Annotated in this window: 46 protein-coding genes and 6 pseudogenes; 29 read left to right on the forward strand and 23 right to left on the reverse strand. The window is 69.8% G+C overall.

The genetic code is table 11. The annotated features are described in order from the left end of the window. Window positions 1-149: LuxR C-terminal-related transcriptional regulator (locus ACZ6ZQ_RS34905; RefSeq protein ID WP_469772577.1), on the forward strand; the 149-nt coding region annotated here is incomplete at its 5' end. Window positions 150-510: 361 nt separating this feature from the next. Further along, window positions 511-627, forward strand: a pseudogene (locus ACZ6ZQ_RS34910) (transposase); the annotation flags it as partial. Window positions 628-657: 30 nt separating this feature from the next. Here the strand turns inward: ACZ6ZQ_RS34910 and ACZ6ZQ_RS34915 are convergent. Both ACZ6ZQ_RS34915 and ACZ6ZQ_RS34920 read right to left on the reverse strand, forming a co-directional pair. Beyond that, window positions 658-1,308 (reverse strand): formylglycine-generating enzyme family protein, encoded by a 651-nt coding sequence (locus tag ACZ6ZQ_RS34915; RefSeq protein WP_469772578.1) that lies wholly within the window; start codon window positions 1,306-1,308, stop codon window positions 658-660. A 38-nt stretch (window positions 1,309-1,346) separates the two neighbouring features. Continuing rightward, entirely contained in the window at window positions 1,347-1,904 is a 558-nt protein-coding gene (locus ACZ6ZQ_RS34920) for a GNAT family N-acetyltransferase (protein WP_469772537.1), read from the reverse strand. Window positions 1,905-2,272: 368 nt separating this feature from the next. On the opposite strand from ACZ6ZQ_RS34920, the gene ACZ6ZQ_RS34925 reads away from it, so the two are divergent. From ACZ6ZQ_RS34925 to ACZ6ZQ_RS34935, 3 genes are read left to right on the forward strand one after another with little or no spacing between them, the layout of a single operon-like run. Next, window positions 2,273-2,509, forward strand: coding sequence for a DUF6186 family protein (locus tag ACZ6ZQ_RS34925; protein WP_469772538.1), 237 nt, complete (start codon window positions 2,273-2,275; stop codon window positions 2,507-2,509). A 31-nt stretch (window positions 2,510-2,540) separates the two neighbouring features. Then, entirely contained in the window at window positions 2,541-2,939 is a 399-nt protein-coding gene (locus ACZ6ZQ_RS34930) for a DUF6256 family protein (RefSeq protein ID WP_469772539.1), read from the forward strand. Further along, window positions 2,939-4,036 (forward strand): baeRF2 domain-containing protein, encoded by a 1,098-nt coding sequence (locus tag ACZ6ZQ_RS34935; RefSeq protein ID WP_469772540.1) that lies wholly within the window; start codon window positions 2,939-2,941, stop codon window positions 4,034-4,036. The genes ACZ6ZQ_RS34930 and ACZ6ZQ_RS34935 overlap by 1 nt, the downstream gene beginning before the upstream one ends. Window positions 4,037-4,187: 151 nt before the next feature. Here the strand turns inward: ACZ6ZQ_RS34935 and ACZ6ZQ_RS34940 are convergent, their stop codons facing one another. Both ACZ6ZQ_RS34940 and ACZ6ZQ_RS34945 read right to left on the reverse strand, forming a co-directional pair. Further along, window positions 4,188-6,257, reverse strand: coding sequence for a sensor histidine kinase (locus ACZ6ZQ_RS34940; protein WP_469772541.1), 2,070 nt, complete (start codon window positions 6,255-6,257; stop codon window positions 4,188-4,190). 166 nt (window positions 6,258-6,423) lie between these two features. Beyond that, on the reverse strand, window positions 6,424-6,669 hold the full coding sequence (locus ACZ6ZQ_RS34945) for a response regulator transcription factor (RefSeq protein WP_469772542.1): 246 nt from the start codon (window positions 6,667-6,669) through the stop codon (window positions 6,424-6,426). Between the two features lie 403 nt (window positions 6,670-7,072). On the opposite strand from ACZ6ZQ_RS34945, the gene ACZ6ZQ_RS34950 reads away from it, so the two are divergent. Further along, a complete protein-coding gene (locus ACZ6ZQ_RS34950; protein WP_469772543.1) occupies window positions 7,073-9,511 on the forward strand; it encodes a SpoIIE family protein phosphatase in 2,439 nt (812 codons plus the stop codon). A gap of 179 nt (window positions 9,512-9,690) precedes the next feature. On the opposite strand, the gene ACZ6ZQ_RS34955 is transcribed toward ACZ6ZQ_RS34950, so the two are convergent. Next, window positions 9,691-9,924 carry a hypothetical protein gene (locus tag ACZ6ZQ_RS34955; protein ID WP_469772544.1) on the reverse strand — a complete coding sequence of 78 codons (234 nt, stop codon included), beginning with the start codon at window positions 9,922-9,924 and terminating at the stop codon, window positions 9,691-9,693. A gap of 179 nt (window positions 9,925-10,103) precedes the next feature. Here ACZ6ZQ_RS34955 and ACZ6ZQ_RS34960 point away from each other — a divergent pair, with 179 nt between their 5' ends. Continuing rightward, window positions 10,104-10,373, forward strand: a complete 270-nt coding sequence (locus tag ACZ6ZQ_RS34960; RefSeq protein ID WP_469772545.1) for a hypothetical protein — start codon at window positions 10,104-10,106, stop codon at window positions 10,371-10,373. Window positions 10,374-10,466: 93 nt separating this feature from the next. Here the strand turns inward: ACZ6ZQ_RS34960 and ACZ6ZQ_RS34965 are convergent, their stop codons facing one another. Beyond that, window positions 10,467-11,669 carry an erythromycin esterase family protein gene (locus ACZ6ZQ_RS34965; protein WP_469772546.1) on the reverse strand — a complete coding sequence of 401 codons (1,203 nt, stop codon included), beginning with the start codon at window positions 11,667-11,669 and terminating at the stop codon, window positions 10,467-10,469. A 58-nt stretch (window positions 11,670-11,727) separates the two neighbouring features. Between ACZ6ZQ_RS34965 and ACZ6ZQ_RS34970 the strand changes: the two genes are divergently transcribed. Further along, window positions 11,728-12,495, forward strand: coding sequence for a TioE family transcriptional regulator (locus ACZ6ZQ_RS34970; protein ID WP_469772547.1), 768 nt, complete (start codon window positions 11,728-11,730; stop codon window positions 12,493-12,495). A gap of 174 nt (window positions 12,496-12,669) precedes the next feature. On the opposite strand, the gene ACZ6ZQ_RS34975 is transcribed toward ACZ6ZQ_RS34970, so the two are convergent. Beyond that, complete coding sequence (locus ACZ6ZQ_RS34975; protein ID WP_469772548.1) at window positions 12,670-13,584, reverse strand: aminoglycoside phosphotransferase family protein; 915 nt, start codon at window positions 13,582-13,584, stop codon at window positions 12,670-12,672. 64 nt (window positions 13,585-13,648) lie between these two features. Between ACZ6ZQ_RS34975 and ACZ6ZQ_RS34980 the strand changes: the two genes are divergently transcribed. The 5 genes from ACZ6ZQ_RS34980 (at window position 13,649) to ACZ6ZQ_RS35000 (ending at window position 17,407) form a co-directional block, all read left to right on the forward strand. Next, a complete protein-coding gene (locus ACZ6ZQ_RS34980; protein ID WP_469772549.1) occupies window positions 13,649-14,542 on the forward strand; it encodes an RNA polymerase sigma-70 factor in 894 nt (297 codons plus the stop codon). Between the two features lie 64 nt (window positions 14,543-14,606). After that, complete coding sequence (locus ACZ6ZQ_RS34985; RefSeq protein ID WP_469772579.1) at window positions 14,607-15,365, forward strand: SDR family oxidoreductase; 759 nt, start codon at window positions 14,607-14,609, stop codon at window positions 15,363-15,365. Between the two features lie 548 nt (window positions 15,366-15,913). Beyond that, window positions 15,914-16,237, forward strand: a complete 324-nt coding sequence (locus ACZ6ZQ_RS34990) for a plasmid stabilization protein (RefSeq protein ID WP_469772550.1) — start codon at window positions 15,914-15,916, stop codon at window positions 16,235-16,237. Between the two features lie 78 nt (window positions 16,238-16,315). Further along, complete coding sequence (locus ACZ6ZQ_RS34995; protein WP_469772551.1) at window positions 16,316-17,098, forward strand: Fpg/Nei family DNA glycosylase; 783 nt, start codon at window positions 16,316-16,318, stop codon at window positions 17,096-17,098. 78 nt (window positions 17,099-17,176) lie between these two features. Beyond that, complete coding sequence (locus ACZ6ZQ_RS35000) at window positions 17,177-17,407, forward strand: DUF6480 family protein (RefSeq protein WP_469772552.1); 231 nt, start codon at window positions 17,177-17,179, stop codon at window positions 17,405-17,407. An 85-nt stretch (window positions 17,408-17,492) separates the two neighbouring features. Here the strand turns inward: ACZ6ZQ_RS35000 and ACZ6ZQ_RS35005 are convergent. Beyond that, a pseudogene (locus tag ACZ6ZQ_RS35005) lies at window positions 17,493-17,744 on the reverse strand (DUF5709 domain-containing protein); the annotation flags it as partial. 181 nt (window positions 17,745-17,925) lie between these two features. Here ACZ6ZQ_RS35005 and ACZ6ZQ_RS35010 point away from each other — a divergent pair. The 3 genes and pseudogenes from ACZ6ZQ_RS35010 to ACZ6ZQ_RS35020 form a co-directional block, all read left to right on the forward strand. Then, entirely contained in the window at window positions 17,926-18,300 is a 375-nt protein-coding gene (locus ACZ6ZQ_RS35010) for a Ku protein (RefSeq protein ID WP_469772553.1), read from the forward strand. 88 nt (window positions 18,301-18,388) lie between these two features. Next, a complete protein-coding gene (locus ACZ6ZQ_RS35015) occupies window positions 18,389-20,200 on the forward strand; it encodes a thiamine pyrophosphate-requiring protein (protein WP_469772554.1) in 1,812 nt (603 codons plus the stop codon). 240 nt (window positions 20,201-20,440) lie between these two features. After that, a pseudogene (locus ACZ6ZQ_RS35020) lies at window positions 20,441-20,938 on the forward strand (metallophosphoesterase family protein); the annotation flags it as partial. A gap of 114 nt (window positions 20,939-21,052) precedes the next feature. Here the strand turns inward: ACZ6ZQ_RS35020 and ACZ6ZQ_RS35025 are convergent. The 4 genes from ACZ6ZQ_RS35025 to ACZ6ZQ_RS35040 form a co-directional block, all read right to left on the reverse strand. Next, a complete protein-coding gene (locus ACZ6ZQ_RS35025; protein WP_469772555.1) occupies window positions 21,053-21,727 on the reverse strand; it encodes a DUF6766 family protein in 675 nt (224 codons plus the stop codon). A 110-nt stretch (window positions 21,728-21,837) separates the two neighbouring features. Further along, on the reverse strand, window positions 21,838-22,248 hold the full coding sequence (locus ACZ6ZQ_RS35030; protein WP_469772556.1) for a hypothetical protein: 411 nt from the start codon (window positions 22,246-22,248) through the stop codon (window positions 21,838-21,840). A 212-nt stretch (window positions 22,249-22,460) separates the two neighbouring features. Then, window positions 22,461-22,604: a hypothetical protein gene (locus ACZ6ZQ_RS35035; protein WP_469772557.1), complete on the reverse strand. Its 144-nt coding sequence runs from the start codon at window positions 22,602-22,604 to the stop codon at window positions 22,461-22,463. A 244-nt stretch (window positions 22,605-22,848) separates the two neighbouring features. Then, window positions 22,849-23,637, reverse strand: a complete 789-nt coding sequence (locus ACZ6ZQ_RS35040) for a sterol desaturase family protein (RefSeq protein WP_469772558.1) — start codon at window positions 23,635-23,637, stop codon at window positions 22,849-22,851. 344 nt (window positions 23,638-23,981) lie between these two features. Here ACZ6ZQ_RS35040 and ACZ6ZQ_RS35045 point away from each other — a divergent pair, with 344 nt between their 5' ends. Both ACZ6ZQ_RS35045 and ACZ6ZQ_RS35050 read left to right on the forward strand, forming a co-directional pair. Next, window positions 23,982-24,494 carry a hypothetical protein gene (locus ACZ6ZQ_RS35045; RefSeq protein ID WP_469772559.1) on the forward strand — a complete coding sequence of 171 codons (513 nt, stop codon included), beginning with the start codon at window positions 23,982-23,984 and terminating at the stop codon, window positions 24,492-24,494. Window positions 24,495-24,748: 254 nt separating this feature from the next. Further along, complete coding sequence (locus ACZ6ZQ_RS35050; RefSeq protein WP_469772560.1) at window positions 24,749-25,975, forward strand: branched-chain amino acid ABC transporter substrate-binding protein; 1,227 nt, start codon at window positions 24,749-24,751, stop codon at window positions 25,973-25,975. 75 nt (window positions 25,976-26,050) lie between these two features. Here ACZ6ZQ_RS35050 and ACZ6ZQ_RS35055 read toward each other — a convergent pair whose 3' ends face one another. Together ACZ6ZQ_RS35055 and ACZ6ZQ_RS35060 are read right to left on the reverse strand one after the other, a co-directional pair. Further along, entirely contained in the window at window positions 26,051-26,323 is a 273-nt protein-coding gene (locus ACZ6ZQ_RS35055) for a tetratricopeptide repeat protein (protein WP_469772561.1), read from the reverse strand. A gap of 209 nt (window positions 26,324-26,532) precedes the next feature. After that, complete coding sequence (locus tag ACZ6ZQ_RS35060; RefSeq protein ID WP_469772562.1) at window positions 26,533-27,843, reverse strand: hypothetical protein; 1,311 nt, start codon at window positions 27,841-27,843, stop codon at window positions 26,533-26,535. Between the two features lie 795 nt (window positions 27,844-28,638). Between ACZ6ZQ_RS35060 and ACZ6ZQ_RS35065 the strand changes: the two genes are divergently transcribed. Continuing rightward, a complete protein-coding gene (locus ACZ6ZQ_RS35065) occupies window positions 28,639-30,831 on the forward strand; it encodes a carbon starvation CstA family protein (RefSeq protein WP_469772563.1) in 2,193 nt (730 codons plus the stop codon). A gap of 23 nt (window positions 30,832-30,854) precedes the next feature. Beyond that, window positions 30,855-31,052 carry a YbdD/YjiX family protein gene (locus ACZ6ZQ_RS35070; RefSeq protein WP_469772580.1) on the forward strand — a complete coding sequence of 66 codons (198 nt, stop codon included), beginning with the start codon at window positions 30,855-30,857 and terminating at the stop codon, window positions 31,050-31,052. Window positions 31,053-31,925: 873 nt separating this feature from the next. Here ACZ6ZQ_RS35070 and ACZ6ZQ_RS35075 read toward each other — a convergent pair. The 5 genes and pseudogenes from ACZ6ZQ_RS35075 to ACZ6ZQ_RS35095 all read right to left on the reverse strand — a co-directional run bounded on the left by ACZ6ZQ_RS35075 (window position 31,926) and on the right by ACZ6ZQ_RS35095 (window position 36,872). Then, on the reverse strand, window positions 31,926-32,894 hold the full coding sequence (locus ACZ6ZQ_RS35075; protein WP_469772564.1) for an alpha/beta hydrolase: 969 nt from the start codon (window positions 32,892-32,894) through the stop codon (window positions 31,926-31,928). Between the two features lie 412 nt (window positions 32,895-33,306). Continuing rightward, window positions 33,307-33,447: pseudogene (locus ACZ6ZQ_RS35080) on the reverse strand (hypothetical protein); the annotation flags it as partial. A 34-nt stretch (window positions 33,448-33,481) separates the two neighbouring features. Continuing rightward, window positions 33,482-33,685 (reverse strand): annotated as a pseudogene (locus ACZ6ZQ_RS35085) (hypothetical protein); the annotation flags it as partial. Window positions 33,686-33,694: 9 nt separating this feature from the next. Then, window positions 33,695-36,160: a SpoIIE family protein phosphatase gene (locus ACZ6ZQ_RS35090; RefSeq protein ID WP_469772565.1), complete on the reverse strand. Its 2,466-nt coding sequence runs from the start codon at window positions 36,158-36,160 to the stop codon at window positions 33,695-33,697. Between the two features lie 475 nt (window positions 36,161-36,635). Then, window positions 36,636-36,872 carry a hypothetical protein gene (locus ACZ6ZQ_RS35095; protein ID WP_469772566.1) on the reverse strand — a complete coding sequence of 79 codons (237 nt, stop codon included), beginning with the start codon at window positions 36,870-36,872 and terminating at the stop codon, window positions 36,636-36,638. Window positions 36,873-37,568: 696 nt separating this feature from the next. Between ACZ6ZQ_RS35095 and ACZ6ZQ_RS35100 the strand changes: the two genes are divergently transcribed. The 6 genes from ACZ6ZQ_RS35100 (at window position 37,569) to ACZ6ZQ_RS35125 (ending at window position 41,274) form a co-directional block, all read left to right on the forward strand. Next, window positions 37,569-38,426, forward strand: coding sequence for an oxidoreductase (locus tag ACZ6ZQ_RS35100; protein ID WP_469772567.1), 858 nt, complete (start codon window positions 37,569-37,571; stop codon window positions 38,424-38,426). Window positions 38,427-38,605: 179 nt separating this feature from the next. Continuing rightward, window positions 38,606-38,908 carry a hypothetical protein gene (locus tag ACZ6ZQ_RS35105; protein ID WP_469772568.1) on the forward strand — a complete coding sequence of 101 codons (303 nt, stop codon included), beginning with the start codon at window positions 38,606-38,608 and terminating at the stop codon, window positions 38,906-38,908. A 69-nt stretch (window positions 38,909-38,977) separates the two neighbouring features. Further along, window positions 38,978-39,283, forward strand: coding sequence for a DUF6247 family protein (locus ACZ6ZQ_RS35110; RefSeq protein ID WP_469772569.1), 306 nt, complete (start codon window positions 38,978-38,980; stop codon window positions 39,281-39,283). Beyond that, entirely contained in the window at window positions 39,280-39,540 is a 261-nt protein-coding gene (locus ACZ6ZQ_RS35115; RefSeq protein WP_469772570.1) for a hypothetical protein, read from the forward strand. Before ACZ6ZQ_RS35110 ends, ACZ6ZQ_RS35115 begins: the two co-directional genes overlap by 4 nt. 374 nt (window positions 39,541-39,914) lie before the next feature. Then, window positions 39,915-40,616 carry a DNA polymerase beta superfamily protein gene (locus ACZ6ZQ_RS35120; protein WP_469772581.1) on the forward strand — a complete coding sequence of 234 codons (702 nt, stop codon included), beginning with the start codon at window positions 39,915-39,917 and terminating at the stop codon, window positions 40,614-40,616. Between the two features lie 268 nt (window positions 40,617-40,884). Continuing rightward, window positions 40,885-41,274 (forward strand): hypothetical protein, encoded by a 390-nt coding sequence (locus ACZ6ZQ_RS35125; protein WP_469772582.1) that lies wholly within the window; start codon window positions 40,885-40,887, stop codon window positions 41,272-41,274. Window positions 41,275-41,515: 241 nt separating this feature from the next. On the opposite strand, the gene ACZ6ZQ_RS35130 is transcribed toward ACZ6ZQ_RS35125, so the two are convergent. Further along, window positions 41,516-42,601, reverse strand: a complete 1,086-nt coding sequence (locus tag ACZ6ZQ_RS35130) for a DUF5937 family protein (RefSeq protein ID WP_469772571.1) — start codon at window positions 42,599-42,601, stop codon at window positions 41,516-41,518. Window positions 42,602-42,701: 100 nt separating this feature from the next. On the opposite strand from ACZ6ZQ_RS35130, the gene ACZ6ZQ_RS35135 reads away from it, so the two are divergent. Further along, window positions 42,702-43,976, forward strand: a complete 1,275-nt coding sequence (locus ACZ6ZQ_RS35135) for an MFS transporter (protein WP_469772572.1) — start codon at window positions 42,702-42,704, stop codon at window positions 43,974-43,976. On the opposite strand, the pseudogene ACZ6ZQ_RS35140 reads toward ACZ6ZQ_RS35135, so the two are convergent. Together ACZ6ZQ_RS35140 and ACZ6ZQ_RS35145 are read right to left on the reverse strand one after the other, a co-directional pair. Further along, window positions 43,904-44,056: pseudogene (locus ACZ6ZQ_RS35140) on the reverse strand (site-specific integrase); the annotation flags it as partial. The gene ACZ6ZQ_RS35135 and the pseudogene ACZ6ZQ_RS35140 sit on opposite strands and share 73 nt — an antisense overlap. 239 nt (window positions 44,057-44,295) lie before the next feature. Then, complete coding sequence (locus ACZ6ZQ_RS35145) at window positions 44,296-45,243, reverse strand: TetR/AcrR family transcriptional regulator C-terminal domain-containing protein (protein ID WP_469772573.1); 948 nt, start codon at window positions 45,241-45,243, stop codon at window positions 44,296-44,298. 159 nt (window positions 45,244-45,402) lie between these two features. Here ACZ6ZQ_RS35145 and ACZ6ZQ_RS35150 point away from each other — a divergent pair, with 159 nt between their 5' ends. Further along, complete coding sequence (locus ACZ6ZQ_RS35150) at window positions 45,403-46,512, forward strand: FAD-dependent monooxygenase (protein WP_469772574.1); 1,110 nt, start codon at window positions 45,403-45,405, stop codon at window positions 46,510-46,512. A gap of 437 nt (window positions 46,513-46,949) precedes the next feature. Here ACZ6ZQ_RS35150 and ACZ6ZQ_RS35155 read toward each other — a convergent pair whose 3' ends face one another. After that, on the reverse strand, window positions 46,950-47,555 hold the full coding sequence (locus ACZ6ZQ_RS35155) for an SMI1/KNR4 family protein (RefSeq protein WP_469772575.1): 606 nt from the start codon (window positions 47,553-47,555) through the stop codon (window positions 46,950-46,952). A gap of 383 nt (window positions 47,556-47,938) precedes the next feature. On the opposite strand from ACZ6ZQ_RS35155, the gene ACZ6ZQ_RS35160 reads away from it, so the two are divergent. Further along, entirely contained in the window at window positions 47,939-48,532 is a 594-nt protein-coding gene (locus ACZ6ZQ_RS35160; RefSeq protein WP_469772576.1) for a DinB family protein, read from the forward strand. The last annotated feature ends 736 nt before the right edge of the window (window positions 48,533-49,268 follow it).

Here is a 49,268-nt window from a genome sequence, read left to right on the forward strand (position 1 = left end):
TCGCCGCCGGGCGCACCTACCTGCAGACGGCCCGCCACATGGGACTCTCCAAGCACACCGTCGACGCCTACCTCCGCCGCATCCGCGCCAAGCTCAACATCAACACCACGGCCGAACTCACCCGATTGGCCATCTCCCTCGGCCTGTGACACCCCGCTGAGGTTGGTGTGCGGGTAATGGGTTTGCTGGGTGCGGGGGTTACGGCGATGCTGGGCGCGTGCCTGGGCAGAGGAAGCGGAAGCGACAGGAGCGGGAGAGGCGCCAGCGGGATGCTTCCCGCTTCGCCCCTGAGGCGGGACGCTGGGAAGTGCTCTTCGAGACCGAGGATGAGGCGGAATGGCGAGCTCAGGTTCGGCGCCTGCGAGCTGAGAACGAGCAGATCGACTGGACACTGGTCCGAATGGACACGCTCTGTGGGCGGTTGGTCCAACCGACGACCTATCGGTTGAGTCTGTTCGTGCCGACCGTTGCGCCCGTTGCCGCGCATGACCGCCACTGACAGATCATCACGTGCCAGGCGGAGGCGAGCCGGCGGATACGGCGTGGGAGGGGCTGGCGCCGTTGTTTCCGCAGTTCGACTGGCGCGGTCGTCCGTGGCGTGATCACCGGCAGGTGGTCAACGCGGTGTGGGACGCGGCCGTGGCGCGCACGTCATTGTCAGTGCATGACGGAACGCGCGATGCGGAAACCCACGTCATCGACCTGGAAAGTCGGGTGGCTGCGGCGCCGCACCGAGGCGCGGCAACTCCAGTGCTCGTCGAACCACCCGCCGCCACGCAGCACCCGGTAGGCGCCGTAGACCTCGGGGTCGTAGATGTCCCAACACCACTCCCAGACGTTGCCGAGCATGTCGTAAAAGCCCCACGCGTTGGGCTGCTTGCCGCCCACATCGTGGATGCGTTCGCCCGAGTTGCCGCGGCACCAGGCGATCTTGTCAAGCGGCCCGTAACGCGGTCCTGTCGTACCGGCACGACAGGCATGCTCCCACTCCGCCTCGGTCGGCAGCCGGTACCCGTCGGCGGATGCGTCCCAGTCGATGCCTTCTCCGTCGGCATGAAGACGGTAGGCGGGCGCGAATCCGTCGCGTTGGGACAGGGCGTTGCAGAACCTGACCGCGTCCCACCAGGAAACACCCTCGACGGGTAGCTGGTCCCCACGAGCGGTGCTTGGCCGCCGGCCGGTGATCTGTGCGTGGAGCGCCTGGGTGACCGGGAACGCCGAGAGCCGGTAAGGCGCAAGCTCCACCGACCAATTGCGCTGCGTCCGCCGGTCCGACAGCGTGACCTGCCCCGGCGGGACGGCGATCATCTCGTTCTCGCGTTCGGCACCGGGCCCAGATGACAAGCTCACAGTGCGCTCGTCGAGTGCAGTTGGGCGAACTCGTCGGCGAGCATGCCCATCATGACGAGATCGTGGCGGCGACCGGCGAAGAACACCTGATCGCGGAGGCGCCCCTCCTCGACGAAGCCGAGCCGACGATGAAGTGCCAGCGATGCCTCGTTGTGTGCGAAGATCCGCGCTCCGCACTTGTGAAAGCGCCGCTCGGCGAACATGAAGCGCAGCAGCATCACCACAGCTTCTGCCGCGTAGCCCTTGCGTCGATGATCGGCGCCGATCGTGATGCCGTACTCGAACCAGCCCGCACATGGGTCGGCGTGGTGCGAGCCGACGGCACCGACTGTCTCCCCCGTGTCAGCGGCTTCGATTGCCAACTGGAAGCTGTTGCCGTCGGACTTGGCAGCGGCCTGCTCCTTCGCCCAGGTGCGGTAGCTCTCGGCGGAACGGGGTGGGTGCAGGGTGTCTCCCAACCGCTCCTCGTCCTCGGCGAAGCGCATGAACGCGCTCCAGTCGTCGGGCTCGATACCGCGCAGGCGTACCCGTTTGCCGGTCCAGAACGATGCCATCCCCTATTTGATCACGCTGCAACGCGCGAGGTCCAGACCTTCGTCAACCTCTGAGACGGCCTGTGACCTGGCACTTCGAGGTTGCCGAACATGCCAGTTTCGAGCCGCGTTCGGCACCGGAGATCACACGACCATGTCCTGGGCGGCATGCGGCCGAGCCGAGGAGACGCAGGCCCGCCGAACGCCACAGATGGATGGCCTGCCGTGCACCGGCCAGGACCCGCCGGGTGGCCCGACGAAGCGTCCGATGCCACGCCCACCGCGCCTTCCCGTGGCGCGTCCGGCTTTCCGGGCCGGTCGTGGCGGATGATCGGCCTGACCGCCCCGGTACGGCGGGGCAGTGGCACACACGCGTGCGGGAGGTCGCGGTGGCGGAGCATCCGGTGATCGGGTATCTCGTCTGGGCCGTACTGTTCGGCGCCGTCTTCGCCTGGGAGGGCATCGGCCTGATCCGGGCCGACGACGCCTTCCCCACCCTCAGCGATGCCATGGGCGCCGTCATACGCCGTCCAGCGGGGCGATGGGCGCTCTTCGCCCTGTGGCTGTGGTTCGGCTGGCACACGTTCGTCCGCGGCTGGCACTTCCTGCTCCGGGACGCGTCGTGATGATCCGTCGGCGCGGGGGAAGGGACCGGCCATGCTCCCCCTGCCGCTGAACATCTCGCTCATGCTGATCGGCTATGCGCTGGTCATGGGATATCTCGCCCTCGGCCTGCGCATCCTGCGCCGTCAGCCGTACGGCTCCCGGCGGCCTGCGCGGCGGCCGGCTCTGATGGCCGCGTGGCGCGGGTGGCCGGGGCTGATCCGCCAGGTGGCCGGCACCGCGGTGGGCGGCTATGTGCTGCTGATGGCCGTGGTGGCCGTGACCTACGAAGGTGTGGCGAGCCGGGGTGGCCGGCTGCTGGAGAGTGCGGCCACGGGAGGCGCGCTGCTCGTGGGGACCACGCTGCCCGTCTTCTTCCTCGCATCGTGGGTTGCCGTACGACTGCAGCATCATCGAAGGAGAAGGAGGGAGAAAAGCGCCGAGGAGTGGTGATGAGGCTGTCGTTCCTGGGGCCTCTCTATGCGGAGCCGGGCCCCTTCGTGTCCGTGTACCTGGACACTTCGCGCGACATCGACCATCCGGAGCGGGCGATTGCGCTGCGCTGGCGCCGCCTGCGCGACGAGCTGACCCGACAGGGCGTCGACCGGTCGACCATCACGGCCGTGGAGCAGGTGGTGGGCGCGGACGCGGAGCTGCCCGGCATGCACGGGCAGGCCATCTTCACCGCCCACGGGGCACTGGTGCTGGACGGCGAGCTGCCGAAGCCGCCCGCGCACGACTCGGCGCGCTACGGCACCTTGCCCGACGCGATGCCACTGGTGGCCCAGCACGTTCCGGAGATCCCGTATCTGACCGCGGTCGTGCACTACGGCGGACTGCCCACCGCCGAGACCGAGGGCACGGTGACGGTGGTGGCGGAGACCGGTGTCTGGCCGGTCTCGAACGTCGCCCCGGGCGAGCGGCTGCACCGGCGGGTCCCGGTGGGCGAGTGGCACGACACGGCCGTACGGCTCGGCCACGAACTGGACCAGTGGGCGCGGCAGGACGGCGCCGACGCCTTCGTGATCGGCGGGGACGAGTGGGCCTGCGGCGTCCTGGTGCGCCGACTGCCCGACAGGCTGCGGGACCGGGTCGTACGGGTCGGGGGCGAGACGCCGACGGACACTGGGCGGGCGCTCCTGGAGCCGCAGCTCGAGACGGTCTTCCGAGGACGCATGGCCATCCACGACCGGGTACTCGTGGAGACGTTCATCGCCAGGCGGGCCCGGCACGGAGCCGCGGCCGAGGGCCTGGCCGCCACGGTCGCCGCACTGCAGCGAGGCCAGGTCGCGGCACTGCTGCTCAACCGCCCGCCGGCGTCGTCCCTCTGTCTCTGGACGGGCTCACAGCCCACTCAGCTGGCCCTCACGGAGGACGAACTGCTGTCCTTCGGGGTACGGGCACCCAGGGAGGAGCCTGCCGACGAGGCCTTGGTCCGCGCCCTCGTGGGCACCGGTGCCGAACTGGTCGTGGCACCGGAGCACGTGCTGCGCCTGCGGGAAGGCGTCGGCGCGCTGCTCCGGTACACCGACCCGGGGACTCCGTGCTGACGGCGGAGTCGTCATGACGGACGCTTCCTGACGCCGGGCCACCCGCGGCCCCGGCACGCACCCGTCGCGGACCCGCCGCGGTCCTGCCGCAGGCCCGCCAGGATGAGGGACTGTCGCGCGTCGGCGCGCTTGCCAGGCGGCAGCAGCCCGGTCACGGTTGCACTGTCAGAGGCTGCTCGGAGGCGGGCGCAGGCGGCGACACGGCGAGCAGCGAGGCCGGCAGGGCCACGTACGCGGTGGTGCCGGAGCCCTCGGTCGGGCGTAGCTCGACCTGCACGCCCAGGCGGGCGGCGAGCCTGCCCACGACATAGTGGCCGAGGAATCCCGTCGGTGCGACGAGGAAGCTCTCCTCCCCGGCCAGCCGGGCGTTCGCCCGGGCCAGTCCCTCGGCGGACATCCCTGTGCCGCGGTCCACGACGGCCAGGCAGTACTCGTCCACATCGCGCCAGCCGTACACCTCGACCGGCAGGTTCGCCGATGAGTAGCAGAGGGCGTTCTCGATCAGCTCGGCGAGCAGGTGGGAGAGATCGGCGACGACGTGGCCGCGGATGCGGCACGACTGGACGTCTGGCAGCACGACCCGCCGGTACTGCTCAACCTCCGAAAGTGCCGACTGCACCACCTCGAGCGTCGTGACGGTGCCCGACCAAGGGCGGGGCGGGTCCTGTTCGCCGACCAGTACCAGGAGCGACTCGGCGTTGCGACGCATCCGGGTGGCGAGGTGGTCGAGCTCGAACAGCTCGCCGAGTGCGTCCGGGTCGATCTCCTGGCTCTCCAGCGTGGTGATCAGTCCGAGCTGGCGGCGGAGCAGACTCTGGTTCCTGCGGCCGAGGTTGGCGAGGGACTCGGACGTGTTGCGGCGCAGGGCCGCCTGCTCGGCGGCGAGGCCCACGGCCGTGCGCTCCACGTTGCGCAGGGCTGCGGCGAGCTGGGAGATCTCCTGGGCGCTGGTGTGGAACCTCGGCTCGTACGGAACGGGCGTGAGCGGTCGTGTGCCGGCCGGGTCCGGCTCCGCCTCCTGGATCCGTCGCACCGCCTCCCGCAGCCGGGTGCCGGCCACGTCGTCCGCCTCTTCCGCGAGCGCGCCGAGCGGTCGGGTGATGGAACGGGCCGAGAGCATGGCGAGGGCGGCCGCGACCACGACAATGAGGACTCCCAGCCCGATGAACCCGATGAGCTGCCTGGTCGCGGTGTCGCTGAGCTGCCCGGCCCGTGCCTGTGCGTCCGCGCCGACGCGTTGCTGTACGCCGTACAGGTCGTCGACCAGGACTGTCATGGACTGCCACCACTGCGCGGGGTCGACCCCGGGACGTGAGCCGTCCGCGGCACCGGAGGCCCGGTCCTCCAGGGCGAGGGCGCGCCGGGCGTCCTTGGTCGCGAACGCCCCCTTGAGCGCCTTGCGCTGGGCCGGTGTCGCCGACTGTTCGTACTGGCGCAGAGCCGCCACGCGGGCGGCCCGAACCTCGGTGAATTCCAGGTACTCGTCCCCGCGGAAGCGTCCGGCGGCGAAGACGCCGTTGAGCGCGCCGCGCTCCAGCGCCACCGATTCGGTGGCGTCGGCGAGCGCCTGCAGCGCGGCCATCCCGTCGACCAGGGTCCGGTCGCCGCGGGCCGCGTCGGTGGTGTCGGCCGACTGCGCGCGGATGAACGCGGAGATCACTGCCGTGTAGTAGTCGAAGGTCTCGGTGCGGGCCGCGCTGCCCGCGTCGACACCGGAACGCACGGCGACGAGCCGTGCGAGCCGGTCGTCGGCCGCCTCGACGGCGGACTCGGTGTCGGCGGCGTCCTCGGCGAGTACGGCCGTGAGGCCGGCACGCGCGGAGTCGGAACGCTCCCGCTGTGCGGCCAGATCGTCCCGGTACTCGTCGGCTCCGCCTAAGAGCCCGTTGGTGAGGCCCCGTTCGCGTTGGAGCTCATGCACGAGGGCCTGCACGCCGAGGACCACGTCGACCCGGTCCCTGGTCTCCCGGGCCGCGGCCCAGTCGGTGCCCCGGTCCGTGACCGCGAGCCCGGTGAGCCCGAGCAGCAGACACGTCGGTACGGCCAGCACGACCGCCACCCGCCCGCGGATGGTGCGCCAGCCCGGGGTCAGGCGGGCCAGGCGTTGGGGGAAGGCCGGTGAGTCCGATTCGGCCGGTTCGGTGGCTCTGGTGGCTCTGGTGGGTTCGGTTCGGTCGGTGTGTTTGGGTTCACTGGGCTTCACATGCCCCTTTTCGGTCACGGAGTACGACGTTAGAGACCGGCCGTCAGTACGCCATTTCCCTTCCGTAAGAGGCGAGTTGCACCCCGCTCACGGGAGGCGCCCGACTACTCCTGCGGCACGGGACATATTCCCGAAACGCGGATGCGGGCAGTGTCCTGCTTGCCGTGGCTTGGGTGGCCGGGTGTCAGAGGCCGAGGGTGATGGCGAGGCGGGTGAGTTCCGCGGTGCTGTGGATGCCGAGCTTGGCGCGGATGCGGCGGAGGTAGGCGTCGACGGTGTGCCTGGAGAGTCCCATGTGGCGGGCGGTCTGCAGGTAGGTGCGTCCTGCGGCGATGTGCCGCAGTGTCTCCTGCTCGCGCGGGGCCAGCACATGCTGCGCGAGCTGCGCGGGTTCGGGGGCTTCGGCGTACAGCGTGGGCGTGGGACTCATCGGACCTCCTCCGCCTGATCGGCTCGGCCATCACTGCTCGCACTCTCGGAAGCAGTGCATATCCGATGGAAATGGCGAAATTCGGGTATTTGCCGTCCATCACGCGGGAAGACTGGGGCCCGGTTCCACGACGTGGCACATTCTCTGAAGTTTTCTTTATCCGCCCAGGTCGGCGAGGTTCGGGCGACGCCCATCGGAGGTTGGGGCGGGTGGCCGGGGGCCGGCTTGTTCGCGGCCTCGTCCTGCATGGGCTGGCATGGGCGGCGGTCCGCGGCCGGGCCGGGGCCCCGTCGCATCGCTGCGTTGGTGCTGGCTGCCCTGCAGGATCATGCTTGTCAGAGGGGTGGTGGCTGGGCTGGTTCGTTGGGTCGTGCGGGCTTTGGCGAGGGTGAGATGAGTGGTGATGGAGCGGATTCCCACCCCTTCTGGTGAGCGGCGAGGCGAGGCAGAGGCCTCGCTCGAGTCGACGTACACGGCCACGGCCACGATCAGCGGGCAGGGCATCGTGACGGGGTGGAGCGAGGGCGCTTCGCGGCTGCTCGGCTACGCGCCCTCCGGGGTCGTGGGGCGCCCCGCCGCCCACCTGCTCGCCGACGACGCCGCTGACGAGGGTGAGAGTGCGTGGCGGGCGGCGACCGGGCCGGGGCGGTGGGGCGGCAGCGTGGCGCTACGGCACCAGGACGGCCGGCGGCTGGAGGTGGGGGTGCTCGCGCATCGGCGGGCGGCGGGTGGCGGCGGGGATGTGGAATGGCTGGTGGTGTCCGCGGTGGCTGGCAGGCCGGTGACGCCCGGCGGCGGTGCGCTGGGGGAGTGGGTGTTCGTGCAGTCCCCCTGTGCCGGGGCGGTGTTCGACGCAGATCTCCGGCTGGTGCGGGCGAATGCCGGTATGGAGCGGGTGCTGTCCTTCGCGGAGGCCGAGATGCGCGGGCTGCGGTTGCCGGAGATCGCGCCGTATCCGGCGAGCGTGGAGGCCGAGGCAGCGATGCGCCTGGCGTTGGACACCGGTGAGTCGCAGCAGGTGAAGGCCTTCATCGGCCCCACCGGTGTGAGCCCGGAGGGTGGCTGGTCGGCTTCGCTTGCTCCGTTGCGGGATGCGGACGGCCGGGTGTGTGCGGTGTGCGTGGCGGCGCACCGCGGACCGGGGGAGGATCCTGCCCAGCAGCGGATGCTGTTGCTGCATGACGCGGGCGCGCGGATCGGTTCCAGTTTGGATATCGCGGGTACGGCGCAGGAGCTGGCCGGCGTCGCTGTCCCTGGCTTTGCGGACTTCGTGGCTGTCGACCTGCTTGATTCTCCCCGGCACGGTGACGAACTGCCGGCAGCCGTGCCGGCCGGGCAGCCTGTTCGCGTGAGCCGCCTCGCTGCGCGATCGGTGCTCGAGGGGAGCCGGGAGTCTCTGGGCAAGGTGGGGGAGAGCTTGGTCTATCCGGCGCTTTCGCCTGCGGCGGAGTGTCTGGTCGCGGGCCATGGCGCGGTGTACGAGGTGGCCGATCCGGCGCTCGTCCAGTGGGTGGCGAACGATCCGGGGGCCGCCTGGATCCGCGAGGCGGGGACGCACTCGGTGATGGCGGTGCCGATGCGTGCTCGTGGAGTCACTCTCGGTGCGGCTCTCTTCGGGCGTCACCAGCGTCCGGAGCCGTTCGGTCCGGATGATCTGGCCCTGGCCGAGGAGCTCGCGGCCAGGGCTGCTGTCAGCATCCACAATGCCCGCCGCTTCACCCGGGAGCGCACCAGCACCATGACCTTGCAGCGCAGTCTGCTCCCGCAGACGCTGCCCGATCAGGCGGGGCTGGAGATTGCCTCCCGCTATCTGCCCGCCGGGAGCGGGGCGGGTGTGGGCGGCGACTGGTTCGATGTGATCCCGCTGTCCGGGGCGCGGGTGGCCCTGGTGGTGGGCGATGTGGTCGGCCACGGCATCCGTGCTTCTGCGACCATGGGCCGGCTGCGTACTGCGGTGCGCACCCTGGCCGATGTGGACCTGCCGCCCGACGAACTGCTGACCCACCTCGACGATCTGGTCATGCACCTCTCCGCGGACGAGGGCGATGCGGAAGGCGGTGCCGAGGCTGCCGGGGGGATCGGCACCACGTGCCTGTACGCGGTCTACGATCCGGTCACCCGCCACTGCACGCTGGCCCGGGCCGGTCATCCCCCGCCCGCCGTGGTCAGCCCGGACGGCGGCGTGTATCTGCTGGATGTGCCCGCCGGCCCACCGCTGGGCCTGGGCGGCCTGCCCTTCGAAACCGTCGAGAGCGAACTGCCCGAGGGCAGCCTCCTCGCCCTCTACACCGACGGCCTGCTCCAACCCCGCGAGCGCGACATCGACGACGCCTTCGACAAGATGTTCGCCGCGCTCGCCCGCCCCGCCCAAACCCTGGACACCGTCTGCGACCGGGTTCTCACGGCCCTGCTCACCCACCGCCCCGACGACGACGTCGCTCTGCTCATCGCCCGCACCCGGGTCCTGCACGCCGACCGGGTCGTCGCCTGGGACCTGGCCTCCGACCCCGCCGTCGTCGCCCAGGCCCGCCAGTACGCCACCGATCAACTCACCGCCTGGGGACTCGACGAGGCCGTCTTCGTCACCGAACTGATGGTCAGCGAGCTGGTCACCAACGCCATCCGCTACGGCCGTCCACCCATCCAGCTACGCCTCATCCACGAGAACAGCACCCTCATCTGCGAAGTCTCCGACTCCAGCAGCACCACGCCCCACATGCGTCGCGCCCGCACCTTCGACGAAGGCGGACGAGGCTTGCTGCTCGTCGCCCAACTCGCCCAACGCTGGGGTACCCGACACGCCCCCACAGGCAAGACCATCTGGGCCGAGCAAAACCTCTAGTGCTGTGACCGGGGAACGTTCGCCGGTCGAGTGATGGGCTGGTTTCGGGGCGTCCGACGACGATGACCATGGACATTGAGACAAGGACTGCGAATCGTCCGGCCGGAGACTTCGGTCAGAGGGTCAGCATTCGGCCGTCGTCAAGCGGGGAATCGCCGGCATTCCGGCTCTGCCGGCGCTCAGGCGTGGTCCACGAGCTGCGCAACGCCCCTCTGGCGTGCACAGTGCGCGCAACAGAAGAACTGCCCGTCCGATTGAAGGCCGTGGCCGAGGATGCGGCACTGGCAGTTCTCGCAGATCGGTGCCATCTTCTGTGCTGCGCACTCGATGCTGTCGAAGATGTGGACGGCTCCTGCGGCATGCACTTCGAAGGACATCTCGTAGTCGTTGTTGCAGACCTCGCACACAGCCATGAATGATCAGCTCCTCGTAGCTTCACGGACAGCCGGGCGGGGCCGGCGGTCGGCTTTCCTGGAAGGTATCGAGCAGGCGCATCGAACCTCCGGCGGCACGTTGGGCAGGTCTCGACCGGCGTACCGGAATCACTCAGGTGGGCGCGGGGGGATGCACAGCCGACGGTAGCGTGGCGGGCATGGCAAACGAGGCCTGTGACAGTCCACGGCTGGCGGCACTCTACGATCCGATCGATCCGGACCGCGGCGATCTCGACGTATACGTGGCCGTGGCCCAGGAATTGAAGGCGCGTCAGGTCCTTGACGTGGGGTGCGGGACGGGTACGTTCGCGCTGATGCTGGCCGACCGCGGGCTGATGGTGTCCGGCGTGGACCCGCCTCCGGGGCCTCCCTCGACGTCGCCGTCGCAGGAGTCGGCCCGGTCGAGATCTGGGCTCCAACTTCGATGAGACCGCTGAGACTTCACTGCCGGGACGCCGGGACGCCGGGGTGCCTCCCGCCCCTCCGAGGCGCCGCGACAGGCGGGACTTTCGCAACGGACCCTAGCTCTGCGGGACGTCTTTGACGAAGACGATCCCGTCGTTTCCGGCCAGGTGGGCTGGGTCAAGTGGGCTGTAGCCGTAGTAGGGGGACACGCGGGGGGTGGGCCGTGTGTCGCAGAGGGCGGTGGCCAGTCGGGCGGCGTCGACGACGCAGCGGTCCTCCGGGAGCGCGTACAGGAGTCCTTCGACGGTGTCCGGTGGCGGGGCGCCCACTCCCTGGTGCCGGATCGTGCCCAGGGCCGTGGCCAGGAAGGCATACTCCTCGCCCAGACGGGCGCTCACGAGCGCGCCGGCGCTCCACCACTCCAGCGGCAGGTCGCCCATCCGCATCGTGCTCTTGTTCCGCTGGAGATGGCCGTTGTGGGCGTGGACCAGCGCCGGCCCCCGTTCGGCGACGGCGAGGAGGTTGTCGGCCATCATCCGGTCCCGCAGGCTTACCAGCCGCGTCATGCGGCTCGTTGAGGCGTCGGCCATCCAGAAGTGGTAGCGCAGCAGGCCGGTGGCGGTGCGCCCGTACAGGCGCGCCCGGTCCCAGTCGTCCCGCGAGGTCGCTTCGATCAGGTGCGGCGTCTGCGCGTCGAGCAGCGCCACCAGATCGTCGGCGAGCAGTCGCAGCTCTCTGGCCTCGGCCGACTGCCCCACGGACCGCGACGGGTCCATCATCGCGGCGGGATCGGTCCACCGGTCGTCGGCGCCGAGCAGGCGGTCGAGCGTTTCCGCGGAGCAGGGGAGCAGGTCCGCGTCCACCCGGGTCGAGAGGTAGCCGTGGAGTGCGAAGAGGGCCTGCCGGGGGCTCGCGGCGCCGGTGATCTCCAGCGGGCCGTCGAAACCGGCGAAGCGGAGCCGCTCGGACGCGGGCCGGCCGTCGTTGTACGCCCGTATCCAACGCACGAGTTCGCGGTTGGCCGCGGACGCGCCCCAACCGTGACTGAATCCGCCCTCCATGACCTCGTCGAGGGTGCCCGTGCCCGAGGTGACGTAGTCGTCCACGACGAGGCCCATCATGCAGTCGCTCTCGATCGCGATCGTCCGGTAGCCCTCCTGCTCGACGAGCTGCCGGAAGAGCTCGTTGCGCAGGTCGAGCAGAGCGTCCTCGCCGTGGGTGGGCTCGCCCAGGGCGAGCACCCGCGGCCGGGCCGGGAGCAGCCTCATGACGGCGACGGCCTCGACGGCATGGGCGGTGTCCTTGATGTCAGTAGCCATGCCTTCAACGCTATCGTTGAACTTTCGATTGAAACTTTCCCGCGATATCGTCAGGTCCGTGGGACGAAACCTTCAAAGTGGTGGGCAGCTCAGGCCGATTGATCTGGCGCGCGGGCATGGTCTGTCCACGCAGGCGGTCAGGAATTACGAGGAGGCCGGCATCCTTCCGGCTGCCGATCGCACACCCCACGGCTACCGCACCTACACCTCGCTGCACGCGAGGGCTCTGCGCGCATTTCTTGCCCTGGTGCCCGGCCACGGCCACCGGACGGCGGCGTCGATCATGCGGGCCGTGAACGAGGGCACGGTCGATGAGGCGTTCCGCCTCATCGACGAGAGCCACGCCCAGCTGCTCGACGACCGCCGGACCCTCCAGGCCGTGGAAAGCGCCCTTCGCGACCTGGAGCCCATCACGGCGCCCGGCCCCACCACGGCGCCCGAGCCCGGAGTGGGGTCCGAGCCGGCCGCGCAGTCCGAGCCCGGCGACATGTTCATCGGGCCGCTGGCAGGGAAGCTCGGAATCCGGCCCGCGACGCTGCGCAAATGGGAGTGCGCCGGGTTGGTGCGCCCGCGCCGTGACCCGCTGACCGGGTACCGTGTCTACGACGAGGCCGACGTGCGGGACGCCGGGCTGGCCCACCAGCTCAGGCGGGGCGGCTACCTGCTGGAGCAGATCGCCCCGCTGATCGCCCAGGTGCGGACGGCCGGTGGACTGGAGCCGCTGGAGGCCGCACTGTGCGACTGGCGCGGCCGGCTGTCCGCCCGCGGGCGGGCGATGCTGACCGGGGCCGCCGAGCTGGAGGCGTACCTCCGCGAGCGCGGATGAGACTTCGGTCGCCGGCCGAGGAGAACAAGGGTCACAGGCGGTTCGGTCTCGGCCGACCCGTCCGCCGTCGCGAATCCGAGCGATCGAATGGGACCGCAAGACGTGGCGCCGGTGTTCGCTCCGATGTTCCGTACCAAGGGCGACCTTGCTCCGACGGCCTGCTCGGCCGGTCGTTCAGCGGGCTGTTGCGATGAGGCGTCGAAGTGCGGCTTGGGCGGGTGGGCCCCAGGTGGGCTTGCCGCCGGGGCGGCCGTGGACGCCGGCCTCTCCGATGAGGATGCCGCCGAGGGCGCGCAGCGCCGCCCAGCCGCGGGCGCGGCGCAGGGTCGCGGTGTCCGGGGTCGGTTGGTAGGCCTCGTGGAAGCGGTCGGCGGCGCCGTCCGGCAGCAGTGTCCAGGGGGCAGCGAGGTCGCAGGACGGATCGCCCGCGCAGAGGTCACCGAAGTCGATCACGCCGCAGAAGGTGCCGTCGGTGGTGAGGATGTTGGCCGGATGCAGGTCGCCGTGGAGCCACAGTGCCGGGCCCGTCCACTCGGGTGCGGCAACGGCGTCTTCCCAGACGGCGCGGACGGCGTCCGGATCGGGGATCAGCCCCAGCTCGGTGGCCGAGGTGAGCTGCTTGGCGAACCCCTCGGCATGGTCGGCCAGCGGCCCCCCGCGATCACGACCGGCGGGCGCCCCGGTGGGAGCGGGTCGGTGAAGAGCCGTCAGGAAGGTGGCCAAGGCGTCGGCCGCCTCCGCAGCGCGCGTGGCGGGGGCGCGGTCGGCGGGCTCGCCCGGCACCCAGGTGGTGACGATCCAGGGCCGCGGAAACTGCTCGGAGGGCTCGCCGATGCGTTGCGGGACAGGGACCGGCAGCGGAAGGTGCGGGGCGAGAGCCGGCAGCCAGGCATGCTCCTTGCGCAGCAGGGCGTCCGCAGACTGCGTCGCCCAGGGCAACCGGACGGCGAGGTCGTCACCGAGCCGCCACAGCTGGTTGTCCCAACCACGCGCGCCGAGCTTCAAGGGGTGATCGGCCAGGTCAGGGTGCTGGTCGCGCAGCAGGTCCCGGACCAACTCCGCTGTGATCTCGATCTCGGTGTGGGTCATGCGCAGCAACCATAGCGTCGCCGACCCGGCCGAGATCCTCAATGATCTTCTAGCGTAGACGCTTATGGACAAGGCGCAGCAGTTCGAAGAGCACCGGCCCCGGCTGTTCTCGTTGGCATACCGGATGCTTGGGTCGGCGGCGGAGGCGGAGGATGCCGTACAGGATGCGTACCTGCGGTGGCACGGGGCCGAGCCCGGGCAGGTCAGTGCGCCGGGGCCGTGGCTGGCGAAGGTGCTCACGAATCTGTGCGTGAACCGGCTGACCTCGGCGCGGGTGCGGCGTGTGGAGTACGTGGGGCCGTGGCTGCCCGAGCCGGTGCGGACCGATGACGGGTCACTGGGGCCGATGGAGACGGCGGAGCAGCGCGAGGCGGTGTCGCTGGCGGTGCTGGTGTTGATGGAGCGTTTGACGCCGCCGGAGCGCGCGGCGGTGGTGCTGCGTGACGCCTTCGGATACAGCCATCGGGACGTCGCGGGCGTGATCGACTGCTCGGAGGCGAACGCGCGGCAGCTGTACCGAAGGGCGACGCAGCATCTGGCGGACGGTCGGCAGAAGTTCGTGTCGTCCCCGGAGATGAGCAGCGGATTGCTGGCCCGGTTTCTGGAGGCGGCGGCTCAGGGGGCGATGGCGCAGTTGGAGGCGCTGCTCGCCGACGACGTGGTTGCGTGGTCGGACGGCGGTGGCAAGGTCGGTGCGGCGCGGCGGCCGGTCGTCGGCCGGGAGAGGGTGGCTCGGTTCCTGGCAGGCCTGTCCGCCCGGTGGGCGAGTGGGGTGCGGATGGAGATCGCCGAGGCGAACGGCAGTGCGGTGGTGCTCGGCTGGGAGGACGGCGAGCTGACTTCGTTGGGTGCGCTGGAGGTCGGCGAGGCGGGAATCATCGGGATTCGGATCGTCCGCAACCCCGACAAACTGGCCTTTCTGTCCGGTCAGTTGCGGGAGCTGTCACAGAACACCTGAGTCGTCGGTTCTTCATGAGTGACAGCAATACGAGAAGGGCTGGCTGATGGACAACGACGGGATCATGGTGACCGGGGCGACGGGCGTACTCGGCCGAGTGGTGCTGGAGCGGGCGCGCCGGACCGGGGTGCCGGTGCGGGCGCTCAGCCGCAGGGCCGTGCTGCCGGGCGATGCGGGGGTGACCTGGTTCACCGGTGACCTGACGAGCGGTGCGGGTCTGGACGAGGCGTTCGCCGGCGTCCGTACGATCATTCACTGTGCGACCGACATCCGGCATTTCAAGAATGACATCCCGGCCCTCCACCACCTGCTGGAGGCCGCGAAGCGGGTCGGGGCCGAGCACGTCGTCAACATCTCGATCGTCGGCATCGACCGGATCCCGTACCCGTACTACCGGATCAAGCTGCAAGGGGAGCGACTGCTGGCGGCGTCGGGAATCGGCTGGAGCAGTGTGCGCGCCACTCAGTTCCACGAGCTGTTGGACAGGAGCTTTTCCGTGTTGTCCAAGCCGCCCGTGGTCATTGTGCCGGCCCATACCGTCTGCCAGCCGATTGACCCGGGTGAAGTCGCGGACCGTCTCGTCGAGTTGGCGCTGGAAGGCCCCGCTGGACAGGTGCCGGACCTGGCCGGGCCAACGGTGTACACGGCAGACGGGCTGGCCAGGAACTGGCTGCGGGCAGCGGGCAAGCGCCGCCTCGTCCTGCCGGTGCTCATCCCGGGGAAGGTTGGCGCGGGCTTTCGTTCCGGGGCTCTGACCGCGCCCGACCGCGCGGTGGGCAAGCGGACCTGGGAGGAATACCTGGCCGAGAAGTTCGCTCGCTGACGTCGATGCGAACGTTGCGCGGCACCCGGGGGTGAGGGCACGGAACAACCCGGCACCTCCGTCCGTCCACGTAGGGGACGCCGTGGAGGGCCCCGCGGGGCACGTGCACGTACGAGTGTGGCGGGCGATTGAAGGACGTGGTGGTGGAACGCGGCCCGACCCCTCGGATGATCACCGAGGACTCCGGCACCTCGGGCGAGCGACACCCTCGGCGGACGGCTACGAGGTCAGAAAGTGGGTGCGGTGTCCGGCGTGGTCACGCCTCTCCGGGATGGTGTGCGCTCCCGCCGGCGAGGAACCGCAAACCAGGTCCGTAGGGAACGACCGGACGGTTTGACACCGGCGCAGCCGGGCAGCCGCCGGAATGCCCCGGATGCGAACCGTCCAGCGCAATACGGAGGCCCCATGCAGCAACCGATCGCGAAAACAGCAAGTCCGGGTGAAGCTGGACTGACGCGCGGGTGACCCGAATGGTGTCACCGGATGACGGACATCGAAGACAGGGCCACCGGCGATTACCAACAGCACACAAGCGTAAAGGAGCTGTCATGCCCAGGGGATCGAGCTCCAAGCGGGAGCGACAGTACGAGCACATCAAGGAAAGCGCCGAGAAGCGCGGGGAGAGCACGAAGCGGGCCAAGGAGATCGCAGCCCGTACGGTGAACAAGGAACGGGCGCGCGCGGGCGAGTCCCGCACCGCCAGTAAGAGCTCGATCCAGGACAAGTCGTCCTCCCAGCGAGGCGGAGAACGATCGGGCAAGGGTTCACAGGGCCCGACCTACGACCAGCTCTACGCCGAAGCCCAGCGCCGCAACATCCACGGCCGGTCCTCGATGAACAAGTCCGAGCTGAAGCGGTCGCTCGGCCGCTGATCGTGAAGGAATCCGTACGGCACCTTCTGGCTGTCGAAGACGGCGCTGCCGCACTTCCCGAAAGGCGGGGAGGAGAACATGCCCGAGCTGCCGGACGTCGAGGGTTTCCGCAAGGTACTGAGCATCTGCGGGCGTGGCCGGCGCGTCACGAACGTCGACATACGAGATGCCGGTGTGCTGCGCGGAGTCACCGCGAGGCGGCTGCGGAAGGAGATGAAAGGGGCGCGGTTCGGGAAACCCTGGCGCCACGGCAAGTGGCTGATCGCGCCGACCGACGGCGGACCCGCACTCGTCTGGCACTTCGGAATGACGGGAGCGCTGCTGTGCGCCTCTGTGGACGACCCCCTGGATCCCCACGACCGCGTCGTGCTGACGCTCGACGACAAGCGGCAACTGCGCTACCGCGACCAGCGCAAGCTCCAGGGCGTCCAGCTCGCCGGGGACGACGCCGCCGTCGAGCGGATCCTGGCCGATCTCGGTCCCGACGCCCTCGCCGTGGACCGAGCGGCGTTCCTGGAGCTGTTGGCCGGCCGACGGGGAGCCGTGAAGGGCGTGCTCATGGACCAGTCCGTGATCGCCGGTCTGGGAAACCTGCTCAGCGACGAGATCCTCTGGAGGGCGCGCGTGGCGCCGGGGCGCCCGGCGCGGGGCCTGAGCGCGGCGGAGGGCAGGCGCGCGTACGCCGCGATGGGCCGCGTGCTCAAGTCCTCGGTGAAAGCCGAGCGCGTCCCACCGCGGCGTACCTGGCTCACCGGTCGCCGGGACGACAGCGAGCCGGAGTGCCCGCGCTGCGGGGAACCGCTGCGATCGCGTCGTATCTCCGGCCGCCGTACCCTCTGGTGCCCGCACTGCCAAAGCTGAGCGCGGCGCCGGCCGGCCGAAACAACGCGATGCGTCGCCGACGTCATTACATCGGAGCGCATGGGGCACCCACCCGATATGAGCACGAACAATCCCGATCCTGATCCTCGCGTGACCCCCGGCCTGGAGCCCGGTGGTTCGGTGCCTCCGGGCGAGACCCCGCCCGCCGAGGCAGGCACGGCCTCGGGCACCGGCCCGCACGAGACCCGCACACGCGGCTGGGCCAAGGGCCCGATATTTGTGATCGCGGTCGTCGTCCTGCTGATCGCCGCGTTCTTCCTCGCGTACGCCGTGATCCTGCTGGCCTGACGACCGCACAGCCCTGCCCCCGTCCCGCTTCGAGGTGGCCTGCGGGGCCTCACTCTGCGCGCCGTCGCGTTTCCTCCTCGTACACGGGCACGTCGGCGTCCGGGACCTCCTGTGTCAGGCGCTCGTCGAGGGATTCGCCCGCCTGCTGCTCCGCGCCCGTCGTGCCGTACTTCTCCACACCCAGCGGGCGCTCGGGAGGCGAGTAGCCGTCGTCGAGGCTGTCGTCGGTCTGGGCGTCGTCGAGCGCGTTCTGCAGGTCCAGCTCGTCGTCAGGACGGTTCTGCACATCGGAGTGCTGGGGCTGGTAGACATCGTCGCCTCGTCCTTGGTCGGACATGGCGCACCCCTTTCGTAGGAGCTTCCCCCTGCCGGACCACGGCCTGTCGGGCAGATACCCCGGCAGACACCGGCGGCCCACTCGTGGGGCTGCAGTGAATCGACACGCCGGCCCCCTTCGTCCAGCGTGTCACCTGCCACCGGCCGGGTACCCACCAGAAGGGGGCCGGAGGTGAGAATCCATGGCGCGGGCGGTGTGCAGCGGTGCGCTGACGTTCGGGCTGGTCACGGTGCCCGTGCAGATGCTCGGCGCGACCGAGAGCCGCACGGTCCACTTCCACCGGCTGCAGCGCGGCACGTCGGACCGCGTACGCAACAAGCGCGTGAACGAGCGCACCGACGGGGAGGTGCCGCCGGAGGAGATCGTCAAGGGCTTCGACACCGGCGACGCGCACGTCGTCGTCGAGCCCGGCGAGCTGGACGACATCGACCCGGGCCGCTCCCGGTCCCTGGAGATCAGGGGCCTTTGTCGACCCGGACGAGGTCGATCCGATCTTCTTCGACAAGCCCTCCTACCTGGGCCCGAAGGGCAAGGAGTCACGGCCCGTGCCGCCTGACACCCGTCCGGCCGACGGGTGAGCGAGTCCTCGGCCGGCCGTCCCCCGAAGTCCGGCCGGTCACCCGCTGTGAACGGAGTCCACCACGATGAAGGTTTCCGACCACATCCTCGAACGGCTTCGCGCATGGGGCGTCGAGCACGTCTTCGCCTATCCCGGCGACGGCATCAACGGACTGCTCGCCGCCTGGGGGCGCGCCGGCGACACCCCGCAGTTCATCCAGTCCCGCCATGAGGAGATGTCCGCGTTCGAGGCCGTCGGCTACGCGAAGTACTCGGGCCGTACCGGAGTCTGCGCCGCCACGTCGGGCCCCGGGGCCATCCACCTCCTCAACGGTCTCTACGACGCCAAGCTCGACCATGTCCCCGTCGTGGCCGTGGTCGGGCAGACCGACCGCAGCGCGATGGGCGGCTCGTACCAGCAGGAGGTCGACCTCGTGTCGCTCTACAAGGACGTCGCTTCGGAGTTCTGCGCGATGGTCACGGTCCCGCAGCAGCTGCCCAACGTCCTCGACCGGGCCATGCGCGTCGCGGCCGCACGCCGCACCGCGACCGCCGTGATCGTCCCCGCCGATGTGCAGGACCTGGAGTACGAGGCGCCCGGGCACGCTTTCAAGATGGTGCCGTCCAGCCTGGGGACCGGCCATTGCGCACCGGTGCCCTCCGACGAGGACCTCGCCCGCTGCGCCGAGATCCTCAACGCCGGGGAGCGCGTCGCCGTGCTCATCGGCCAGGGGGCACGGAACGCGCGCGCCGAGGTGGAGGAGCTCGCCGACGTCCTGGGGGCCGGTGTCGCGAAGGCGCTGCTGGGCAAGGACGTTCTGCCCGACACGCTGCCGTACGTCACCGGCGCGATCGGGCCGCTGGGCACCCGGCCCTCGTACGAGCTGATGCGCGACTGCGACACGCTCCTGGTGATCGGCTCCAGCTTCCCGTACAGCCAGTTCCTGCCGGAGTACGGGCGGGTGAGGGCCGTGCAGGTCGAGATCGAGCCGTCCATGGCGGGGCTGCGCTACCCGTTCGAGCTCAATGTGCTGGGCGATGCCGCGGAGACCCTCAAGCGGCTGATCCCTCTGCTGGTCCGCAAGCACGACCGGTCCTGGCGCGGGGCCGTCGAGCGGAACACGCACCGCTGGTGGGAGGTGATGGAGCGGCGTGCCGCCGTGTCCGCCGATCCGATCAACCCGGAGCTCGTGGTGCACACGCTCGACCGTCTGCTGCCCGATGACGCCGTCCTGGCCGCGGACTCCGGATCGGCGGCCAACTGGTACGCCCGCCACCTGCGGATGCGCGGCAGCATGCGCGGGTCCCTGTCGGGAACCCTGGCCTCGATGGGTTCGGGCGTCCCGTACGCCATCGGTGCCAAGTTCGCCCTGCCCCTACGGCCGGCGATTGCGCTCGTCGGCGACGGTGCGATGCAGATGAACGGCCTCTCCGAGCTGATCACGGCCGCCAAGTACTGGCCGCAGTGGTCGGATCCCCGTCTCGTCGTCGCCGTCCTCAACAACCAGGACCTCAATCAGGCGACCTGGGAGATGCGCACCCTCGAAGGCGCGCCGCAGTTCGAGGAGTCCCAGCGCCTGCCCGACGTTCCGTACGCCGCCTTCGCGCGGGAGCTGGGCCTCGACGGGGCGCGCGTGACCGACCCCGGCGACGTGGAGCAGATCTGGCGTCAGGCCCTCGCGTCCGACCGGCCCTTCGTCATCGACTTCCGCACGGACCCCGCCGTCCCGCCCATACCGCCGCACGCGACGTGGGACCAGATACGGGCGACGGCCACCGCCGTATGGCGCGGTGACAGCGACAGGGGCTCGGTGATCCGTCAGGGCGTCAAGGCGAAGATGCAGGAGTTCCTTCCCGGCGGCGGCGCCGGAACCCAGGCCGGTGGCGGCAAGGACTGATGGGCCGGCAGGACGGAGCGGTGGTCATGAACCACATGAGCGAGACCCGCGACGTCAGCCGTCGGCCGCACTTCGCACATGCCGTCGGCGACCCGGCGAACGACGCGTCCCACGACCTTCCCCCGGACCGCACCCAGTCGATCCTGGAGACGACCAAGCAGGTGGCGGCGCTGCTCAAGGCGTCCGGATACCCCTTCGCTCTCGCGGGCAGCGTCGCGGCGCACGCGCACGGCGTACCACCGCGAGGCCGAAGTCACGGCCGTACTGACCGAGGCCGGCGTGACGGTCCTCGATGGCGACGCCACGATGCTGGACATCCGCGGCACGAAAGTCGGCATCGTCGGCACCAAGGGCTTCGGCGGAGGCTACACCGGCCGGAGCGCCGGCGAGTTCGGCGAACCGGTGATGAAGGAGTTCGTCCGCTACACCCGGCGCTGCGCGACAAGTCTGCGCCGAGCGCTCGACATGCTCGTCGCGCAGGGCAGCGCGGTACGGATCGCCCTGACGCATTTCTCGCCGGTGCCGGACACCCTCGCCGGAGAGCCGCCCGAGATCTATCCCTTCCTCGGCAGCTATCTGCTGGCCGAGGCCGTGGACGAGTCGGGCGCGGACCTGGCGGTGCACGGTCATGCGCACCGGGGTGTCGAGCACGGCATGACGGCGGGCGGTGTCCGCGTACGCAACGTGGCCCAGCCCGTGATCGGCCGTGCCTTCGCCGTGTATCACCTTCAGGTGCGCCGACGCCGTCGTGACGGGTCGGTGCTCCCGCTCCAGCGTCCCGAGTCAAAAGCTCCTCCATGGTGCCGCCTGCCGCCTGTTGCCTGCCGGCGGCCGGCGGCCACAGCGGCCGGGCTATCCCTCGACACCGGTCGAGGTGTGGGCGGCGCCGACGGGCTTGGACTCGGGCGAGCCGCGCTGGCGGAGGTAGACGGACAGGATGGCCATGGAGGCCACGGCGAGCAGTTCCGACTGCCAGTTCTGCAGGGAGCGGCTCCAGAAGTCCGCTGAGATCAGGTAGTCGCCCCAGCTGACCGGTGCCTGGAGCCGGCGCAGGCGTTGCCCGTTGTACGCGGCGGCTCCGGCAATGGACTGGGCAAGCCAGGAAAGGAGGAACAGGCTCGCCATGACGAGCCCCAAGGAGCGGGAGAACAAGGCCTGCCGCCAGTCCCGGGTGCTCGCCCAGCGCGGCGAATCGCGGCGGGCATGTTCGCCCATCAGTTGGTCCTTCTCCGACTCCACGCCGGCCTTGTGTGTTTCCTTCGACTCCGGTGAACCGCGCTGCAGCAGATAGACGGTGCCGAAGACGTAGAGGAAGAACTGCAGATACTCCGACTGCCAGTTCTCGGTGACGTCCACGGCGAAGTCCGACGACATCAGGTAGTCGCCGAATCCGATCTGGGCGAGCCCGTCCACGGCCAGTTGCTGGTTGAACTCGAAATGACCTGCGATCGCCTGGCCGTACAGCACCAGCAGGAAGGCGAGACCGAACACCAATGTCAGCGAATTGTCATGCACGAACCGGCGCATCTTCTGCGGCCCTCCCCACACTCACCGGTGCAGAAGTCCCAGAGTGATGAAGTAGGCCAGGCCTCCGAGCACCGTGACCAGACAGAGGGTGAACAAGACCCGCACCGGTCTCAGCCTCCCTTGACCTGGCAGTCGTACGGCTTGCCGGCCTCAGGCACGCAGCCCGCTGCGACCACCCGCCAGCCGCTCCCGAACAGTGACAGGAACAGCGTGTCGCCCTGGAGCGTGACCATCGCCTGTTGTCCGTAGACCGTGCTGTCCCGTACGGCGCCCCCGTCAGGAAGCTGCTCTTCCTTCAGCGCCGAGGCGCACCGCGTCTGCCCGGAATGCTCTGTCTCGGCGAGTGTCTGCGGAGCCAGGAGCGTACAGGCCGCTGCGGTGTCCCCCTTGCGGACGGCCCTCTCGAACCTCTCGGCCACGGCAGCGGCCTCCGGGCCTCGCGCGCCCGCGGTGCTGCATCCGTCTGTCAGGGCCAGCGCGAGCATCGTCGGCACGAGCGTGCGAAGCGTTCGTCCGCTCAAATCTGCCTCCGTCGCGGCGCGATGCTGCAGGGCACTGCTGCTTCCGTCAGCGGCGCGAGGGGAGGTACGGCGTAGCTCTGCCTTCCGCGGCTTGAGCATGGACACGTTCCCTTCAGGGCGCGGCGCTTGCAGCCATCTTCCTCGTACCGGTCGCATTCACCCGCCCGCTTGGTCCCACGGCGCAGTCACGTCGCCCGTCCGGCCGAACTCCTTCACAAGCCGGGACGCCATTTGCCGCCCACGGCCACCAGCAGGATCAGCTCCAGGTCACCGAGCCCACTGGCGTCGAGCCCGGACAGGTCGACCCGAAGGCCGTCGACCAGGAAGAACACCGCCAACAGCAGTGTGCCGCTCATCTGGCCGAGACGTCTCTCTCCGTCGCGGTCCGGCCCATGGCCTCGTACGCGGAGCGCGGCTGGGCAGGATGGGCTGGTAGGCGATTCCGGGGCCGGGCTGGAAGGCCTCCGTCCCCGTGTGGGAATCAGGGCGGAGCACACCGTGGGCGCCGCCCGACTTGACGCTGCAAGCGCCCGAAGGACGAGGCGCACACCGTGGGCGATTGCCACCCGGACAGCAGTGACGCGGCGGGCGCCGCCAGCCCTACCGCGGCTCGGCCGCCTCCGGGGCTCCGTGGTCGGCTCTGTTCGTGAGGCCCATCCGCTCCCGGTCGTACGCCGGGTCCAGGGTGCCGAAGATCCGGTCCCAGGCGGTGGTGTAGAAACCCAGATTGACGGCGGGGTTGGCGTGGTGGGCGCCGTGGAAGCTCGACAGGGGGAACCAACGGAAGACCTCGAGCCGCCGCAGCCGTGGCGGCCACGGTTCCACACCCAGATGTCCGAGCGTCCCCATGACGAGGTTGATCACCGCATAGCCGACCAGGGCCCAGGCGTGAAGCGGATACAGACACAGCACCACGAGCCATGTGCTGCCGAAACCGACGACTTCCAAAGGGTGCAGGACGAACAGTGTCGAGGGGCGCGGATCGACCCAGCGGTGGTGCAGCTGGTGAACGAGCGGGTACAGCCGAGGATGATGAGCGGCTGCGTGCCCCAGGTACATGGCCATGTCCATGATGAGGGTGAATCCGACCAGATCGAGGACCGCCCACAGGTCCACGCCGGGCCGCAGCACCAGCCAGCCCTGCTGCCACAGCCACCAACCGGCCACTGTGACAGCGGCGTTGAGCAGGACGGCTGTCGCGATCAGCGTGGCTTCCAACGGCGACAGCCGCCTGGCCGCGGCACTCGGTTCCCCTTCACCGGCCCCCCATCTCCGCAGTGCAACGCCGAGCGCCACGGCGAGCACGAGTACCAAGCCGTTCTGAGCCAGCGCCATCGCGGCGGCCTCCTGCCAGGTCAGCTGCTGCGCCCACCCTGCTATCCCGTCCATCGGGCACCCCCCGTTGCCGCACGAACTGGTCACGGCAGTGTCCCAGACGACGTGGGTGCGGCCCGGGCCGGCCTGACTTCGCCGCCCGCACGGGTGCGCTGCGCCGGTCCCCGGCATGGCCCGGGGCCGGCACGCGCGGGAACGGCCCTTACGCGCGAGACCGGCGCCGTCTGAAGAAGGCCCTGCGGGCCGCCGCCGTCCTCGCCCTCTTCGCCGCCGTCGCCGCCCCCGCCCCCGCCGTCGCCGCCCCCGCGCCCGAAGCCGCGCCCGACGCCCCACCCACCACCGTCGCCTCCTCCCTCAAGGGGGTAGCGCGACTGGGCTACGACATCACCGAGGAGGAGGTGCGGGTCACCGTCGACGCCCACTCCACCTACACCGTGGGCGGCATTCCCACCCGCTCCTGGGGCACCTTCCGCATCTCCCACGTCATCGACGGCCGTGACTACTGGGGCGATTTCAAGGTCGACTGCCTCACCACCGGCGGCCCCACCGCCACCGTGACCGGCCGACTCGTCCGCACCAGCCCCGGCCACCCGTGGCAGACGCACCTGGACCCTCACACCCGCATGGGCGTGAGCTTCTATGTCCCCAGGAACGGCAAGGCACGCGCCGGGCTGTCCGGAGCGACGGCCAAGGGCGCGCCCCTGCTGACCAAGTGCATGGCGCCCGCCGCCGACATGGCGGTCGTCGACGGTGGCTACACCCTGCGGGACAGGGACACGAACAAGCCGGGGTACCAGGCAGTTCCGATGGACCGTGTGACCCACCTGGTGATCGATCCGGTCGATGTGGGGCGGGGTGATCTTGCGAATGACGGGTGGGCTCGGCTGGAATCGGGGCCGCACTCCCGCTGAGGGCCCGACCGGGCAGCCGCCGCTTCCCGCTACGGCGTTCACTGACACGCTTCACCGCCGCATCGTGACCTCGGGACCGGCCTTGTGGAGGGTAATCCTCCGCCTGAGCGGCGCCATAACAAGAGAATCACATCGGTTCGCCCCCTCTGCTCGTTTCGGTGGACGCCACATAGAGTCACGCCAGCCGCCGCGCCAGAGGAACGATCTTCGGCCCTGACAACGCGGTCGGCGTCTTGAAAGGGAAAGGACCGAACGTGCGCAACCGTTCTCTCATAGCTGTGACCGCCGCGCTCGCCGCCGGAGCGCTCTCGCTCACGGCGTGCGGCTCCCGTGACGCAGGCAAGGCCGACGATGCCTCCGGCGACGGCTCCACCGTCGTCACCATCGGTTTCGACGCGCCGTTGACCGGGGAGCTCTCCGCTCTCGGCCTCGGCATGAAGAACTCGGTCGACCTCGCCGTCAAGCAGGCCAACAAGAGCAAGGAGGTGCCCGGCGTCACCTTCAAGATCGAGGCTCTCGACGACCAGGCGCAGCCCTCCTCCGGCCAGCAGAACGCCACCAAGCTCGTCGCCGACAAGAGCGTCATCGGAGTCGTCGGTCCCCTGAACTCCTCCGTGGCCCAGTCGATGCAGAAGGTCTTCGACGCCGCCCAGGTGTCCGAGGTCTCGGTCAACACCAACCCCGCCCTCACCCAGGGCGACAAGTGGGACACAGGCGAGAAGGTTCGGCCGTTCAAGACGTACTTCCGGACCGCGACCACGGACGCCATCCAGGGCCCGTTCGCCGCGGAGTACCTGTACAACACGGCCAAGAAGAGGAAGGTCTTCGTCGTCGACGACAAGAAGACCTACGGCGCAGGCCTGGCCGCGACGTTCTCCGCTCACTTCAAGAAGCTCGGCGGCACGGTCGTCGGCACCGATCACGTCAACCCGGATGCCAAGGACTTCGCCTCCGTGGCCACCAAGATCAAGAACTCGGGGGCGGACGTCGTCTACTACGGCGGTGAGTACCCGGCGGCCGGCCCGCTCAGCGCGCAGGTCAAGAAGTCGGGCGCCGCGATCCCGCTCATCGGTGGCGACGCGATCTACAGCGACGAGTACCTCAAGCTCACCGGTGCCCGTGGCGACGGCGACCTGGCCACGTCCGTAGGCGCGCCCGTCGAGAGCCTGCCCTCCGCCAAGCAGTTCATCGAGGACTACAAGGCGGCCGGGTACAAGGAGGCGTACGGAGCCTACGGCGGCTTCTCCTACGACTCGGCCTGGGCGATCATCCAGGCGGTGAAGGCCGTGGCCAAGGACGGCAAGCTGCCCTCCGACGCCCGCGCCAAGGTCGCCGAGGCCCTGCAGAAGGTCTCCTTCGACGGAGTCACGGGCAAGGTCTCCTTCGACGAATTCGGTGACGCCACCAACAAGCAGCTCACCGTCTACAAGGTCACGGGCGGTGCGTGGAAGGCGGAGACCACGGGCACGTTCGGAGGCTGACCGACCGCGCGGTCGCACATCACCCTGCCGCTGTCGGGCTGCGACTCGCCCCTTCCGGGCCGGCGCAGGCGATGATCATCCACCGCAGCGGTGGTACGAGGCCGGGCTGCTCCCTTCGGTACGGAGGGACCAGCCCGGCCTCGCAGGTTGGCACGTCGCTTCTTTGAGCAGCGCCGCCGCGTCATCCCGCCGCTCCTGCTGAGCGGCAAGATAAGCCAGCCCGATCAGGTTCGCCGCCACCCTCGGCAGGAATCCCAGTTCCCGGCCGAGGCGGGTGGACTCCTCGAAGTGCGCACGGGCCTCGTCCAGGCGGCCGGCCATGTGGTCGGCGAAGCCGAGGTGCCGCAATGCGTAGGACTTCGTCAGACGGTCACCGGCTCCGTCGGGGTCGTAGGGCCTGGCCAGTTGACAGGCACTCAGGATCCCGCGTCGCAGGGCTGGACGGTTGCTTTCTGTGGGGGACCGGGGGATGTGCCACGGCCCGGCCGATACGGCCACGAGTGCCCGGAGCTGCTGCGCACGACAGCGAGAGGGTCCGGGCCATGCGCGTGGACGAGTCAGGCGCGCACGAAGGGCGTGCAGATGGCGTGATGGCCCAGATGGACTTTGCGGCTGGTGTTGACGAAGGTGGCGTGGCCGCACAGCAGCCGGGAGCCGGCCGCCTCGCGGGCGTAGATCGGGGTCAGGCGGATCCGCGCTCGGGGCATGACGCACAGCGCTCTGCTCTCGGGGTGGAGGAACTCGACATCGAAACGGTCGCTGTCCACGAGATCGCTGATGAGAAAGCGGGCGGCCGTGGCCTCGGGACGGCCCGGGACGTGGCCGGCCGCGGCCGCGTCGAGCGCACGACGCCAACTGCTCGCCGAATGGTCGCCGAAGAACACGCCGCGGCTGCCCCAGGTGAACTCCGAGGCGCTCGCGTCGATCACCTTCAGCACCTTGTCCCTGCCGTGGGCTTCGAACTCCTCCAGCAGTCCCTCGTCGGGCCGGGCCGGCAGCACTCGCGACTGCGGCACGCCCGTGCGCAGTACGGCCAGGACCTCCTCGCCGAGCCGGTCGGCGATCCGGGTTTCCATCACGGGATCCCATACGAGCGAAAGCAGCGCCTTGGTGCCGTAGCCGTGGAACAACGGGTTGATCAGCCGCTCCGCGGCCGCGACGATCCGCCGGCGAAGCGGGGTCTCGTACTGGCGCAGTTCCTTGACGTAGGCGAACCGCCAGCCCGTACGTCCGTCGTCACGGAACGCGGAAAAGAACTCCACGTCCATGGGGCGGCCGAATTCCTCGCGCATACGGCGGGCCACCAGCTCGTTCTCGGGGCGATAGGTCGGGTACTGGTCGTCCATCCAGATCCGGTCGATCCCACGCACGTGGAAGGCGTGGAACAGCGGCCCGGCCGGAACGCCGTAGGCCTGTTCCAGCGCGTGCATCTTCCCGACGTTGCCGAAGGCCTCCTCCATCTCCGTCACGCGCGGGATCCCCTGGCTGACCACGACGTCGAGCCGGAACAACTCGATGCGGCGATCGAGGTCGTGGCCGCGCAGGTCCTCGGGAACACCGATGTCCAGTACGGCCCGGACGCGTGCGTCGCCTTCCGCGTACAGCTCCTGGACCGCGTCGCAGAGCGCGAAGATCCCGGCTCCGAGCCGCTCCAGCCGCCTGGTCAGCACGGGACCGAGCGGGAAGGGGCGGGAAGCCACGAGCCAGGGCGCCCGGGACGGATCCGACCCGCCGTAGCGCACCTTCAGCGCCACGAGCGCCTCCTCGGCGCCGATCGCCGCGCGGAGCCGGTCAGGATCCTGCCCCGTCGGCACGTAGACGACATCCGCGAGATCGTGCCGACGCTCCTGCCGGGCGAAGGTCTCCACGGGGCAACCCTAGGACAGTTCCCCTCCGGTGCGGGTGCGTCGTTGAGCGGTGGCCGGCGTGCTCAAGGACGGGATGCGACGGTTCGTCCCGGCCGATTGCCGCACCCCCGGCGCGGCCGCGGCCCGGCCTGGGGGCGACCGAGTTCACCGGGCCAGGGTCCTGCTTCCGGCATGCAGGGCCGCCCACGTCGCTGGTGGCGCCACTGCCTGGCGGCCGTGCCGTCGACATCGGCCTGGCCTTCGCCCCCGGCGCCGAGTTCGCTCCCGGGGACGGCCGCAGGCGCGATACCGTCCACTGGCGGCCCGCCTGCCGCCAGGCCGCCTACGGTCCCGGTTGATCGGCCAAGGAGCGGGTACGCGAAGCCGTGACCAACCCCCTCCCCGTGTTACGGCTCCCGGTACCCGCTCCTCCGCACGGCTGAGCAGCGAGAGGATCCGCGCTTCGAGTCCTTCTTCTGGGAGGTCGACTCGTCGGCGGACGAGTGCGAACCGCGCGAGCTCCTTGCCGGGCCCGGCCGCGTGGCACCGGTCGTCCTCGGCCGCGCGGCGGGCGCCCGCTGGATCCTCGACGTACGACAGGGGACGGAGGCCTGAGAACCGGCGTCGCACCGGAGCGCCCCGGCACGGACGGTGCACACGGGCGGCCGGGCGGTGCACACGGGTGGGCGGCTGCGCACACGGGTGGGCGAACGGCACGCGCGCGGGTGCGCGAACGGCGTCCACGGGTACGCTGATGGATCAGTCCCCTGGATCTGCTGCACACCACAGTGACGACGACGGGACGGGAGCCACACCATGGCCGAGCCGGCACCATCGAACGCTTCCCGGCGGATGAGTCCGCAGTCGGTCGCCGTCTGGGTGATCGTCGCTCTGGTGGGCGCGGCCGGCTGGAGCGTGCTTGCCCTGTCCCGCGGCGAGGAGATCTCCGCCGTCTGGATGCTCGCGGCCGCTCTCGGCTCGTACGCCATCGCCTACCGGTTCTACGCGCGCTTCATCCAGTACCGGGTGCTGAAGGCGGACAAGACCCGCGCCACTCCCGCCGAGCGGCTCGACAACGGCGTCGACTTCTACCCGACCGACCGCCGGGTGCTCTTCGGCCACCACTTCGCGGCCATCGCCGGGGCCGGTCCGCTCGTCGGCCCGATCCTCGCCGCGCAGATGGGCTATCTGCCGGGCACCATCTGGATCATCGTCGGCGTGATCTTCGCCGGTGCCGTCCAGGACATGGTCACGCTGTTCTTCTCCACGCGCCGCGACGGCCGTTCGCTCGGCCAGATGGCGCGGGACGAGATCGGCCCGTTCGGCGGCGCCGCGGCCCTGATCGCGGTCTTCGCCATCATGATCATCCTCCTGGCCGTGCTGGCGCTGGTGATCGTCAACGCGCTGGCGCACTCGCCGTGGGGTGTCTTCTCCATCGGCATGACCATCCCGATCGCGCTCTTCATGGGCTTCTACCTGCGGGTGCTGCGCCCCGGCAAGGTCGCCGAGGTGTCGCTCATCGGTGTCGCCCTGCTGCTGCTCGCCATCGTCGCGGGGGGCTGGGTCGCCCAGTCGTCGCTCGCCGGGTTCTTCACCCTGGCCCCGGGCACCCTGGTCATCTGGATGGTGGTGTACGGCTTCTTCGCCTCCGTGCTCCCGGTCTGGCTGCTGCTCGCGCCGCGCGACTACCTCTCCACCTTCATGAAGGTCGGCACGATCGTGCTGCTCGCGGTGGGCGTGCTGATCGCGAGCCCGACGCTGAAGATGCCCGCGGTCACCGAGTTCGCGGGCAACGGCCAGGGGCCGGTCTTCGCGGGGTCGCTGTTCCCGTTCGTCTTCATCACGATCGCCTGTGGCGCGCTTTCCGGCTTCCACTCCCTGATCGCCTCGGGTACCACCCCGAAGATGATCCAGAAGGAGTCCCAGATCCGGATGATCGGTTACGGCGCGATGCTGACCGAGTCCTTCGTCGCGGTCATGGCGATGATCTGCGCCTGCATCCTCGACCCCGGTCTGTACTTCGCGGTCAACTCGCCGGCGGGTTTCCTCGGCACCACGGTGGAGTCGGCCTCGCAGGCGGTCGCCAATCTCGGCTTCACGGTCACACCTGAGCAGCTGACCCAAGCTGCCAGGGACGTCGAGGAGGCGAGCCTGCTGTCCCGTACCGGTGGTGCGCCGACCTTCGCGCTGGGCATGTCGGACATCTTCTCGGCGGTGGTGGGCGGCGCCGGTATGAAGGCGTTCTGGTACCACTTCGCCATCATGTTCGAGGCGCTCTTCATCCTCACCACGGTCGACGCCGGCACCCGGGTGGGACGCTTCATGCTCCAGGACACACTGGGCAACCTCTACAAGCCGATGAAGCAGGTCAGCTGGAAGCCGGGTGTCTGGTTCGCGAGCGCGGTCGTCGTCGGCTGCTGGGGCTACTTCCTCTGGGCCGGTGTGCATGACCCGCTCGGCGGCATCAACCAGCTCTTCCCGCTCTTCGGCATCGCGAACCAGTTGCTGGCCGCTGTGGCGCTCGCCGTCTGCACCACGCTGCTGATCAAGTCCGGGCGCCTCAAGTGGGCCTGGGTCACCGCCGTTCCTCTCGCCTGGGACGCCGCGGTCACCCTCACCGCGAGCTGGCAGAAGGTCTTCTCGGGCGATCCCAAGGTGGGTTTCTTCACCCAGCGCGACAAGTACCAGGCGGGTATCGACGCCGACCAGATCCTGCCGCCGGCGAAGACCATGGACGAGATGCACACGATCGTGACCAACTCGACCGTCGACGGCATTCTCGCGGCTTTCTTCGCCCTTCTCATCGTGGTGGTCCTCGCGGACGCGGCCCGGGTCAGCATGAAGGCGATCCGCTCCCCGGAGACCAGCCGTCTCGCCGAGGTCCCGTACGTCGAGTCCAAGCTCGTCGCGCCCGCGGGGCTGATCCCCACGCGGGAGGAGAAGGCGGAGCTGGCGGCGGCCGGAACAGGGGGCGCGGACCGCGAGGCTGCCGGAAGCGGCGGGACGTGAGTACCGTGACGGGTACGAAGGCGGTGAGCGGCGTGCGACGCGCGGTGGACTGGGTCCGCTGGTACGTCCGCGAGGTCTCCGGCGAATCCGTGTACGACCGCTACGTCGCCCACACCAGGTCGCACGACCCGGGCGCGAAGGTCATGTCGCGCCGTGAATTCGAGCGCAGCCGCATGGACGCCAGGGAGGCCGATCCCCGCGAGGGGTTCCGCTGCTGCTGAGCGGCACGGAGGCCGGTGGGGGTGGTGCCATCCGGGGCCTCGCTCGGAGCGGCGTCAAGGGGACCCGGGCCTCGCTCGGAGCGGCGTCAAGGGGTGACCGGGGCGGAGCATCCGTGGGCCTTCGCCGAGTGCTCAGCGAACGCCTTGAGCGTGGCACGTTCGTAGGCGAGGTCCGCGTCGGCCCTCGTACGTGCGGTTCTCGCCCCTCTCATATGCGGGCTGCAGGGTGAACAGGGCTCGGCCGTCAGGACACTTGGCCGTCCTCCAGCTCATCCGGCCGTCACGGTCGCGGTGGTGCGCGGGTGTGTCAGTGTTCGGTGTGTCCTCATGGGGCTCCTCCTCGTGGCGGAGCAACCGCTCTTGCGCGTAGGGGCCGTAGTCCGCTTCGAGTGTGTAGCGCGTCCTGAGACCGGCGTCAGCGAGTCGGCAGGTTTCGTGCGGGGCACCCCCGCGGGCGGTCTCGGTGGCGGTCGCCACACCACGTGCGGCGGAAATGCCGGAGCAGGTTCCGTCGGCCGTGCCGAGCGGCTCGTATTCGTCTTCAGCGCGTCCGGGTCGGGCGTGAAGGAGAGGCTCACCGGGCGACGGCGGGAGGAGAGCGCGCTGACCGTCCTGCGTCGAATCTCTGCTGAGCGTCATGGGCATGCAGGCCGTACCGATGCCGACCTGGTCGCCATGGGCGTCGCTGTGCGTCACGTACTGGGCGGCCGCTAAGCCGCCGGCGATGTCCACGTGGTAGTCGTGCCGCCTGAGCAGAAGGTCGTCCCCGAAGTAGAAGTCCTGGACCGTGCTGTGGCTTGCGATGTCGTCCGGGAATGTGGCCCGGAGACGGCGCCGGCGCCCGGCCGGCGATTCGGTCCAGGGTTCCTTTTCCTAGGCTTGGGCGGTTCCAAGGGCGTTGCGCAGGAACGCTGTTGCCTGGTCGATGGCTGCGCGGGCGGCTTTGGACTGACTCAGCGAGTTGAGCATCATGAAGTCGTGGACCGTGCCGTCGTAGCGCACCGTGGTCACCGGAACGCCGGCTGCCCGGAGTTTGGAGGCGTACGCCTCGCCCTCATCGCGCAACACGTCGGCCTCGTCGACGATCAGCAGGGCGGGGGGCAGACCGGAGAGCTGCTCGATGGTGGCCTGATTGGGAGACGCGGTAATCTCCGCGCGTTGGTCCGGGTCGGTCGTGTAAGCGTCCCAGAACCATTCCATCAGCTTGCGGCTCAGGTAGTACCCGGTGGCGAACTGGTCGTAGGAACCGGTGTTCATGGCCGCATCCGTGACCGGGTAGTACATCGACTGTTGTACGAACGTGACGTCACCGCGCTCCTTGGCCATGAGGGCGAGTGCGGCGGTCATGTTCCCGCCGACCGATTCCCCCGCTACCGCCATGCGCTGTGCATCCAAACCCTTGGACGCTCCCTCGCGGACGATCCACTGCGCGGTGGCGTAGCCCTGCTCGATGGCCACGGGGTAGTGCGCCTCGGGCGACGGCGTGTACTCCACGAAGGCCACTGCCGTGCGGGCGCCGACCGCCAACTCGCGCACCAGGCGGTCGTGAGTACCGGCGTTGCCCAGCACCCAGCCACCGCCGTGCATGTACAACACGACGGGCAGCGTTCCGGTGGCGCCCTGCGGCTTGACGATGCGTACCCGTACGTCGCCCGCGGCCGCCGGAACGGTGACCCACTCCTCGACGACCGGCGGCTTGTCGACTGGCGCGGCCTGGAGGTCGTCGAGAACCTTGCGCGCTGTGGTCGGATCCAGCTCGAACAGGAACGGGTGTTGTGAGGTTGCGTCGGCGAGCTCCTGTGCCTCGGGCTCGAGGACGATTGAGGTGGTTTGACCAGCCATGGGAATGCTCCCTGGGAAATCCGAGTAGCGCAGGGAGAGGGGCGCGGGAGCTGAAGAGTGCCGTGATGCGTTCGGGCCGTGGGGCGGCCGACACAGCCTCCGCCTTGTTCAAGCTCCCGATGGGTATGTACATCCACCTTAGTTGCCCATCTGCCGCCGATGCATCCCGGGGGCCTGGATCCGTCCCGCGCCGGGTGCGTGGCTCGGTGACGACACCGCCTCCTCGGCGGAAGGAGCACCGAAAACGCCCACACAGTGACCACCCCAGTCCCACCCCCTGACCAGGCAAGAAGCTCCTGACCAGCCAAAACACGCCTAGCTTGGCGAGCTCGGTGTCGACCTCGACGTTGATCGTGCCGAAGAAGTTCACGTTCTCGCTGTGGGCCGGGGAGATGTGCGCCGGCAACTCGTCGTCGACCGCGCGGGCTTCGGCGCGCATCTGCGCTATGGCCAGCCTGTAGTACTCCGTGGTCCAGGTCACCACTGAGTTGGTCAGCGGCGTCAGGCACCACGCCTGTTCGGTGCGCGGCCAGGCGGCGGTGCCGGATTGCACCCTCGTGCGCGTACAGCAGGCTGCGGCGCAGGGAGTGCAGGGATTCGCCCTTGTTGAGCTGCCGGGCGATCTTCCCGCGGTAAATCTCGTCCGCCGGACAGCGGGCGGCGTAGACCGTGCGGCGAAGCCCCCGTACTCCTTCAGCGCCGCGGCCAGGGTGTTTTGCCGGGACGAGGCGGACAGCTTCCCGACGATCAGGGAGGCGGTGGCTGCCCGCGACACGGGCAGTTGGCCTGATGTGCTGTAGTCACGTCGTCGGCGGGGGCCGGTCCGGGCTGTCCGGTACCGCTGGGGAGGGCAGTGGTTGTTCGGCCCAGATGGTCTTGCCGTCGTGGACATAGCGGGCGCCCCACCGCTCTGCGATCTGGGCCACCAGGAACAAGCCGCGGCCGCCCTCGTCGGTGCTGCGGGCCTGTCGCAGGTGTGGGGATGTGCTGCTCGTGTCGGAGACTTCGCAGATGAGGTGGCGGTCACGGATGAGCCGGAGCCTCACCGGTCCGCCGCCGTACCGGTAGGCGTTGGTGACCAGCTCGCTGACGATCAGTTCGGTGCTGAAGGCCATGCCCTCCAGCCCCCACTCGGTGAGTTGGGAGACCGTCAGAGTACGGGCCCGGCCGGCCGCCGTCGCCTCTGCGGGCAGGGTCCAGGTGGCCACCGTGTCGGGTGGCATGCCGCGGGCGCGGGCGATGAGCAGCGCGACGTCGTCGTCCGGACAGGCCGGCAACAACGCGTCCCCGACCGCTTTGCACGTGTCCTCCAGCGAGCGGCTGGGATCGCTCAGTGCCAGGCGCAGAAGCTCCAGCCCTTCGTTCGGATCGCGGCGCTGCGCCTGGACGAGCCCGTTGGTGTACAGGGTGAGAAGACTGCCCTCGGCCAGGTCCAGTTCGGCGGTCTCGAACGGCAGGCCGCCCAGGCCGAGCGGCGGGCCGGCGGGCAGGTCGGGGAAGTGGACCCGTCCGTCAGGCTCGACCACTGCCGGCGGCAGGTGGCCGGCGCGGGCGAGGGTGCAGCGCCGGGAGACCGGGTCGTAGACCGCGTACAGGCAAGTTGCGCCGATGACCTGCGGGGTGGTGCTGGCGGTCGGATCCTGCTCGCTCGCCAGGCGGTCCACGAGATCGTCCAGCTGGGAGAGGACCTCGTCCGGAGGCAGGTCCTGGCTGGCCAGGGTGTGCACGGCGGTGCGCAGACGGCCCATGGTGGCCGTGGCATGGAGGCCATGCCCGACGACATCGCCGACGACGAGGGCGATACGGAGCCCGGAGAGCGGGATGACGTCGAACCAGTCGCCGCCGACCCCAGCGGTGGGGTCGGCCGGCAGGTACCGATGGGCGATCTCGGCCGCTGGGTGCTCGGGCACCTCCTGCGGGAGCAGGCTGCGCTGCAGGGTGAGCGCCGCCTCGTGCTGCTGGGTGTAGCGGCGGGCGTTGTCGATGCACACGGCTGCGCGGGAGGCGAACTCCTCGGCCAGTGTCAGGTCGTCTTCCTCGAACGGCTCGGGCCGCTGCCACCGCCACAGGCTCATCATCCCCAGGACGAGCCCGCGCGCGACCAACGGCACCGCGATCAGCGAGTGGATGCCCAGCTCATGGAATGCCTTCACCCTGGCCGGCTCATCCAGAACCCACTCCGAGGGGACCTCCACCATCGGGTCGAGGACGGGGCGCCGCTCGGCCAGCACCCTCACCCGGATGGAGTACGGAGGAAGCTGCACCACGTGGCCTTCCGGATACACCACCTGCAACGCCTCGGGCGAGATGCTCCGGACAGCCGCCCGGACCACCGGCCCGGACGGGTCCTGCGCGGGCTCCTCGCCACGGGTCACCGGCTCGAGCAGGTCCACGGAGACACAGTCCGCGAGGTCGGGGACCGCCACCTCGGTCAGCTCGCGCGCAGTCTTTGTCACGTCCAGCGTGGTCCCGATACGGGCGCTGGCCTCGTTGAGCAGCGCCAGTCTCCGGCGCGCCCGGAAGCGGTCGGTGACGTCCTCCACCGTCTGGGTGACTCCCAGGACCCGGCCGGAGGCGTCCTGCATCCGGAACGCCGAGACGGACACGACGAGCTCCCGGTGAGGGTCCCGTCGCAGTCGGCATGGCAGCTCGGTGAAGATCAGAGGCTCACCGGTTTCGAGGACGCGGCGAAGTTCGGCCTCGTTCCCTTCCGCGTCGGGGCCCATGAGGAAGTCGCCGATGCGCAGCCCACGGTACTGCTCGGTCGGGACCCCGCCCCACCGGGCGATCGCGCGGTTCACCCGCAGGATGCTTAGGTCCGGAGCGTGGATGGAAAGACCGATGGGGGACCGGCGGAACAGCCCGTCCAGCATCGCCCGGTCCGTCTCCCACTGGATCACTTCCTCCGCCGGCGCCCCGACCAGGAACCACTCGCGACCGGCGTCGGCCCTCACAACTGCCCGGGCCCGGCACCCCAGCTCCACCCGGCTGCCGTCGCGGTCTCGGACGGGCACGACCCCGAACCAGCCCCGATTGCTCACGCAGGCCGCGACCACGTCCATGACGACGGCTGCGTCTCGGGGGTCGACCAGGGCGTCGAGCGCCGGTCGGCCCAGCACGTCCTCGGCCGAATAGCCGAGCAGTGACTCGGCCAGCGTGCTCCAGCCGACGACCCTGCCGTGGTCGTCCAGCACCGTCGAGGCCGCGCGATCCACGGAGAACGGGTCTTCCGGACCCTCGCTGAACGTGGTCACCCGCGTGTTCATCCCCACCGCCCTCGTCGCGTCCGAGTGGAGGCCGCACAGCCGTGCCCCGAGCAGTACGCGTCGGCCCGGCCGTGGTTCCAGTCCAGTATCGGCTGCACAGCGGGACCCCGCGTCAGCGCTCACGTACCGCTGTCGCGCGCGCCCGCTCCGCTACTGGTGAGAGGGAGCCGCGCGCCGCGGTTGCCGGCACGTTCGGCCATTCGCAGTCGAACCGTCGGTTCTGCCGGCGCACGGGACGGCGGTGGAGTCCGAGGGGCGTGTGCCGGCGTGTGCCGCCCAGCGGCGAGTTCGTCCTCGTCGCCGGCAGACCGCAGGTCGCATCCCTCAGGCGTTGGCCGGACGCACCCTGACGGTCCGGGCCGACCAGCGCACCGTCTGCAGCGGCAAGGCCCTTCTCGCCGCAACGACGAAGGGGCGTGCGCGAGGCGCTGCGCCCGGTGCAGGACTCGCGGGGAGCGGTGGACTGAGCGCGGGGTCACCGCCGCGTAGGTCGCCCGGGCGGCTCGGACCACACCTCCGGGCCGCCGCCGCGCCACTCGATCAGTTCCGGGTCGTCGATCGCGGTGTCGGCTTCGGGCAGCTTCGCCCCGCGCAGGAACTCCAGCACATCGAGCAAGTGGTACGCCACGCCGACAGACTCGCCGCGGATCGCCACCCGCCTGCCGCCCTCCGGCGACAGCGGATACACGACCACGGGCGCCTCTCCAGCCATGTCACCAGGGTCCATCCGAACGCGTCCGGACGCATCCTGATCACGCAACGTGACAGTCCTGAAGGCATGCGCTGCGCGACCCGCGCCGGTCAGCACAGCTGAGCGACGGACGCCATGAACCCGCCCGGGCGGGTCGGTGTCCTCGCGCAACTCGCGCAGGATCGCGGCGAACTCGGGAGCGTCGACCCTCGGCGGTGAGGTCGTCCCGGATCAGCTGGAGGGCCGCCCAGCCTCACAAGACGCTACGTCTCGCGAGGGTCACGGCCCGCATCGCCATCGCGTTCCGGTCGTTGTGATGAGCATGGGCCAGGAAACGAAGCCACGCCGACGTCCCCTCGGCCACGGCGCACCTCACCTGCGCAAGCCCCACGGCGACAGCCGAGAAGCACGTGAGGGGCAGCCGCGGGCGCCGTCCCTGCGGGAGCGAGCGGCACGCCTGCAGCGGGGCTGGTGAGGAGTCTCGCCTCGCCGGGCACAGCGGGTGCCGGCCATGGGCCGTATCGCGGGCCGGTTCGCCCAGGTCGAACCACGTCGAACGCCTCCCGCAGGCGAGCGGGATCGATGCTGTGACCTGTGGCTGCCGTCTCATCGTTGCTCCGCACACGTCACGATGCTCAACCACGGCCGTCGCTCCCTGAAGCAGGTACCACGGGCAAGATCACGACATGCCGTGTCCGGAGCACTAGGGTGGTGACCGTGACGACAGAACGATGGGCGCTGGGCGGCGACTTGAGCGTCGCGAGGATCGGCTACGGCGCGATGAAGCTGACCGGTTGGCCGAGGGGTGACCAACCCCATCGGGACACGGCACTGGCCATCCTGCGCCGGGCCGTGGAACTCGGGGTGAACCACATCGACACCTCGCATTACTACGCGCGTGACGGAGTGGCGGCCAACGAGCTGATCCGGGAGGCCCTGCACCCCTACCCGGACGACCTGGTGATCGTGACCAAAGTGGGCGCGCTGGTCGAAGGGGCCGATCTCGCCCTGCCGGCGACGGAGAAGACCGGCCTCACCCCCGACAATCTGCGCCGAGGCATCGAAGCAAACCTGCTCTCGCTCGGCCTGGACCGCCTGGACGTGGTGAACCTGCGGATGGGTGATCTCGACCGCTCGGAGACACCCTTGAGCGCGCCCCTGGAAACGCTGCTCGCGCTGCGCGAAGAGGGCCTGATCCGCCATCTGGGCATCTCCAACGTCACCGCCACCGAGTTCGCCGAGGCCCGCAAGATCGCCCCGATCGCCTGTGTCCAGAACCTTTACAACGTCGCCCGACGCGATGATGACCCACTCGTCGACGCCTGCGCGCAAGCCGGCATCGCCTACGTCCCCTTCTTCCCGGTCGGCGGTTTCCAGCCGGTCACGGCCGAGCGCCTGGAAGCCGTCGCCACCCGACACCGTGTGACCGTGCCGCAGGTGTCCCTGGCCTGGCTGCTGGCCCGGTCGCCCAACATCCTGCTCATCCCTGGCACCAGCTCGCTGGACCACCTGGAGGAGAACATCGCGGCCGGCGCGCTGAAGCTGAGCACGGAAGACATCGCCGAACTCGGTTAAGAGCGAAGGCAGCTTGAACAACCCCCGCAGCTGTCACGGCCGTTCCCCCAGGTCGCTTCCCATGAAGATCACGATCTACGGCCGGAGTGCCGGCGCTCCAAGTTCTGAGCCCGAGCGCATCTGCCGCCCGCGCGACGGGCAGACAGCACCTTGTCACCTTCTCGAGGGAGGAAGCGCTCATGCGCAAGCACCGCCGGGTGGGCGCAGCAGCACTGTTCGTCGTCTTCGGAGTCCTGAGCGGATGCGGCAGCGACACCAAGGGGGTCGACAAGCGCAGTTACCTGTCCGGCTACGAGGACGCCTTCGGTGGCGCGTACATCCCCACGGACCAGCGCAGCCGCGAGGACATCGAGGCCGACTGCGACGACCTCTTCAGGGGCCTGGTGGGCAAGTACGAGGGCAAGGAGATCGTCCGGGCGGACTGGGTTGAGGGCTGTGCCGACTATGCCCAGAACAAGGACTCCGTGTTCTCGGACGGATAACCCCATGCGGAGTACCCGCCGCCGCTTACCCCCTTACCGTTGCGAAGAGACCCGCGCCTGGAGGAGCCCATGACCGCCCAGCCTGAGCACACGACCAGCCCCGCGCCCGCGCCGGCGCCGACCGCGGCCGCGCAGCTGCTCGCGCGGATCCGTGCCGACCGCCGCGCCCAGCAGTGGGTGCCGGCCTTCGAAGGGGACTGGGCCAAGGCGCTGGAGGACTCCCGTCACAGCTACAGCCTCACCCCGCTCCACGAGGTCGTGCGCATCTGGCAGGCCCGCCTTGCCGCCGCCCCGGCCGTCGACGCCTTCCTCGCTTCCGGCTGCGACGACTCCGACGGCATAGCCCTGGAAGACGCGCTCGGGGCACGCCGGTGAGCGACGCCGCCTGGCAGGCTCGTCTGTCGCGCCACGCCCTGGCCGCGCTCGACGCGCTGCCCGAGCATGCCCGCGAGATGCTCCGCGACGTCGTGGACATCGCCTCGCGCGACCCGTGGAGCTTCCCGGCCTTCAACAACCGGGACCCCGAAGGCGAGGACGTGCGAGCCGCCTCGGTCGGACAGCTCACCGCCGTCTACTTCATCAACCGCAAGGCCGGACGCTTGTACGTCATCGACATCGTCTGGCTCGGCTGACCGGCCCCAACGACACTGCCCGTCCCCGGCTTTCCCGTTGCCGGGGACGACTGGTCAGCGATACGAACGTCCAGATGCTGCGCCGAGGCCGGGGCCGAGGCCGAATGCGAGGCCGGGGCCGAGCGGGAGGCGTTCGCCGCCGGCCGACGCCGGGCCCGTCGGCTGCTGCGGCACTCGAAGCGCCGCTACAGCGGGCACAGCATGCGCCGCGGACTGGTCTGCCGCCAGCAACAGCTCGGCGTACCCCGAGCGGATCCCACTGCCGCCACGTGCCGGGCTCCGAAGCTCGCCATCGAGCGGGAGTTCGCGGATCCATCCTGCGCCGCCCCGAAAATCCCGACGACGTGTGGGTCACCTGCCGTACCGTTCATCCGATCCACACCCGCGGAGGAGACGCGAGCCATGAACGTGCTGCAGGGATAGTCGGCTCCACCGCCTACGGACTGTCCAAGCCCGGGTCCGACATCGATCGCCTCGGCCTCTTCGCCGCGGACACCATCGAATTCCACGGCCTGCACGGCCCCGCCGAATCGCACGTCACCATGAACCCGGACCGCACCCTGCACGAAGCAGCGAAATGGTGCCGTCTCGCCCTCGGCGGCAACCCCACCGTCACGGAACTGGTCTGGCTCCCCGACGACCTGTACGAAGTACGCACCCCGCTGGGCGACGAACTGATCGAGATCCGCAGCTCGCTCCTGTCCGCCAAGCGAGTCCGGGACGCCTACCTCGGCTACGCCACCCAGCAGTTCAAGCGGCTCTACGACCGAGGCGACGGATCTGTCTCCGCCGACACGCGCAAGCGGACCGCGAAGCATGCCCGGCACCTCATGCGTCTGTGTCATCAAGGCTTCGAGCTGTACGCCACCGGCCGGCTGAACGTCCGCGTCGAAAACCCCGAGGCCTTCCACGAGTTCGGCGAGGTGGTTGCTGCGGACGCGATGGCGGCGCTGCCCCTCCTGCAGCGCTTCGAGGAGCGGTTCGACCGGACGAAGAGCGTCCTGCCGACCCAGCCGGACGAGGCGCCCGTCGAGGCATGGTTGCACCGGGTTCGCGTCGCGCACTACACGCTCTGACGGCAGGGCCGGCCCGGCGGGGTCAAGGGCGCAGCGGCAGGTGGATACTCCGTGCATCTCCACAGCCACACCGACGGTTGGGCACCCGTGCTCGCCGGCGATGTCACGACCCCAGCATCCGGCCTCCGTGATCAAGGGCGTTAGGCTGCCCGTCAGCTGCGTACGCGGCGGGGGGGAAATCGGGGGGACGGGACGCATGGGACCGAGACGGATTATCACCACTGTTGTGGCCTTGGGCGCCGGGGTCTACTTGTTCGGCGGCAGCCTGATGCGATTGGAGACACAACTGACGGGGACGCCCGGCCACTTCCGGGCCGAGTACTGCGAGATCTATGAGTCCCGCCGTGACGACGACGGTGTGACGTGCTCCGGATCCTTCGAGGCCGAGGACGGCTCCTTCCGGATCGCGCAAGTGGAGGTCGACACCGCCTTCGACGAAAAGCCGACGGAGCCGGTGGCCGTCACAGTTGACGGACCCTCGGCGACCACGGCGGTCGAGAGCCAGAACGACGTCTGGCTCATACCGGGCGGCACGGGCCTGCTCTGCCTGCTCGTCGCGGCATGGAACGTCACGCAGGCCGTACGTTCGCGCGCTTCCCGGGCGTCCGGGACGACTGACGCCGCGACGGCGGAGAAGCCCGCTCCGAGTCCTTCGTAGCCCTGGGCGGCCGCCCTCCAGCCGGATGCCCTGAAGGAAGCGCCCGTGGAACATGCGGCGGGTGCCGGGAAGCGGGAGCTGGGCCGTTGTGCGCGTGGGGTGATGTCGCTGTCGATGATGCGGCGGAGCCCTGGCCGAAGGTGGGCGGCTCCTCGTCGGGACCCACCCGGATGCCGAACGCGCGAAGTGGCCCGGAGGTTTCCCACCGGCGGTCGCCCGCGTTCCGGCAGACCGAAGCTACTCAGCGCAGCACGGCCGCCAGCAGGTCGGTCCCCAGCGGCGTAAGAGCGGGCACATGGAGGGAGTGACGGACGTAACGACCGTGCCGCCGGGCCGTGAGCAGGCCCGCGCGGCGCAGGACAGCGAGGTGGCGGGAAACCTCCGGGGGCGAGAGTTCCCAGGCGTGGGCCAGCTCACCGGTGGTGTGCGGGCCGCGGGCCAGGGTGCGCAGCAGCCGCAGCCGTACCGGATGTGCGAGTGCCTCCAGCCGTAGTGTGACCGTTTCCAGCGATACCGGCTCTGATGGACTCGGCTCGGCCACGGGGTACTGCACCACCGGCTGCCACCCGGGTGCGTGGACCACCACAAGGTGCGGGCTGCCGAAGACGCTGGGGATGAAGGTGACTCCGGTGCCTTGGGCCGCGGTCGCCTTGTCCTGCAACTTGTCCACGACGATGCAGTCGCCGTCCGGTGCCAGGGTGACTGCGCCGGAGACCGATGCGAGTGCCGCCCCGAGGCCTTTGCGCTTCAGCAGGTCGTTCTTCAGACGCAGGTCGGTGGCGAGCTGCACGGCGACGCCCGTCCATGCCGCGTCGAAGAAGGCCTCGGCGCACTGTTCGAGGGTGTGGCGCACCCGCGCCCGCACAGCGGCCGGGTCCGCGAGCAGCCGTTCCGCGAAGGCCTCCTGCCGCGCGCCGCGGGCCTGGGCCAGGTCCAGGGCCCGCTCGCGCGCAGTCGCGTCGGTGAGCGGCGACGGCGCGGCGGAGTGGACCCGGTTGCTGCCGCACGTGGTGACGAGCGCGGCGGTCACATACGTTTCGTCGTCGATCCGGTCCACGTCGTCCAACTCCTCGGCGAGGGTAGGCCGAGGCCGGGCGGGGAGCAGGAAGTCGGCTTGTGAGGAGCGCCAGAGGAACTCCGCCTCCCGCAACCGCTCGGCCAGCTCCGGCCGCAGCCCGGCCCAGACGTCCCCGGCCCAGCCGGCGTGCTGCGGATGATGCCCGGGTTCGGCCAGCACATGCAGCATCGCGGTCAGCTCGGCCAGCGGCGAGGTGGCGAACCGCAGTCGCTCGGATGGCAGGCCGCTGATGTCGATCTTCAACGTCATCCCCTCAGCATCCCTGACCGGATGGACGGCGACGGCGTCGGTTGACGGTGTCCGTCAACCGACGTGCCCAGCCCGGTGGTCGAACGCACCGTTTGACGCCATGGCAACCATCACCAAGATCCAGCCCCGCGCCCTCGTCCGCGCCTCCGGAGGCCCCCGCTATGCCGCCGCCCTGGCCGTGGACGCGCTCGGCACCGGCCTGCTGCGGCCCTTCCTGCTGCTCTACGGGGTGACGGTGCTGACGCTGTCCGCGCCGGTCACCGGCATCGCCATGACCGTCGGCGTCGTCGTGGGTCTGGTGTGCATGCCCGCGGTGGGCCGCTGGCTGGACCGGGGCGCGCGCAGCACGGTCGTGGCGGCGTCGATGCTGGTGCGGGTGCTGGGCGTGGCGCTGCTACTGGCCACCCCGGCGGGGCACGTCTGGCTGTTCGCGACGGCGGCGCTCTTCCTCGGTATCGGCAACCAGGCATGGCCGGCCGCTCACGCGGCTCTCGTGGCCACGGTCGCCCACGGCCGGGAACGCGACGCCGCTCTCGCGGCGGGCCGCGCCCTGCGCAACGCCGGCCTGGGCGTGGGCGCGCTGCTCGCCACCGTATCCCTGGCGGGCGGCACCACCGCACTGCGGGCGCTGGCAGCAGTCACCGGGCTCGCCTATCTCGCCGCGGCGGCCCTGGCGTGGTCGGTCCGCCTGCGCGCGCAAACGGCCGCCACGCCGTCCGACGACAGGGCCGACGGGCCCGCACCCCGGATGCGCGCGCTGCTGGCCGCCAACGTGGTCTACGTCTTCTGCCTCAACGTTCCCGAAATCGCTCTCCCTCTGATCCTGGTGACACAGTTGCACGCATCCCCGGTGTGGTCGGCGGCCATCTTCGTGGCCAACACGGTGCTGGTGGTCACCCTGCAGGTTCCGGTCACCGTCCTGATGTCCCGCTTCTCCCGGCGGACCGTGCTGGCTCTCGCCGGCGTGGTACTCGCCGCGTCCTACCTCGGCTTCCTCGCGGCCACCTCACTGGGACACGGCTGGGGTGCCCCGGCCGTCGCCGCGGTGTCCGTGGTCTGCACCATCGGCGAGATCATCTATGCCGGGAGCGCCACCGCGCTCGTCACCGCCCTCGCCCCGGCCCATGTCCTGGGACGCGTCCTCGCCCGCTTCGAGCTCTCCACGGGCTTCGGCCTCGCCGTCTCCCCGGCGGTCATCACCGCTCTCGCTCCCCGCGGCCCCGCCACCCTCTGGGGCAGCCTCGCCGCTGCGACGCTCCTCTCCGCCTCCGCCGTTGCCCGAGAAGGATCGAGGAACGCGGCTCAGCGGTCGCTGCCGCCGGGCGCGAGCAGGCTCGTGAGCTCGGCAACCGCCTCTGGCGACGGTTCGAAGTAGCGGCGGATGTTCTCCGGCTTCTCGTGTCGGTACTTCGCCATCAGCCTTGACAGGGACGCGCCCTGCATGCCGAGGTGGGTCGGCGAGCGCGTCAATCCGGTTGAGGCTGATCGTCGGCCGGGTGCGGGAGAGCGCGGCCGGCTCGTCGGAGACACCTGGTGCGAACCGGGCGCTGAAATCGCCGAACCACTCCGTGCCAGGCGCAGGCGGTAGCCGTCGGCCGGCCTGTACCAACGGCGGCATCGCCGGTCCGGCGCCCGGATATCCGCCGTCGGGGCTTCCTAGTGCCCCTCCCGGCAAGCTTTGCCCTGTCGCGGCACTAGCCTTCGATGATGGGGGTCAGGCCGTCGAGGAGTGCCGCAAGGCCGAATTCGAAGAGAACATCGAGACGCAGGTCATAGCCGTCGTCGAAGGCTCCGACCACGCTGGCGAAGGTCGGGAAGCGGCCGGATTCCAGCAGTTCCCGGAGAGCGGGGGCACGGCTGTCCATCCACTGGTCTTCTGACTGGCCTGTGGAGGCTTCGGCGTGCGCCTCCCACTCCAGGTGCACTGCCAGGCCCTGGACATGGCTGTAGATCAGTACGTGGATGTCGAACAGCGTGGTGGGACCGAGGCCGTGGCCGTCGAGGGCACTCAGCGCCCATTCGCCGTGGCGTATCAGATGAGGTACGAGCAACGGGCGGGTGAGAGAGCCGAGTTGGGCCAGCCACGGGTGCCTGCGGTACAGGGTCCAGAGGGTCCGAGCTCCCAACTCGACGCGGGAGCGCCATCCTTCGGGCACGTCGACGGGGTAGGTCTCCTCGCCGAAAGCGGCGTCGGCCATGAGCAGGACGAGGTCGTCCTTGCTGGGGACGTACCGGTAGGGCGACATGGCGGCGACCCCGAGCCGGGCCGCGACGCCGCGCATGGAGAGCGCTGACAGCCCTTCGGCATCGGCGATGTCGATGGCTGTGCGGACGATCCGGTCGAGGGTCAGTTCCTGCTCGGGGGCTGGGGCGGGTGGCGATTGCCTGCGGGGCGGCGTGACGGGAGCGGTTCCGGCGACGACAGTGCCGGTCCGGGGACGGGTCTCTACAAGGCCCTCAAGGCGCAGGGTGGTCAGGGCCTTGGCGGCGGTGGCGAGCGCGACACCCCAATCCCTCGCGATCTGACGGGTCGAGGGAACCCGGTCTCCGGGGGCGAGTTCGCCGTCGGCGATGCGTCGGCGGATCCCGGCGACGATGCGCAGATAGGGCGGCTGATCGGATGCGTCTGTGGGGTTCGTCACGTCCTGCTGCCTTCCTCGCCTGTACTAGTGCAGAGGCGAGCAGCGGCGACGTCGCACGGACGTCAACTGCACTAGTACAGGGCGGAGATCTGACCAGTTGAGAGGCCTGCACGTACGTCGTACGTTCACGATGCGTACAGCGTACTGGAGGAGTTTCCCATGCAGACCGTACTCATCTCCGGCGGCGGAATCGCCGGGCCCGTGCTCGCCTACTGGCTTCACCGCCACGGTTTCGAGACCACCGTCGTCGAACGCGCCCCGGGCCCACGCCCTGGCGGCCAGGCCGTGGACGTCCGCGGCGTCGCGCTCGACGTCGTCGAGCGGATGGGCCTGCTGGAACAGGCCAGGCGTGTGCGCACCCGGATGCGCGGCATGTCGATCCTCGACCCCGACGGCCACGAGATCGAGCGCTCCACGGAGGCGACCTTCAGCAGCGGTCGGCTCGACAGTGACGACATCGAATTGCTGCGCGAGGACCTGGTGCGGATGGTGTACGAGCACACGTGCGCCGACGTCGAGTACCTCTTCGGCAACAGCATCACCGCGCTCGACGAGGATCAGACCGGTATACACGTCGACTTCGCTCACGGTGCGTCCCGCACCTTCGACCTTGTGATCGGGGCCGACGGCCTGCACTCGACCGTACGGCGCCTGGCCTTCGGCCCCGAGGACCGCTTCGCCCATCACCTGGGCAGCTACCTCTCGGTGTTCAGCGCGGACAACTTCCTCGCACTGGACCACTGGCAGATGTGGCTGCGGGACGGCGACGCAGGCTTCGGCATCATGCCCGTTCGCGACAACACCGAGCTCAGGATCGCCTTCGGCTTCCACTCAGCCCCCCTTGCCCACGACCTCCGCGACAACGGCGCCCTTCGGCAACTTGTCGCCGACAAGCTCGCCTCCCTGAGGTGGGAGGGGGTCCGCCTGGCCAAGGCCGCCGAGGACGCCCCCGACTTCTACTGCGACGCCATGGCCCAGATCCGGATGAACCACTGGTCGCAGGGCAGGGTGGCCCTACTCGGAGATGCCGGCTACTGCCCTTCCCCGCTCTCGGGGCAAGGCACCAGCCTGGCTCTCGTGGGCGCCTACGTGCTGGCCGACTGCCTCGCCCGGGCGCACGGCGATCACCGCGCCGCCTACTCCCGCTACGAGCAGCGGATGCGCGTCTTCGTGACCCTCAACCAGGCCCTGGCCACGGAGAATCCCGGCGGACCCGCCTCCGAGGCAGCCGTCTCGCACGCCAAGTCCGCACTGTCACTGGACAGCTGATCCCCGGGCCCAACGGACATCAAAGAGGGGGGAAGCGGCATCGGCCCGGCGTCGCCGAGGCGATCGGTCCTGTCACCTACAAGGCCCTGGAAGCCCGACCGAAGCGACGAAGGCCTTCGGTGACCAGATCGGCACTGGCCTGCCCAACGTTGTCCACCGGATCTCGAAGGACCACAAGACCAACGACGTCGACATCCGCGAGCGGCTTCTCGCCCTCGCCAACAGGGGGACCACGGCGAGGGCGGCAAGGGGCATGGCACGTCCGGCCGAGGCAAAGGACACGCCGGGGACAGCAATCCGCACCTGGCTTCCTGCATGTCCAGGCACTGTCTCTTTGAGTAGCCAAGACACCTGCCGTGTCCGATGCGAGCCGCCCGGGCGCAACCCCGCTCACGGCTCCGTCCCAGGGACAGGGCGAAACTCGGGTCCCATGCCTGTCAGTCAAACATGTTTGCGTAGGGGTCAGGTTCGCCGGTCATAGGGTCGAGGCCTGTGTGGAATCGGCGTTCCTGCTCCAGGTGGTGAACGAAGGTTCCCACACGTCCCCACAGTGACAGATCGCTGAGGGGGCATTCGTCAAACTCGGCGGTCATGAGCCTGCGGAGGAACTCCGCCATGCCGCACTCGAACACCGCCCAGTGCGGTGATCCGTGACGGCGCCAGACCACCACCGGCCACCGGTCCGGATCCGGAGTCGTCATCAGCCAGCCCAGTTCGTTTGCGTTGCATCCGCTGCCCCAGGGCAGCACTCGGTCCGCGCCCAGTTGAACCCCGGGAACGCCCCCCTCCCTGTCCCACAGCTCGCGCAGCCCCTCAATGTGGCCGGAGATCGATCCCGCCCAGCCGTTGCCACTTGGCAGGGGCGAGTGGATGCCCAGGTCATCGATGGAGCCACCGCCGTAGAGGGCCATGAAGGCCTGGTAGTCGCCGGGCAGGGAAGTGCCCAGGTGTGCCTCAGCTGCCGCCCAGTCGACATGCTCGTCGGCACCGTAATCGTTGGGCATGATGCGGAGCAGCGCGTCGACATCGTCTCGACCTGCCATTTCTCCTCCTGGTCGTCTGCGTCAAGCGCACCGTATCCGGGCGGACCGACAAGCACGTCGGCGGTCTTGCGGAGACCGCTCAGCGCCGGGCCCACATCAGGATGGCCGCGAGGTGGAGTGCCGCCTGGCAGGCCAGGGTGAGCCTGTCGGTGGCACATTGCCAGGCCGTGCCACCGTGACCACGACCGCCAGAGGGTGGGCCTGCCCGTCGCAGGCCTGTCGATGCGGTGCGAGGGCAGTGGGTGATCAACCGGCCCGCCAATCTCGAAGAGAAAGACGGCACGGCACGTATCCGGTTCGCTCGTTGCGTTCAGATGATCGGGCTCGCCTCGAGCGGTGGAAAAGGCGGTGGACACAGATCGGGTGCGCGGCAGACTGGCCCCATGACCGCATCAGATCCCAAGGCTGACCTTCACTTCTACTTGCAGTCCGCCCGCGATGCCCTGCTGTGGAAGCTCGAAGGCCTCTCGGAGTACGACAGCCGCCGCCCGTTGACGCCGACCGGCACCAACCTCCTGGGCTTGGTCAAACACGCGGCCAGTGTGGAGCTGGGCTACCTCGGCGACACCTTCGGACGGCCGTTCGGCGAGCCGTTGCCCTGGCTCGAAGACGGTGCTGAACCCAACGCGGACATGTGGGCCACTGCCGACGAGTCACACGGGTACATCGTCGAGCTCTATCGCCGGGCGTGGGCGCACGCGGATGCGACGATCGACGCGCTGGCGTTGGACACGATCGGCAAGGTGCCGTGGTGGGCCAGCGGAAGGAACGAGGTGACGTTGCATCATGCCGTGGTACGAGTGATTGCTGATACGCACCGGCACGCCGGGCACGCCGACATCATCCGGGAACTCACAGACGGTGCCGTGGGGATGAACAAGGGCAACGACAGCATGGCGCCGGGCGACTCAGCATGGTGGGAGAACCATCGAAGCCGACTGGAGCGTGCAGCTGAGGAAGCCGACCGAGACGCGTAACGTCATAGGGCTGAGCCGGGGCCAGATCGTTTGAGAGCGGGACGGCCGGCCGCCCGCCAGAGCGGCCGGCCGTCGAGGCAGGCAGCGGCAGCGATCGGCTCGCCCTGTCCGGCGGCCTTCCACGCCCCGGCGTTCCGTGAGCCGACACCCGACGAGGTCCGGACCGTGTCCCGGCAGGTCGGTGAGACTCCTGCCGTGCTGGTCGCTTTCGAAGCCGATGCGGGCGGCACGGAACCTGCCACCGGCTTGATCGACGTCATCTGGCTGGGCTGAGCGACCACCCGGTGTCATTTGGGCAGGCACCAGGCAGTGGGAGGTGGGCCGTCCACGTCGAGGTCGTAGGGGCCATTACGCGGCCACCTGGTCGGGAAGACCCAGCGGCATACAGCGGCCCCCTTCGCGGCTCACCCCGCCGCTGGGAACCCGGCAGGCTCAACACATGGGCCCCGCACAGCCAGGGCCACAGCGCCACAGGTAGAGGGATTTCGGGCTGTAGCCCTACGCGCCCGGCCTCGTCGCCGCGCCCGGCCTGCCGGTGCAGCGCAAGCCCCGCAGAACGGCAAACATGGTACGCGCGCCGAGCTTTCGGCGATACCGGTCCGCGGACGCGCACGGCCCCGGCGGTGCCTCGCAGACACAGCACTAGATGAATGAGTCCGATGTGTGTGCTGGTCGCGACCATGGCGAAGGGCGCCCGTTGGTCAGTGTGTGAAGACAAACCTGGACGCCCTTCTGG

This window comes from Streptomyces sp. NPDC053673 (assembly GCF_055585225.1).

Bases quoted from the DNA above. Each gene is read 5' to 3' on its own strand.
- ACZ6ZQ_RS34915 (WP_469772578.1), bottom strand. From the start codon at position 1,308: ATGATCGCCGTCCCGCCGGGGCAGGTCACGCTGTCGGACCGGCGGACG.
- ACZ6ZQ_RS34920 (WP_469772537.1), bottom strand. From the start codon at position 1,904: ATGGCATCGTTCTGGACCGGCAAACGGGTACGCCTGCGCGGTATCGAG.
- ACZ6ZQ_RS34930 (WP_469772539.1), top strand. From the start codon at position 2,541: ATGCTCCCCCTGCCGCTGAACATCTCGCTCATGCTGATCGGCTATGCG.
- ACZ6ZQ_RS34935 (WP_469772540.1), top strand. From the start codon at position 2,939: ATGAGGCTGTCGTTCCTGGGGCCTCTCTATGCGGAGCCGGGCCCCTTC.
- ACZ6ZQ_RS34945 (WP_469772542.1), bottom strand. From the start codon at position 6,669: ATGAGTCCCACGCCCACGCTGTACGCCGAAGCCCCCGAACCCGCGCAG.
- ACZ6ZQ_RS34950 (WP_469772543.1), top strand. From the start codon at position 7,073: ATGGAGCGGATTCCCACCCCTTCTGGTGAGCGGCGAGGCGAGGCAGAG.
- ACZ6ZQ_RS34955 (WP_469772544.1), bottom strand. From the start codon at position 9,924: ATGGCTGTGTGCGAGGTCTGCAACAACGACTACGAGATGTCCTTCGAA.
- ACZ6ZQ_RS34960 (WP_469772545.1), top strand. From the start codon at position 10,104: ATGGCAAACGAGGCCTGTGACAGTCCACGGCTGGCGGCACTCTACGAT.
- ACZ6ZQ_RS34965 (WP_469772546.1), bottom strand. From the start codon at position 11,669: ATGGCTACTGACATCAAGGACACCGCCCATGCCGTCGAGGCCGTCGCC.
- ACZ6ZQ_RS34975 (WP_469772548.1), bottom strand. From the start codon at position 13,584: ATGACCCACACCGAGATCGAGATCACAGCGGAGTTGGTCCGGGACCTG.
- ACZ6ZQ_RS34980 (WP_469772549.1), top strand. From the start codon at position 13,649: ATGGACAAGGCGCAGCAGTTCGAAGAGCACCGGCCCCGGCTGTTCTCG.
- ACZ6ZQ_RS34985 (WP_469772579.1), top strand. From the start codon at position 14,607: ATGGTGACCGGGGCGACGGGCGTACTCGGCCGAGTGGTGCTGGAGCGG.
- ACZ6ZQ_RS34990 (WP_469772550.1), top strand. From the start codon at position 15,914: ATGCCCAGGGGATCGAGCTCCAAGCGGGAGCGACAGTACGAGCACATC.
- ACZ6ZQ_RS34995 (WP_469772551.1), top strand. From the start codon at position 16,316: ATGCCCGAGCTGCCGGACGTCGAGGGTTTCCGCAAGGTACTGAGCATC.
- ACZ6ZQ_RS35000 (WP_469772552.1), top strand. From the start codon at position 17,177: ATGAGCACGAACAATCCCGATCCTGATCCTCGCGTGACCCCCGGCCTG.
- ACZ6ZQ_RS35010 (WP_469772553.1), top strand. From the start codon at position 17,926: ATGGCGCGGGCGGTGTGCAGCGGTGCGCTGACGTTCGGGCTGGTCACG.
- ACZ6ZQ_RS35015 (WP_469772554.1), top strand. From the start codon at position 18,389: ATGAAGGTTTCCGACCACATCCTCGAACGGCTTCGCGCATGGGGCGTC.
- ACZ6ZQ_RS35025 (WP_469772555.1), bottom strand. From the start codon at position 21,727: ATGCGCCGGTTCGTGCATGACAATTCGCTGACATTGGTGTTCGGTCTC.
- ACZ6ZQ_RS35035 (WP_469772557.1), bottom strand. From the start codon at position 22,604: ATGAGCGGCACACTGCTGTTGGCGGTGTTCTTCCTGGTCGACGGCCTT.
- ACZ6ZQ_RS35040 (WP_469772558.1), bottom strand. From the start codon at position 23,637: ATGGACGGGATAGCAGGGTGGGCGCAGCAGCTGACCTGGCAGGAGGCC.
- ACZ6ZQ_RS35065 (WP_469772563.1), top strand. From the start codon at position 28,639: ATGGCCGAGCCGGCACCATCGAACGCTTCCCGGCGGATGAGTCCGCAG.
- ACZ6ZQ_RS35075 (WP_469772564.1), bottom strand. From the start codon at position 32,894: ATGGCTGGTCAAACCACCTCAATCGTCCTCGAGCCCGAGGCACAGGAG.
- ACZ6ZQ_RS35090 (WP_469772565.1), bottom strand. From the start codon at position 36,160: ATGAACACGCGGGTGACCACGTTCAGCGAGGGTCCGGAAGACCCGTTC.
- ACZ6ZQ_RS35095 (WP_469772566.1), bottom strand. From the start codon at position 36,872: ATGGCTGGAGAGGCGCCCGTGGTCGTGTATCCGCTGTCGCCGGAGGGC.
- ACZ6ZQ_RS35105 (WP_469772568.1), top strand. From the start codon at position 38,606: ATGCGCAAGCACCGCCGGGTGGGCGCAGCAGCACTGTTCGTCGTCTTC.
- ACZ6ZQ_RS35110 (WP_469772569.1), top strand. From the start codon at position 38,978: ATGACCGCCCAGCCTGAGCACACGACCAGCCCCGCGCCCGCGCCGGCG.
- ACZ6ZQ_RS35125 (WP_469772582.1), top strand. From the start codon at position 40,885: ATGCGATTGGAGACACAACTGACGGGGACGCCCGGCCACTTCCGGGCC.
- ACZ6ZQ_RS35130 (WP_469772571.1), bottom strand. From the start codon at position 42,601: ATGACGTTGAAGATCGACATCAGCGGCCTGCCATCCGAGCGACTGCGG.
- ACZ6ZQ_RS35135 (WP_469772572.1), top strand. From the start codon at position 42,702: ATGGCAACCATCACCAAGATCCAGCCCCGCGCCCTCGTCCGCGCCTCC.
- ACZ6ZQ_RS35150 (WP_469772574.1), top strand. From the start codon at position 45,403: ATGCAGACCGTACTCATCTCCGGCGGCGGAATCGCCGGGCCCGTGCTC.
- ACZ6ZQ_RS35155 (WP_469772575.1), bottom strand. From the start codon at position 47,555: ATGGCAGGTCGAGACGATGTCGACGCGCTGCTCCGCATCATGCCCAAC.
- ACZ6ZQ_RS35160 (WP_469772576.1), top strand. From the start codon at position 47,939: ATGACCGCATCAGATCCCAAGGCTGACCTTCACTTCTACTTGCAGTCC.